At 61.2% G+C, this 57,671-nt stretch carries 40 protein-coding genes (2 of these 40 running past the window's edge); 17 read left to right on the top strand and 23 right to left on the bottom strand.

Annotated elements, in window-relative coordinates:
* A protein-coding gene (locus LJY25_RS09500) for a hypothetical protein (protein ID WP_227608085.1) crosses the window boundary here: on the top strand, positions 1–141 show its 3' end. 2,007 nt of this gene lie to the left of the window's left edge; the window shows 141 of its 2,148 coding nt (coding positions 2,008–2,148); its start codon lies off the left edge, out of view; the stop codon is at positions 139–141.
* 6 nt (positions 142–147) lie between these two features.
* Here LJY25_RS09500 and LJY25_RS09495 read toward each other — a convergent pair whose 3' ends face one another.
* Together LJY25_RS09495 and LJY25_RS09490 are read right to left on the bottom strand one after the other, a co-directional pair.
* Complete coding sequence (locus LJY25_RS09495) at positions 148–618, bottom strand: hypothetical protein (protein WP_227608084.1); 471 nt, start codon at positions 616–618, stop codon at positions 148–150.
* Between the two features lie 77 nt (positions 619–695).
* Entirely contained in the window at positions 696–1,427 is a 732-nt protein-coding gene (locus LJY25_RS09490) for a porin family protein (RefSeq protein WP_227608083.1), read from the bottom strand.
* A 179-nt stretch (positions 1,428–1,606) separates the two neighbouring features.
* Here LJY25_RS09490 and LJY25_RS09485 point away from each other — a divergent pair, with 179 nt between their 5' ends.
* Entirely contained in the window at positions 1,607–2,029 is a 423-nt protein-coding gene (locus LJY25_RS09485; protein WP_227608082.1) for a DUF1810 domain-containing protein, read from the top strand.
* 109 nt (positions 2,030–2,138) lie between these two features.
* Here LJY25_RS09485 and LJY25_RS09480 read toward each other — a convergent pair whose 3' ends face one another.
* From LJY25_RS09480 to hppD, 5 genes are all read right to left on the bottom strand, one after another.
* Positions 2,139–3,329 carry an outer membrane beta-barrel protein gene (locus tag LJY25_RS09480; protein ID WP_227608081.1) on the bottom strand — a complete coding sequence of 397 codons (1,191 nt, stop codon included), beginning with the start codon at positions 3,327–3,329 and terminating at the stop codon, positions 2,139–2,141.
* 340 nt (positions 3,330–3,669) lie between these two features.
* On the bottom strand, positions 3,670–4,197 hold the full coding sequence (locus tag LJY25_RS09475; RefSeq protein ID WP_227608080.1) for a hypothetical protein: 528 nt from the start codon (positions 4,195–4,197) through the stop codon (positions 3,670–3,672).
* Positions 4,197–5,948 (bottom strand): phospho-sugar mutase, encoded by a 1,752-nt coding sequence (locus tag LJY25_RS09470; protein ID WP_227608079.1) that lies wholly within the window; start codon positions 5,946–5,948, stop codon positions 4,197–4,199. The genes LJY25_RS09475 and LJY25_RS09470 overlap by 1 nt, the downstream gene beginning before the upstream one ends.
* A 193-nt stretch (positions 5,949–6,141) precedes the next feature.
* Positions 6,142–7,125, bottom strand: coding sequence for a LamG-like jellyroll fold domain-containing protein (locus tag LJY25_RS09465; protein ID WP_227608078.1), 984 nt, complete (start codon positions 7,123–7,125; stop codon positions 6,142–6,144).
* A 318-nt stretch (positions 7,126–7,443) separates the two neighbouring features.
* Positions 7,444–8,577 (bottom strand): 4-hydroxyphenylpyruvate dioxygenase, encoded by a 1,134-nt coding sequence (gene hppD / locus LJY25_RS09460; RefSeq protein WP_227608077.1) that lies wholly within the window; start codon positions 8,575–8,577, stop codon positions 7,444–7,446.
* Between the two features lie 206 nt (positions 8,578–8,783).
* On the opposite strand from hppD, the gene LJY25_RS09455 reads away from it, so the two are divergent.
* Positions 8,784–9,182 (top strand): hypothetical protein, encoded by a 399-nt coding sequence (locus LJY25_RS09455; protein ID WP_227608076.1) that lies wholly within the window; start codon positions 8,784–8,786, stop codon positions 9,180–9,182.
* Between the two features lie 207 nt (positions 9,183–9,389).
* Complete coding sequence (locus LJY25_RS09450; protein ID WP_227608075.1) at positions 9,390–9,746, top strand: DUF952 domain-containing protein; 357 nt, start codon at positions 9,390–9,392, stop codon at positions 9,744–9,746.
* A gap of 130 nt (positions 9,747–9,876) precedes the next feature.
* Here the strand turns inward: LJY25_RS09450 and LJY25_RS09445 are convergent, their stop codons facing one another.
* Together LJY25_RS09445 and LJY25_RS09440 are read right to left on the bottom strand one after the other, a co-directional pair.
* Positions 9,877–11,796, bottom strand: a complete 1,920-nt coding sequence (locus LJY25_RS09445; protein WP_227608074.1) for an ABC-F family ATP-binding cassette domain-containing protein — start codon at positions 11,794–11,796, stop codon at positions 9,877–9,879.
* A gap of 203 nt (positions 11,797–11,999) precedes the next feature.
* Positions 12,000–12,233 (bottom strand): hypothetical protein, encoded by a 234-nt coding sequence (locus LJY25_RS09440; protein WP_227608073.1) that lies wholly within the window; start codon positions 12,231–12,233, stop codon positions 12,000–12,002.
* A 152-nt stretch (positions 12,234–12,385) separates the two neighbouring features.
* Here LJY25_RS09440 and murI point away from each other — a divergent pair, with 152 nt between their 5' ends.
* The 4 genes from murI to LJY25_RS09420 all read left to right on the top strand — a co-directional run bounded on the left by murI (position 12,386) and on the right by LJY25_RS09420 (position 26,434).
* Positions 12,386–13,219, top strand: a complete 834-nt coding sequence (gene murI / locus LJY25_RS09435; protein ID WP_227608072.1) for a glutamate racemase — start codon at positions 12,386–12,388, stop codon at positions 13,217–13,219.
* A gap of 1,006 nt (positions 13,220–14,225) precedes the next feature.
* Positions 14,226–17,606: a T9SS type A sorting domain-containing protein gene (locus tag LJY25_RS09430; protein WP_227608071.1), complete on the top strand. Its 3,381-nt coding sequence runs from the start codon at positions 14,226–14,228 to the stop codon at positions 17,604–17,606.
* A gap of 914 nt (positions 17,607–18,520) precedes the next feature.
* On the top strand, positions 18,521–23,293 hold the full coding sequence (locus LJY25_RS09425; protein ID WP_227608070.1) for a beta strand repeat-containing protein: 4,773 nt from the start codon (positions 18,521–18,523) through the stop codon (positions 23,291–23,293).
* Positions 23,294–23,740: 447 nt separating this feature from the next.
* Positions 23,741–26,434 carry a T9SS type A sorting domain-containing protein gene (locus tag LJY25_RS09420; RefSeq protein WP_227608069.1) on the top strand — a complete coding sequence of 898 codons (2,694 nt, stop codon included), beginning with the start codon at positions 23,741–23,743 and terminating at the stop codon, positions 26,432–26,434.
* Between the two features lie 205 nt (positions 26,435–26,639).
* On the opposite strand, the gene LJY25_RS09415 is transcribed toward LJY25_RS09420, so the two are convergent.
* The 4 genes from LJY25_RS09415 to LJY25_RS09400 all read right to left on the bottom strand — a co-directional run bounded on the left by LJY25_RS09415 (position 26,640) and on the right by LJY25_RS09400 (position 29,307).
* Positions 26,640–26,966, bottom strand: a complete 327-nt coding sequence (locus LJY25_RS09415) for a HesB/IscA family protein (protein ID WP_227608068.1) — start codon at positions 26,964–26,966, stop codon at positions 26,640–26,642.
* A gap of 100 nt (positions 26,967–27,066) precedes the next feature.
* Entirely contained in the window at positions 27,067–27,474 is a 408-nt protein-coding gene (locus LJY25_RS09410; RefSeq protein WP_227608067.1) for an ATP-grasp domain-containing protein, read from the bottom strand.
* Between the two features lie 99 nt (positions 27,475–27,573).
* A complete protein-coding gene (iscU, locus tag LJY25_RS09405; protein WP_227608066.1) occupies positions 27,574–27,990 on the bottom strand; it encodes a Fe-S cluster assembly scaffold IscU in 417 nt (138 codons plus the stop codon).
* A 102-nt stretch (positions 27,991–28,092) separates the two neighbouring features.
* Positions 28,093–29,307, bottom strand: coding sequence for an IscS subfamily cysteine desulfurase (locus LJY25_RS09400; protein WP_227608065.1), 1,215 nt, complete (start codon positions 29,305–29,307; stop codon positions 28,093–28,095).
* Positions 29,308–29,438: 131 nt separating this feature from the next.
* On the opposite strand from LJY25_RS09400, the gene mce reads away from it, so the two are divergent.
* The 3 genes from mce to LJY25_RS09385 all read left to right on the top strand — a co-directional run bounded on the left by mce (position 29,439) and on the right by LJY25_RS09385 (position 32,206).
* Positions 29,439–29,843 (top strand): methylmalonyl-CoA epimerase, encoded by a 405-nt coding sequence (mce, locus tag LJY25_RS09395; protein WP_227608064.1) that lies wholly within the window; start codon positions 29,439–29,441, stop codon positions 29,841–29,843.
* A 208-nt stretch (positions 29,844–30,051) separates the two neighbouring features.
* Positions 30,052–30,627 carry an L-threonylcarbamoyladenylate synthase gene (locus LJY25_RS09390; protein ID WP_227608063.1) on the top strand — a complete coding sequence of 192 codons (576 nt, stop codon included), beginning with the start codon at positions 30,052–30,054 and terminating at the stop codon, positions 30,625–30,627.
* 148 nt (positions 30,628–30,775) lie between these two features.
* Positions 30,776–32,206: a CCA tRNA nucleotidyltransferase gene (locus tag LJY25_RS09385; RefSeq protein WP_227608062.1), complete on the top strand. Its 1,431-nt coding sequence runs from the start codon at positions 30,776–30,778 to the stop codon at positions 32,204–32,206.
* Positions 32,207–32,361: 155 nt separating this feature from the next.
* Here LJY25_RS09385 and LJY25_RS09380 read toward each other — a convergent pair whose 3' ends face one another.
* Positions 32,362–34,968 (bottom strand): GIN domain-containing protein, encoded by a 2,607-nt coding sequence (locus tag LJY25_RS09380; protein WP_227608061.1) that lies wholly within the window; start codon positions 34,966–34,968, stop codon positions 32,362–32,364.
* 46 nt (positions 34,969–35,014) lie between these two features.
* Entirely contained in the window at positions 35,015–35,368 is a 354-nt protein-coding gene (locus tag LJY25_RS09375) for a PadR family transcriptional regulator (RefSeq protein ID WP_227608060.1), read from the bottom strand.
* A 342-nt stretch (positions 35,369–35,710) separates the two neighbouring features.
* On the opposite strand from LJY25_RS09375, the gene LJY25_RS09370 reads away from it, so the two are divergent.
* The 3 genes from LJY25_RS09370 to LJY25_RS09360 all read left to right on the top strand — a co-directional run bounded on the left by LJY25_RS09370 (position 35,711) and on the right by LJY25_RS09360 (position 43,368).
* Positions 35,711–36,811 carry a putative type IX sorting system protein PorV2 gene (locus LJY25_RS09370; protein WP_227608059.1) on the top strand — a complete coding sequence of 367 codons (1,101 nt, stop codon included), beginning with the start codon at positions 35,711–35,713 and terminating at the stop codon, positions 36,809–36,811.
* A gap of 38 nt (positions 36,812–36,849) precedes the next feature.
* Entirely contained in the window at positions 36,850–42,027 is a 5,178-nt protein-coding gene (gene porU2, locus LJY25_RS09365; protein WP_227608058.1) for a putative type IX secretion system sortase PorU2, read from the top strand.
* 78 nt (positions 42,028–42,105) lie between these two features.
* Complete coding sequence (locus LJY25_RS09360) at positions 42,106–43,368, top strand: acyltransferase family protein (protein WP_227608057.1); 1,263 nt, start codon at positions 42,106–42,108, stop codon at positions 43,366–43,368.
* On the opposite strand, the gene LJY25_RS09355 is transcribed toward LJY25_RS09360, so the two are convergent.
* The 5 genes from LJY25_RS09355 to LJY25_RS09335 form a co-directional block, all read right to left on the bottom strand.
* The gene (locus tag LJY25_RS09355; RefSeq protein WP_227608056.1) at positions 43,349–43,873 is read right to left on the bottom strand and encodes a dihydrofolate reductase; all 525 of its coding nucleotides are present in this window, start codon (positions 43,871–43,873) and stop codon (positions 43,349–43,351) included. The two genes, LJY25_RS09360 and LJY25_RS09355, sit on opposite strands and share 20 nt — an antisense overlap.
* An 84-nt stretch (positions 43,874–43,957) precedes the next feature.
* On the bottom strand, positions 43,958–44,908 hold the full coding sequence (gene fmt / locus LJY25_RS09350; RefSeq protein WP_227608055.1) for a methionyl-tRNA formyltransferase: 951 nt from the start codon (positions 44,906–44,908) through the stop codon (positions 43,958–43,960).
* 185 nt (positions 44,909–45,093) lie between these two features.
* Positions 45,094–46,134, bottom strand: a complete 1,041-nt coding sequence (locus LJY25_RS09345; protein ID WP_227608054.1) for an NAD(P)-dependent alcohol dehydrogenase — start codon at positions 46,132–46,134, stop codon at positions 45,094–45,096.
* Between the two features lie 98 nt (positions 46,135–46,232).
* Positions 46,233–49,256 (bottom strand): PAS domain-containing sensor histidine kinase, encoded by a 3,024-nt coding sequence (locus tag LJY25_RS09340; RefSeq protein WP_227608053.1) that lies wholly within the window; start codon positions 49,254–49,256, stop codon positions 46,233–46,235.
* Between the two features lie 667 nt (positions 49,257–49,923).
* Positions 49,924–51,159: an exo-beta-N-acetylmuramidase NamZ family protein gene (locus tag LJY25_RS09335; protein ID WP_227608052.1), complete on the bottom strand. Its 1,236-nt coding sequence runs from the start codon at positions 51,157–51,159 to the stop codon at positions 49,924–49,926.
* Between the two features lie 116 nt (positions 51,160–51,275).
* Between LJY25_RS09335 and LJY25_RS09330 the strand changes: the two genes are divergently transcribed.
* The gene (locus LJY25_RS09330) at positions 51,276–52,424 is read left to right on the top strand and encodes an ABC transporter permease (protein WP_227608051.1); all 1,149 of its coding nucleotides are present in this window, start codon (positions 51,276–51,278) and stop codon (positions 52,422–52,424) included.
* Positions 52,425–52,492: 68 nt separating this feature from the next.
* Here the strand turns inward: LJY25_RS09330 and LJY25_RS09325 are convergent, their stop codons facing one another.
* The gene (locus tag LJY25_RS09325; RefSeq protein WP_227608050.1) at positions 52,493–53,185 is read right to left on the bottom strand and encodes a peptidoglycan DD-metalloendopeptidase family protein; all 693 of its coding nucleotides are present in this window, start codon (positions 53,183–53,185) and stop codon (positions 52,493–52,495) included.
* A gap of 182 nt (positions 53,186–53,367) precedes the next feature.
* Between LJY25_RS09325 and LJY25_RS09320 the strand changes: the two genes are divergently transcribed.
* Together LJY25_RS09320 and LJY25_RS09315 are read left to right on the top strand one after the other, a co-directional pair.
* Positions 53,368–54,471, top strand: coding sequence for a ferredoxin--NADP reductase (locus LJY25_RS09320; RefSeq protein WP_227608049.1), 1,104 nt, complete (start codon positions 53,368–53,370; stop codon positions 54,469–54,471).
* 203 nt (positions 54,472–54,674) lie between these two features.
* On the top strand, positions 54,675–56,420 hold the full coding sequence (locus tag LJY25_RS09315) for a M3 family oligoendopeptidase (protein WP_227608048.1): 1,746 nt from the start codon (positions 54,675–54,677) through the stop codon (positions 56,418–56,420).
* Positions 56,421–56,532: 112 nt separating this feature from the next.
* Here LJY25_RS09315 and LJY25_RS09310 read toward each other — a convergent pair whose 3' ends face one another.
* The gene (locus LJY25_RS09310; protein WP_227608047.1) at positions 56,533–56,898 is read right to left on the bottom strand and encodes a hypothetical protein; all 366 of its coding nucleotides are present in this window, start codon (positions 56,896–56,898) and stop codon (positions 56,533–56,535) included.
* A 207-nt stretch (positions 56,899–57,105) separates the two neighbouring features.
* Positions 57,106–57,671, bottom strand: partial view of a hypothetical protein gene (locus LJY25_RS09305; RefSeq protein ID WP_227608046.1) — the 3' portion only. Its footprint extends 28 nt past the window's final position; 566 of the gene's 594 nt are visible here — the last part of the coding sequence; its start codon lies beyond the right edge, outside the window — the gene reads right to left on this strand; its stop codon occupies positions 57,106–57,108.

Below are 57,671 nucleotides of genomic sequence, written 5' to 3'. Positions count from 1 at the left end.
GGCATCGTGATTCTGGGCTCCGTGTATCCCACGCGGCGCGACGCCAAGCTCACCTTCCCGCTGTACCTGGGCGGGGGCTACTTCCTGTCGTCGAAGCAGTGGTTCTACATGCTCGGACCGGGTATCGGGGTGCGGCTGTAAGCTGCTTTACACGTCGGACATCACCACGAATGGCACCTGCAGTGCCGCGGCCAGCTGCTTGCCAACGCTCAGGGCTTTTTCCCGGTGATAGAGCGTAAACTCTGCCATCACCTGACCAATAGAGGTGCCGGGCGTGGCTAGCAGCAGGGTCAGATGCTCGTTGCGCTCGGCTGGCAACGAGCGGGAGCCATTGGGGTGAACCATCATATCGGAGTGGGCTTTCAGCACTACCCGTACGCAGGGGCACAGGTGGAGCCAGCTGCCGAAATGCACCCCCAGTACCCGGGTGAAGCTGCGGTAACGCTGCCGGCCGACATCCAGCTCAATTCCGTGGTAGCTGCTTACGCAGGCCGCAGCCACCGTTAGGCAGGCTACCGCCAGCCCCCTGTAAGGGGAAAGCAGTAGCAGCAGCCCGATCAGCGCAACGGCAATGCCCACAGCAACCGGGCCGGATGAGGTTTTTATCGGATAGGTCACGCCTGCAAACGGTAGATCAGCGGGACGGAAGCTCCTGAAAAGGCGCAGAGCGGCTGTCCGTAAGATTCGTCGCCCGGTTAAAAGTAGACCGCGGCGCTGATGGACAGGTCTTTGTAGATGACGTTGTGCAGCACGTCGGTGCCCTGCTGCCCGCGGCTGTACACCGACTCGATGCTGAAGCCCGGCAGGTTGGGCAGGGCCACATACAGGCCGGCGCCACCCTGCAGCCCGAACGCAAAGGCGCTTTGCTGCCACTCGATGGGGAGAATAGTGCGGTTAGCCTGATCGGAGCGCTTATCGGAAGCCGAAACGTCGTGGGTTACGGCCATGGCCAGGTGCGGGCCGGCGAATACGAAGGGACGCGCCGTGCCTTTGCCAAGCTGGTAGCGCAGCTGCAGCGGGACCCGGATCTGCCGGAAGGCGTAATCGGCGGTGCGGGTCAGCGTGTAAGCGGAGGTGCCGGTGTAGATCTGCTCTTCAAATGCTCCCGTCAGCTGCACCAGCAAAGCTTCGGCCTGAAACGAGAAGCCGTTGTAGTAGGCAAAGTTGACGAATCCCCCGGCCTGCCAGTTGCCGGCGTACTCTGATTCTACCCGCTCGGAGTACGGATTACGCATGGGCGTTGTCAGCCTAGTGCGGTTGAGCCCGGCTTTGATGCCAAAGGAGCGGGACCAGCCCTCGTTGCCCGAGGGAAAGGCGCCGAACCGCCGCTCCTGAATCAACTGGCTGTCGTTGATAGTGCTTTGAGCCAGCACGGCGGTTGCCGGGCACAGCAGGGCGAGTGCGGTAAGGGTAGATTTGAAAAGCATGGCGTAGCAAGTAAGTGAGCTGGATTGGAGGCAGGGCAGATTGGGTACAAGGGAGCCAAGCTACGGAATTAAGCCTGACCATCCGCTTCCGCGACGAGATTAAAAATGGCCGGAACGCCGACGAAACGGCGCGCCGGGTTTGCCGTTAGCGGGTATGCATCAGCCTTCAACACGACCCTATGGCTCCCGACTCAACCCTGCAACGGTTTCTCGACGCGCAAACAACCGACTACCACACGGCCCTCACCGAAATCAGGAGCGGCCGCAAGCGCAGCCACTGGATGTGGTACATCTTTCCCCAGATTCAGGGGCTGGGCTACAGTGAAACGGCAAGGTTCTATGGTATCCGGAACCGGCAGGAAGCCGAAGCCTATCTGCAGCACCCGGTTCTGGGCAGCCGCCTGCTCGAAATCAGCAGCGCCCTGCTGGAGCTGGAAAGCAGCAACGCCACCCAGGTGCTGGGCAGCCCCGACGACCTGAAGCTGAAGTCCTCGATGACCCTGTTCGCAGCCGTCAGCCAGAACCCGGTTTTTCAGCGGGTGCTCGACAAGTTTTACAACGGGGAGCTCGACCAGAAGACGCTGCAGCTGCTCGGCCGGTAATGCCCCCGACGCAGTCCGTCTGGGTTCTGTGGCCGGTTCCTGTGTCCACGTCAAGCGGGTACAGTGCGCTGAAAACTACCGTGCCCGCGTAAACCAGCCGCAAGTCCACTTACAGGCTGAAGCCCAGGTCAACCCGGTTGATCTGCCTGAGCGGAGCATCATTGTTGAACCCGTCCTGAATGTTCAGGTAGCGGTACTCCAGACTGATAAGTGAGGTTTTGCGAATGGCCACGGTAAAGCCGCCACCGGCGCTCAGGCCCGCGTTGGCCCCCTTGAATTTCGGGAAGGGCCGGCTTTCCGGCGTTGGCCGGTCGGAGCGGACGTATTCCACCGTCGAATTGTCGTTCAGCCGCAGGCCAAACACCATGCCTCCGTTAACGAAGGGCGAAATCATGCCCCGGTACAGAAACAGATTGCCAAGAACGCCGAGCTGGACGTTTGAGTAGTTCACATGCGTCAGCCGGTCCAGGGTATAGGTAGCCCCGCCGGTGTAGATGTTTTTGCCTTCAAAGTCGATTTTTACCTGCGTAAAGCCGAGCTCAGCCTGAAAGCCCAAGGGGGAACGGTTCGTGGCCCGCACGAATACGCTGGTGATGGGCTGGGCCGACTGCCGCTGCGGGTCGTTGTCGAACTCGGCGTCTGGCACCGTGTACGTTGTCCGGGTGAGGCCCAGCTTTGCTCCCGGCCGGAAGCGCCAGCCCGAGGGCAGCTTGGCTTTCTCGGAAGGCTGGTTGGGGTAGCGGCACGCGTTGTAGCGCGTTACCACGTCGGTGACGCCGGCGTAGGTGTAGGGCCGGTGGTGGGCGTAGGTGGCATCAACCGCGAAATCCAGCGTTGGGCAGCCGCCCAGGTTTTTGTGGTACTGCAGCCGGTACGCGTTGGGGTCTATTTCCACCAGTTCAGCCTTATCCGGCACCTCCAGGTAATACCGGGTAGCTCCCTGCGCGTTTTTCCCGCTGTAGGCGCTGACCGGGCCCTTTACCAGCGGAGTCAGGAACAGGACGGAGCCCCCAATGGTGCGCGTTATCTGCTGCACCGCCTGGCCTTCGCCGTAGCTGCTGACCTGCGACGCCGGGTACATGGTGAATTTACCGCCCTTCTGCCGAAACCGAAGCTGGTTTTCCTTTTTGTCTACTTCGCCTTCGAAATGCTGAAGCTGACGAATCTCTCCCCGCAGGGTGTCGCCATTGGTCAGCACCAGGAAGTCGTTGCGCTGAAACTGGGCATAAGCCGATTGGCTGCCGATCAGGATAATAGCTGCTGCTAACGGCAGCTTTGGGATAGTAAAAGGTAGTTGCATAGGGGGAGAGGGATGAAAAGAGGCGTAGTGCTATCGGATGGGTGCCGGCCATTTTATTCACCGTAGTCAGCTCCGCCGGTCGGAAGCTCTTTGGAAATGATAAAGCAGCTCAACTAAGCCAAACCGGCGGCAAAGTGCAGTAGGCAGCATAAGGCAAGCTGTAAAGATACTTCCTCAGCTACCCAATGTCCAAAAGGAAAGCCCGGCTTCTACGCCGGGCTTTCCTTCAAAAAACGGAACGTAAGCTGCTTTCTGTAAAAGCTACAGCTCGGGCCTGATCTGCCCGGCGCAGTTGGCTAGCCGCGGCCAAGGAGGCAGCTCCCCTGGCGTACCTGCTACGCTACACTTGCAAGGTCGAGGTCACCTCAACGCCAAACAGGGACGCAATGCGGGCTGCTTTCTCCAGGGCCTGATCCTGCCTGGCAATTGCGGCAATGATGCCTATCCGGGCATTTTCGATGCTGAGCAGCACCCGGTACAGTCCCTGTCGCTGAACCGTCATGCTTGGGGCAATAGCGTCGTTCATAACGTAGGCGGCATTGAAAGGCGAAACCGTGACCCGCACGACGTTCGGCAAGGCCTGCCATTCGCCGTGCCGGAAGCCCAGGATCCACTGGTACACGCGGTAGCGTTTGGTCCGCGCGTCTAAGGTGATACCCTCGTAGCTGCTGACCATCAGGAACCCTACCAGCACTACGGACGGCCCGGCGAGCAGCCGTAGAAACGTTACCCCCGACGACAGGAGCCCGACCAGGGACGACAGCATGGCCAGCCCGCCGGTTACCATCAGCGCAAAGCCCGCCAGGCGAGCGGCCGGCGACGACGAGTAGCGTATCCGCCCGTCGTACTGCTGGGATGCGTCTGTCATCAGACAAGCTGCATCTCCTGAATGATCTGCTTGATACGGCCGTCGAGCTGCTGCTGGGCCTGCTCAAACGACTCCTGGGCGCCGAAGTTCGGCTGCTTGAGGCTGAAGTAGAACTTGATCTTAGGCTCGGTGCCCGAGGGCCGCGCCGATACCGTGGAGCCATCCTCGGTCAGGAACTGCAGCACGTTGCTGCGCTCATGCTCGAGCGGGGTCTGCTGGCCGGTGCGCAGGTCCCGGGCCACCTGCTGCTGGTAGTCGAGCAGCTGCACGACAGGCGAGCCGCCGAGCGAGGTAGGCGGGTTCTGGCGGAGCTGGGCCATCATCTCCTGGATTTCCTCGGCTCCGCGCTGCCCGTGCTTGGTCAGCGAAATCAGGTCTTCCTTGTACAGACCGTAGGTGCGGTACATCTGTACCATCTCCTCGTAGAGCGTGCGGCCCTGGTCTTTGGCCACGGCAGCCATTTCGGCAATCAGGCAGCAGGCCGACACAGCATCCTTGTCGCGGATAAACGAGCCGATCATGTAGCCGTAACTTTCCTCCCCGCCGCCGATGTAGTGGTGGCCTTCGTTTTTAGCTTCCAGGTCGCGGATGATGCCGGCAATGTACTTGAAGCCGGTCAGCGTCTGGTAGGAGCGGATGCCGTAGTGCCGGGCCACGTCGCCGAGCACGTTGCTCGTCACGATGGTGTACACGATGTAGTCCTTCTCCTTATTAAGCTGCCCCGCCTGGGCCCGGGCCGATACGAGGTAGTGCGTGAGCAGGGCCGCGGTCTGGTTGCCGTTCACCAGCACCCATTCGCCGGCCGTGTTCTTTACCCCGATGCCTACGCGGTCGGCGTCGGGGTCGGTGGCAATGATGAGGTCGGCGTCGAGCTGCTGGGCCTGGTCGAGGGCCATCTGCATGGCCACTTTCTCTTCCGGGTTCGGCGACTTTACGGTGGGGAAGTTGCCATCGGGCGTAGCCTGGGCCTCCACGATGTGAATGTTGTCGAAGCCGAGCTGCTCCAGGGCTTTCGGCACGAGCGTGATGCCGGTGCCGTGCAGGGGCGTGTACACGATCTTCAGGTCGTGCTGGCGCTGAATGGCAGCCGGGTTGATGCTCAGCTTTTTGACCTCGGCCAGGTAGGCGGCGTCAATTTCGGCACCAACCAGGTGAATCTTCGATTGGTCGGCGTCAAATTTCACTTCGTCCACGCTCTGAATGGCGGTGACTTCGCGGATGATGTTCTTGTCGTGGGGCGCCACGACCTGGGCGCCGTCGTTCCAGTATACTTTATAGCCGTTGTACTCTTTCGGGTTGTGCGAGGCCGTGACCACGCAGCCGCTCTGGCAGCCCAGATGGCGGATGGCAAACGACAGCTCGGGCGTGGGCCGCAGGGCCTCGAACAGGTACACGGTAATGCCGTTGGCCGAGAAGATGCCGGCGGCGGTTTCGGCGAACAGGCGCGAGTTCAGGCGGGAGTCGTGGGCAATGGCCACTTTCACTTCCTGACCCGGAAATGACTGGAGCAGGTAGTTGCACAAGCCCTGGGTGGCCATGCCCAGGGTGTAGCGGTTCATGCGGTTAGAGCCCGTGCCCATGATACCGCGCAGGCCGCCGGTGCCAAACTCCAGGTCCCGGTAAAAGGCGTCGCTCAGCGCATCGTCGTCGCCGCTTTCCTGCAGGCGGCGGATTTCGGTTTTGCTGGCCTCGTCGTAGTTGCCGGTAAGCCAGGTGTTGATTTTTTGTTGGACGCTGTCGGTAAGAGCCATGGGGTAGGTATTCGATTCGGCGGGTTTATACGCCAAAGAAACGGGAAGTTGGCGAACAGAAAACAACGTCCCGGTAATGAATAGGATGTCAGTTGGTTACAATAGGAAGTGGGTTGGCTTTGGTAGCCTCGGCCTTTAAAGCCGCGAGGCCCGGACTGAAAAGTCCGGGCCTCGCGGTTTGGTGCTGGTAGATCTAGCGTACCAGCATACGGCGGGTGATGGTGTTGCCGTCCAGCGTGAGCTGACTGACGTACACCCCGGCCGTCAGACCGGCCGCGTTAAAAGGAATAGCATAGCTGCCGGCCGGCTTGACCTCATCGACCAGCTTCACCACTTCCCGGCCCGTCAGGTCCAGCACCCGCAGGCGCACCTGCCCGCTCTGACGGAGCGTGTAAGGAATGGTGGTGGTGCCGCTGAACGGGTTCGGGAAGTTGGGGGCCAGCTGGGCCGAGGCCATGGTGCCTTCCGTCCGGGTGGAGTTGATAACCGAGTTGGTCCGGGCCGGGTCGGTGGTTTCGGCGTTGCCCGTGGTACCGAGGATACCGCTGGGGCCGCCGTTTACCTGGTTGGCAATAACCTGGCTGGAGCCTTCGTCGAGCTTGAAATAGCCAAGCAGCAGGGGGGAGGCGGCCGATGTTCCGTTCGTCCGGTCGCTCTGGATCTGGGTTGCGCTGCGGGCCGTATTCCAGATCATTACCTCATCGATGTAGCCCTGCCAGCCGGTGTCGCCCGAATTATAGCCGATGCCCAGCGTCAGGCCGCTCTGCCGGGGAGCGTCAGTAGAGGAAGCTACCTGATTGCCGTCGAGGTACAGCCGGCTGGTCGTGCCGTCCCAGGTGTAGGCCACGTGCGCCCATGTCCGGACCGGCACGATGCCGCCTTGCAGCACGCCGTAGAGTTGCAGTTCACCGGTTCCGTTCACCCCAAACCAGTCGGCATCGTTGCCGAACTCCAGAATGGTGTTGTACTGCCCGGCGTTGGCAAAGGACGACCCATTGAAATATACCCAGGCTTCCAGCGTAAAGGAGCCCTGGGGCGCATCCATATTAACCATGGCCCGGTCGGATTCGGTGCTGGTGAAGTGCAGGAAGTTGCCGCCCCGCTGGGCATAGCTGCTAAAGCAGAGACCGGTGCCGAGCAAGGCGACCAAAGCGGATTTGCGGAGAAATGAATTCATCATGAAAAAAGTAGGGTGGGAAAAACAGAAAGGAATGGAAGGCCGGTTTGCTGACTGCCAAGTCAGGCTGCTGACGCTGGTTGTCAGGTGTGTTCTAGTATTTATTATTTAAGTGCAAAGTAACGGTGGCTTCGGACAGGCGTCAATAACATAATCGTGTGAGGGCCCGGGTAGGAGCCGGCGGATCCTGCCAGACCAGTTAGGCTGCTTGTGTGGTTGCCGGTAGAGCATGAAAAAGCCCCGGTGCAGTCTGCATCGGGGCTTTTTCAAAAAAAATACGGGTTGCTTGGGCCAGGGCCAGCCAGCAGCTAACGGATGCTAGAGGTTGCCGCGCAGGGCCTGTTCCCGCTCAATGGCTTCGAACAAGGCCTTGAAGTTGCCTTTGCCGAAGCTCTTGGCACCCTTGCGCTGGATGATTTCATAGAACACCGTCGGGCGGTCTTCGACCGGCTTGGTAAAGATCTGCAGCAGGTAGCCTTCCTCGTCGCGGTCCACGAGCAGGTTCAGGGCCTTGATGCTTTCCAGGTCCTCGTCGATGGCGCCGATACGGTCCAGCAGGTCGTCGTAATAGGAGGAGGGTACGCTCAGAAACTCCACGCCCCGGCGGCGCAGCTCGGTTACGGTAGCGCGGATGTCGTTGGTGGCAATGGCGATGTGCTGTACGCCGGGCGAGTGGTAGAAGTCGAGGTACTCCTCAATCTGCGACTTTTTCTTGCCTTCAGCGGGCTCGTTGATGGGAAACTTTACGTAGCCGTTACCATTGCTGACCACCTTGCTCATCAAAGCCGAGTACTCGGTGCTGATGTCCTCGTCGTCGAACGTGAGCAGGAGCTTAAAGCCCATCACGTCCTCGTAGAACTTCACCCACTGGTTCATCTCGCCCCAGCCCACGTTGCCTACGCAGTGGTCGACGTGCAGCAGGCCCACCGGGGTGGTTTGCGGAATGGTGCTCGTCTTGGCCACGAAGCCGGGCATGAACGGGCCGCGGTACTGGCTGCGCTCCACAAAGGTGTGCACGCTTTCGCCGTAGGTATAGATGCCCGCCAGCGTTACTTCGCCGTGCTCGTCGCGGATGGTGTAGGGCTCGAAGGCCGAGCGGGCTCCGCGCTTGGTGGTTTCTTCCCACGACTTGCGGGCATCGTCCACCCATAGGGCCATGACTTTCACGCCGTCGCCATGCACGCGCACGTGCTCTGAGATTTCGGAGTCGGGCAGCAGGGAGGTGGTTAGTACCAGCCGGATCTTGCCCTGCTGCAGCACGTACGACGCCCGGTCGCGCAGGCCGGTTTCGGGGCCGGCGTAGGCCACCAGCTCAAAGCCGAAGGCGGCCTGGTAGTAATAGGCGCTCTGCTTGGCGTTGCCCACGTAAAACTCAACGTGGTCGGTGCCGTTCAGGGGCAGGAAATCGTGGGCCGGGTGGGCCTGCACTTCGGGCGAGGACATGGTTTGCATGGGCAGTACGAAAAGGCGAAAGGGTGGAAGAGAAGGTGTCGTGCGGGTAAAAATACGGTTTTGGCGTAAATCGTTCGGCGAAGGCGTGGCAGCCGTTCGGCGCGACTTTCCGTATAGGAGTTTTCGCGTACCAAAACCGAAAACTCATCCGGTGCAGAATTGCGGATTCCTTTCCACCTTTGTACCAACACCATTTGCCTATGGCTATGAATAAGGAGGACCTCAACCGCGCCCTCGTTACGCTCATCGAGAAAAAGCAGGAGCTGCACAAGCTGCCCTACAACCACGACAGCTACGACGACATCGAAGAAGAGCTGCACGACCTCGAAGACAAGTTCAACGAGGAGTACGGCGCCTATCTGGAGGAAGTACTGGACACGGTACACCAGAAGCTCTGCCCCGACACCGACGTGCTGCTGCCCACCGCCTACCTGCCCAACGACATCGGCGGCGACACCGGCTACACGCCGTCGCACAAGGAAGGCGTCTGGGTCGACTCCGACGAGTTTCCCGGCAAGGAAGCCCGCCTGGTACTGGTCCCCAACCCCACCCGCCTGATTTTGTCGGTTGGCAAGAGCGTCCGCAAAGAGGTCTGGAAGGCGTAGCCCACCGGTCCCATCGTTATACGTGTAGGAGCAGGGCACGTCAGGGAAGGCGCTGGCCACGCTGCTTTTACAACCGGTAAAGCCCGTCTCCGCATCAGGGGGCGGGCTTTGCTGCTGTTCAGACGCCGGGCGGCCGTCGTTGCTAACCGGTAACGCCGGGTTCCTGCCTATCTTGGCTGGATAATCTCCTGCTTACTCCTGCTTTCTATGCTCTACCGCATTGCCGACCTGGCTGACTGGCAAACCGCCCAGCAAACCGGCTTTTTTGCCAGCGCCGACCTCACCACCGAAGGCTTCATCCACAGCTCCGAGCGGCACCAGATTCTGGCCACTGCCGCGCGCTACTACGCCGGCCGTACCGACGTGCTGCTGCTGGAGCTTGACGAAAGCCAGCTGCAGCAGGCCGGGATTCGGGTGGAGCGGGAGTGGGTGCCGGCCCGCAACGAAGCCTTTGCCCACGTATTCAGCCCGATTCCACTGGCGGCCATCCGCCGGGAGTTCAGCTTCCAGCCCGATACCGGCGGGCAGTTTACGCTGCCGGATGATTTGCAGCGGGGCTTGTAAAGCGCTTGTCATGCTGAGCCCCGCGAAGCATCTCTACCGTTTCGTTGAAGCATTGGCTTGGTGAGTTTAGCTACACGAAAAAGCCTCGCCCTGAAGCAGGGCGAGGCTTTTTTTGCGCTTATTCTGGCCGTTACACCAGCTCGGCCAACTCCAGCCACCGTTCCCCCTTGGCGTCGAGGTCGGCATCGGTGCGCTTCAGCTCGGCAGCCCAGTCGGCTAGCTCCTTGTGGGAGCCGGTGCCGGCGTTGAGCTTGGCAATCAGCTGCTGCTTGACGTCTTCAAGGCGGGCAATGTCTTTTTCCAGCGTCTCGTACTCTTTCTTCTCGACAAACGTAGCCTTGCGCTTGGGCGCGGAAGCAGCAGCCGGGGCCGGAGCCACGGCTTTAGGGGCGGCCGCCGGAGCTACCCCAGCCGCTGCCTTAGCGGTCTGGGCTTTTTCGCGGGCGTACTCGGCCGAGTTGTTTTCCTTTTGCCACTCCCGGTAGTCGGTGTAGTTGCCGGGGAAGTTGCGGATGGTGCCGCCGGGCTCCAGCACAAACACGTGCTCGACCAGCGCATCCATAAAGTACCGGTCGTGCGACACGATGAGCAGGCAGCCGGCGAAGTTCAGCAGGAACTCCTCCAGGATGTTGAGCGTGATGATGTCGAGGTCGTTGGTCGGCTCGTCGAGAATCAGGAAGTTCGGATTCTTGATCAGCACGCGCAAGAGCTGGAGGCGGCGCTTCTCGCCCCCGCTCAGCTTGCTGACCAGGGTGTACTGCTGGGCGGGCGGAAACTGGAAGTGCTGAAGAAACTGCGAGGCCGTTACCACGTCGCCGTTGGCCATTTCCACCACTTCCGCCACTTCCTTCACGATGTCGATGACCCGCTGGCTTTCGTCGAACTCCAGCTCCTGCTGGGTGTAGTAGCCAAAGACGGTGTTCTGGCCCGCGTCTACCACCCCGGAGTCGGGCTGAAGCTTACCGGTGAGCATGTTCAGCAGCGTCGACTTGCCCGCGCCGTTGGGCCCGATCAAACCGATGCGGTCCTTTTTCTTGAACACGTAGCTGAAGTCGTCGAGCACCACCTTGTCGCCGAACTGCTTGTGCAGGTGCTCGACTTCAATGATTTTGCCGCCCTGGCGCGTCGTCTTCACCGACAGCTCCAGCTGGGGGCCGCCTATCTTGGTTTTGGCCTTCTCCTGCGTTTCGTAAAAGGCATCGATGCGGGCCTTCTGCTTGGTACCCCGGGCCTGCGGCTGGCGGCGCATCCACTCCAGTTCTTTGCGCAGCAGGTTACGGGCCTTTTCCACTTCGGCCACCTCAATCTGCTCCCGCTCGGCCTTCTTCTCCACAAAGTAGGAGTAGTTGCCCTGGTAGCGGTGCACCCGGCCCTGGTCCATCTCCACGATTTCGTTGGCCACCTTGTCCAGGAAATACCGGTCGTGCGTTACCATTAATAAGGTGAGCGAAGGGGAGGCCAGGCGGTTTTCCAGCCACTCAATGGTGTCGAGGTCGAGGTGGTTAGTAGGCTCGTCCAGGATCAGCACTTCGGGTTCCTCGATGAGCACCCGGGCCAGGGCCACGCGCTTGCGCTGCCCGCCTGAGAGGTTGCGCACCTGCCGGTTCAGCAGCTCGCCCAGGATGCCGAGGCGGCCCAGGATCTGCTTGACCTGGGCCTCGTAGTCCCAGGCGTTGAGCGCGTCCATCTGCTCCATCACCCGCTGCAGGTCGTCGGGCTTGTGGTTTTCGTCGTTCACCACGTGCTCGTAGTCGCGGATGGCGGCCAGCGTGTCGTTCTGGGAGGCAAAGATGGTTTCCTCCACTGTCATGTCCTCGTCAAATACCGGCTGCTGACCCAGGAAGGCCACCCGGATGCCCTTGCGGACGCTCACCAGACCTGTGTCGGGCTGCTCAAGGCCGGCCAGAATACGCAGCAGCGTGGTTTTACCGGTACCGTTGATACCGACCAGGGCCACGCGCTGCCCTTGATTAAGACCGAAGCCGAGGTCGCGGAACAACCACCGGTCGGCATAGTTTTTCGAAAGATTTTCGCCAGAAAGCAGATTCATAGCCGCAAAGGTAGGGGCTAGGAGTTAGAAGATAGGAGCCAGGAAAGATATTGAGGGAGGGCAGGGGACACAATAAATACGGACCTCTGCTCCCAGGCTTCCGGCTTAGGTCTCCACTTTTACCCCTCTGCTTCCGGTTCCGCAACTACTTTCCGCTCGTCCTGCTGACTCTTGGCTCCTGCGTAGCAGCTCCTGACTCCTCCTCAAATCACCCGCACCCGGTCCATGTGCACCTCGTCGCGCAGAATTTCCAGGCCCCGGTAGGCGAGAGGCCGGCCGGTGTTGGTCGTCAGGTCGCCGCCGGCGCCGTGCAGGTGGGCCACGTCCAGCACCAGCTGGGTGTATTTCCGCTCGCCCAGCTCAATGGCTACGGGCCGTCCGTGGCGGGTGTCGAAGGTGGACAGAGCATTATCTATCTCTTCCAGAATTTTGCTCATCAGGCAGTAAATAGGCAAATAGGGCAGGCAATATAGAATTTTGTGTAAAAACGCAAGGCGGTCCAGCTTGGCGCCCGGCATTTTTCTGTCTGCCAGTGTGCGGGACCGGCCTGCCGGGGCGGGCTTCCGAAACCCGCTTACCTTTGCCGGGCATGGCATCTTCCTCTTCCTTTAGCTTAGCAGCCCGGCCAGTCGGGGTGTTTGACAGCGGCATCGGTGGCCTCACCGTGGCCCGGGCCTTAAGCCGCGTGCTGCCCCACGAGCGGCTCATCTACTTCGGCGACACGGCTCACCTGCCCTACGGCGACAAAAGCACCGCCGCCATCCAGGCCTACGCCGTCAAGATCTGCGACCTGCTGCTGCGCCAGCAGTGCAAGGTGATTCTGATTGCCTGCAACTCAGCTTCGGCCGCCGCCTACGAGCTGGTGCGAGAGTACGTCGGCTCCAAGGCCCGGGTGCTCAACGTGATTGACCCCATCGTAGCGCACGTGGGGCAAACCTACCAGGGCCGGACGGTGGGCTTGATCGGAACGAAGCAGACGGTGAATTCCAATGTGTACCGCAAGAAGATTGACGACCTCGATGCCGGGGTGCAGCTGCAGTCCCTGGCTACCCCGCTGCTGGCGCCCATGATTGAGGAAGGCTTCTTTAACAGCTCTATCAGCGACAACATCATCCGAACGTACCTGAGCAACCCCGTGCTGGACGGCATCGATGCCCTGGTACTGGCCTGCACGCACTACCCCCTTATCAAGGAGCAGATCCAGGCCTATTATAAGGATAAGGTAGAGGTGCTCGATGCCTCCGACGTCGTAGCCCGCCACGTGGCCGGGTTTCTGAATGAGCAGCAGCTGGCGGCTCCGGCGGCGCACCACGCGACCGGTCACCATTTCTACGTTTCTGACTTCACCCGCTCGTTTGAGGAAAGCACCCGCATCTTCTTTGGTCAGGAAGTGCAGCTCGAGCACTACCCGCTCTGGGAATAGCCGAAAGCCGGTAGGAGGGAAGAGGAGCGCGTCGAGCAGAAGTAGCTTGGGCAGTTCAGACGGTTGTGGCTTTTTTCTAGAAATAATCAGCAAAATACCTGAAAGTGGGTATTGCGGGGGGGACCTCGTGCGTTAGACCTTTGCTTGCAGCTTTCTGTACTACTCTATCTATGTATCCGGTCTGTTCCTACCCCTTGACTAACCTGCTTAGCGGCCGGACTTCTTTACCTGCTTCCCGCCGGCTGCCAAACCTTTGCGGGCCGGTGGCCGGTCGGCTACTTACCTAAGCTGAAAACAGATTTTCTTTGATCAGCAGGTCCTTTTAAGCAGCCAATGGCGTGTTTCAAAGATTCCCTGGCAAAAGCCGGAACTGATCCGGATAAGGCGTGGTTGCGGGCGTGGTTAGAAAGGGTGGGAGCAAGGTCCTACTCTCGATAGATGTCCCAACAGGATTAGTTTAAGCCGCTAGGGGTTGACTACCTGTCCGAAACGAGACCTGCTCGGCATCTGCTGTTCAGGGCTGTTCCCTCGAATTGTGCAAAACGGGGTTTTCCTCCACCCTTGTTTAGAGCTTAGAAGATGATGGAAGGATACCAAAAGCTCACTAAAACAAAACATCGGGTCTGGCTTTTCTGCCCTAACTTTGCAGCCCGAAGCGCCCTTTAACTTACATTTTGCTAATATAAATTTCTGATATATTGTTAGCAGGAAATAAAGTAGCAGCGTCTCAAACCATCACAGGTTACCTTTGATATTATCGATTATAAAGGAACTAATGGATTCCAATCTGTGCTTTACCACCGCCATGTGTGAGCTTTGGCATGAATTGTGGAGCCGGCGCCACCCAGCAAGTTTTCCAGCCTGGTCTTCTTCACGAAAAAATACTATGCCTTCCGCCGTTTTTTTTCATCCGCCTGTTTCTTTTCACCGTATTAAGGCCGAGTTCTAATGAACAACCTTGATTTAGACCGCTCTCCAACTTCGTAACCTTTACTCTCAACATACTATGAAAAACCCTTACTTGAAGGTGTTCGCCGCCCATTTGCAGCGACCTCGCCTGTTTCTCTTCCTGTTGCTGAGCCTTCTGGCCCCAGTTACGCTGCTGGCGCAGTCGATTAACATTACGCCTGCCACCAGCCCGTCCTCGCCCACGAATTTCGGGCAGGTCGCCGTTGGTAACGTGTCTTCGCCTGTTACCTACACTGTGACGGCCTCCGGCCTGACCAGCGCCATTTCGGTAAGCTTCACGAACGCGCCGTCCTTTGAGGGCAGCACGGACAACGGCGCCACCTACACGCAGAGCCCTTCGCTGCCGGCTGCCGGTGGTACGCTGCTGGTTCGCTTCCGCCCGACGGCAGTAGGTGTAACCAACGATCAGTACATCGTGCTCACCGGCCAGTCGGGCCGTAACACGATTGCCAACTACATTGACGTTCAGGGTGAGGGCACTCCCGGTACGCCTAACATCAATGTAAGCCCGGCTTCGCTGTCGTTTGGCGGTCAGATCGTCAACACCCAGTCGGCTCCGCAGTCGGTCTCGGTTAGCGCTACCTCGCTAACGGATGATATTACCGTACAGGCTCCGGCTGGCTTCGAAATAAGCACCGGTGGCGGCACCTACTCTAACTCCCTCGTTATTTCGCGGGGTACTGGTACGGTTAATACGACGGTTGACGTGCGTTTCGTGCCAACTGCCGTTCAGAACTACGTGGGCAACGTGACCTTCGGCAGCGCCGGCGCTACCACCCGCAACGTGGGTGTGTCGGGTACCGGCCAGCAGGCTCCTCCCGCCCTGTCGATTCAGGCAGCTCCCGGCAACACCCTGCCGCTGGCCAACTTCGGCAACGTACAGGTTTACCGTACTTCTACTCCCCAGTCCTTTATTGTAAATGGCAACAACCTGACCGGTAACGTGACGGTGGCTGCTCCCGAGGGCTTTGAAATCCGCACCGGCACCAACGCCTTCTCGACTAACAACGTGATTCTGGTTCCCAGCGGCACGGCTGGCAGCGGTACGGTTAACACCCGCATCGATGTTCGCTTTGCTCCGGTTCCCGGCACGACCCGTCCCGACGGATCCGGTACCTATAACAGTAACATCGTTGTATCGACCCCCAACGGATCGAGCACCGTTACCCAGAACGTAGCCGTAGCCGGTACCGGAGTAGCTGCTCCCACGGGTGCTTACATCTTCGTAGATCCCAGCAGCCTGAATTTCGGCCTGGTGTCGCAGAGCGGCTCGGGTCAGGTTCTGACGTTCGTAGTAGGTGGCGACAACCTCGGTACGACTCCCATCAGCCTCGTGACGGCCCTGACCGGCTCGACGACTTCGGGTGCTATCCAGATCCGCAACCCCGCCGTTCCCGGCAGCCAGTTTACGAACAGCCTGACCATTGATCCGGTAGGCGGCCGTGTACCCGAAACGACGATCGAAGCCCGCATCGTGGGTCCGATTCCGAGCCAGAGCGACTTCACCGGTACGATCACCGCTACCAGCGGCTCGGCAACGCCTTCGCCTACCAACGTCGTGAACGTAACGGCCCGCAACAACTTCAGCGGTACGAACACTTCCTCGACCTTCACGGTAAGTACGCCGGCTACGGCCACCAGCCCCGCCGGTGCTCCCCTGAACCCCTTCAGCACGGTACCCGAGAAGGCTTCGGCCAGCCAGTCGGTACTGGTAAGCGGCAGCTTCCTGGTTAACCCGATCCGCGTGCAGGCTCCTAACAACTTCCAGGTTTCGCTGGACCCGCTGTTCCCCGGTCTGGGCAACGGTGGTACCGGCACGATTACGGGCAACTCGTTTAACATCATCCCGCAATCAGATGGCACTGTTAACAACGTATCGGTATACATCCGCTACGTTCCGACGGTAGCCGGCACTGAGAGCGGCACGGGTGTAACGTTCGAAAGCGCTCCGGCTACTTCGATTGCTGCTATCGTTCGGGCTACCAGCATCGGTACCATCGAATCGCGCACCATCTTCAGCCCCGAGGGCCCGATCGTAATCGGTACCGGTCCGACTGCTCCCCAGCGCATCCGCATCTTTGCTGAGCGTGTTCGTAACCCCACCCGTATTTCGGTGAAAGGTGAGTCGCAGGGCGCCATTGGCAACCCGAACGGCTTCGCTCAGTTCCAGATTTCGCGGATTGCTGCGGATGGTACTGCAGTCGGCTACACCGACCAGACTGATCCGAATGGCAGCACCATTTCGCTGGATCCGAACCCGAACACGAACGTCATCGATGAAGACATCTTTGTTCGCTACTCCCCGACCCGTGTCGGTGCCGCCCAGTCGGTACTGCAGTACATCACTCCGGACGTAACGGCTTCGCCTGCCAACACCCTGAGCCCGATTGTAAGCAGCATCTCGTCGGCTGACGCCAACACGCTGAACGGCCGCGCCATTGACGTGGAGCCCACTCAGGACACCCCTTTCACGGCCTCGCGTAACATCGGTGCCTCGTCGGCTTCGATCACCTTCAACCCTACCCCTGGGGTAACGGGCTACGGTGAGTTCCACATCGTCCTGATCAGCACGAGCCCCACCCTGTCGGTTCCGGACGTAATGCCGGTTGACGGCACGGACTACAACGCCGGCAACGGTGAGTTCATGGGCCAGGGCCAGAGCACTATCAACGATAGCGCTGGAAACACCTACTACGTGGTATTCTCGGGCGGTGCCCCGACGGCTACCATCACGGGCCTGGATGCCGAGACGACCTACTACGCTTACGTGTTCGACTACAACAGCACGAACCTGGGTGAAACAATCTTCATCAACAACGCTGAGAACTACAAGGGCCCGGCCCAGCCGACTACCCTTCAGGGTGCTATCCTGCCCGGTGTTGACCCGCCCCTGCCGGTTGAGCTGACCTCGTTCACGGCCAAGCTGCGCGGCACGCAGGTTGCACTGACCTGGACCACCGCTTCGGAGAAAAACAACCGTGGCTTCGAAATCCAGCGCAGCCAGGACGGCCGCGAGTTCCAGGCCATCGGCTTCGTGAACGGCAAAGGCACCACCTCGGCCCGCTCGACCTACAACAGCATTGACGACAAGCCCCTGTTCGGCACCTCGTTCTACCGTCTGAAGCAGATCGACAACGATGGTAAGACGGCCTTCTCGGCTGTAGCCACCGTAAGCAACGAGCTGGGTGAAGTAGCCATGTTCCCGAACCCGACCTCCGATGTGGTAACGGTTCGTCTGCCCCAGGGCACGACCGAAGGCATGACGGCTACGGTATCGGATCTGACCGGCCGCCTGCTGCGGAGCCAGAAGATGGATGCCAGCGGCGAGATCAGCCTGCGTGACCTGAAGTCCGGTACCTACGTGGTGACGCTGAAAGGCAACAACCAGCACGTGTCGCAGAAAGTAGTAAAGAACTAATATTAAGTTTTACGGTAGCCGGAAGGCTGCCAGCCAAAAAAAGGCCTCCCGCTTTGTGGGAGGCCTTTTCTGCGTTTATGCGGGTCGGTAACAATCTGGTAACCGGGTGATGGTGTGACGGCTAAGTCCTAAAAGCGTATCTTTGGTGCTTGACCAGATCCTATTCTTCTTCCCCTGTTCTACACCCTATGACATCACGTTTTCGCGCCTTTCAGACGCCCGCTGCCACCCCACTGGGCCGCCTGATTCTTCTGCTACTGCTGTTGAGCCCACTGGTAGGGTGGGGGCAGGTAAACATATCTGGAGGTTCTACAGTGACGCAAGATTTCTCACTGATGACTACAGCAGCTACTTCTCCATTGCCCCCTGGTTGGAAAGTAGATAAGTTAACAACTGAACGCACTGTCGGGACTTATGCCTCAGCACTAGCCGCAACCGAACGACAAGGAGGTGCTAGCATTAGTACAACAGCAGCTAATGGAATTTACAATTTCGGTGAGGGAACAACAGCGGCAGGAGACGCTAACAGAGCCGTAGGTGGCCTTTCATCTGGTACTGCCTCGAAGTCTGTAAACGTGTATTCACCTCAGTTTTTCAACAATGGGAATGCTGATATTAGTGATTTCACAATCAACTACAGGGTGGAGAAGTACCGCAATGGCAGTAATTCGGCTGGCTTCAGAATTCAGCTCTACTATTCCACTGATGGGGCGACATGGACTATCGCTCCGGGCTCTGATTTTACTACTGCATTTGCAGCCGATGCGAACAACAATGGCTTCACTACTGCCCCAGGAACATCTGTTGCTGTAACAAATAAGACCCTGACTGTACCCGTCGCAGCGGGAAGCAGTATCTATTTCGCTTGGAACTATTCAGTAGCTACAGGTGCCACGACAACTAATGCACAAGCATTGGCGGTCGATGACATAACCATAACGGCTAATGCTGGAGTTGCTCCAGTTAACGCCGCGCCTACCGTAACCACTACCACACCGCCTTCCAGTGTAGGTACGACTACTGCAACCATTGCTGGCAACATTACCAGCCTCGGAGTACCTACTGCCAGCAGCTCTTATGGCTTCCTATACAGCACCTCGGCAACCACCGCAGCGGCACTTGTACTTGGCGGAACGGGCGTTGCTGCAAATGAAGTCGGTACCACGGGTGCTACGACTGGCGCCTACAGTGCTAACCTCACCAGTCTGACTGCTAACACTATCTATTACTACCGCGCCTACGCGACCAACTCGACCGGTACCGGCTATGGCTCGGTTGAGTCGTTCACTACGCTCTCGGCTTCTGATAACACGCCTCCAGTCTTTGCCGCCGGCTCGCCTTCGGCTTCGGTCATCACCTCGACCGGCTTTACGCTTTCCTCGACCATCAATGAAACCGGCATTACGTACTTTGTCGTGCTGGCGAGTGGTGCTACGGCTCCAACGGCGGCGGAAGTAAAAGCCGGTACCGCTTCGGGCGGAGGGGCCCTGGCCGCTAACCTGAAAGGCAGTATCACCAACACTGCGGCCAACACGGCTGCCACCGCTGCTATCAGCGGCCTGACCGGCTCCACCACCTACGACGTGTACGTGGTAGCCGAGGACGGTATCCCGAACCTCCAGACCGCACCGGTCAAGGTGACAGTAACTACCCTTGCCCCGGCCCCAGTTGCCTCGGGCTTCACGCCCGCCAACGGTCCGGTCGGTACGGTCATCACCATCTCGGGCACCAACCTGAGCACCATCACCGGCGTCACGGTGGGCGGCACGGCCGCTACCAACGTATCGGCTTCGGCCACCACGGTTACGGCCACGGTGGCAGCCGGTACGGTGACCGGTGCCGTGGTGCTTTCCGATGGTACCACGACCTACCCGGTTCCCGGCGGCAACTTCACGGTGACTACGGCTCCGGTCGTAAGCACCACGGCCGCTACCCTGGTTACACCCACTACGGCCCGGACCGGCGGCAACGTGACGGCTGATGGCGGCGCTACGATTACGGGCCGTGGGGTCGTATACGGCACCAGCCCCAACCCCCGCCTTGGAGGCACGGGCGTACTAAGCCAGACCGCTACGGGTACCACCGGCTCCTTTACCAGCAACCTGTCCGGCCTGACGCCCAGCACGACCTACTTCGTGGCGGCCTATGCCACCAACAGCGTAGGCACTACCTACGGCGACGACCAGACCTTCATGACCCTGGCGCCGACCATCACGGCCGCGCCCACGGCCCTGTCCGGCTTCTCGACCTCGGCCGGCACGGCTTCGGGCGAGCAGACCTACGTACTGACGGGCAACGGCGTAACCGACCCCATCCTGGTGACGGCACCTGCCGGCTTTGAAGTGTCGCTCACGACGGGCACGGGCTTCGGCAGCAGCGTAAGCGCACCTGCCGCCGGCGGCACGGTGTACGTCCGCATTGCGGCCTCGGCAACGGCCGGCAGCCCCAGTGGTACCATCACCAACGTAGCCGGCGCGGCCTCGGCCGATGTAACGGTGAGCGGAACGGTATTCCCGACGGGCAGCAGCGCCTGTATCAGCGAGTCGTTCAGCAGCATCGGGTCAAGCTCCTCTACCGCCATTGCGCCTCCCGGCTGGACGTTCACGGGCGTGACCAGCTACCAGACCTCTAGCTCCAGCGGAGCCGCTCTCCCGGCCGTGAGGTTCGACAACACCAACGACCAGGTTATAACGCCCACGGTAACCAATCCCGTGCAGCTGAGCTTTTTCATCCTGGGCAACAGTACCGATGCTGTTTCGAGCTTCCTGGTGGAAGGCTTTGACGGCACGACCGGCACATACAAGACCATTGCCACCATTGTGCCGGTGCCCACGGCCCGGGCCAACGGCAACTACACGTTCAGCAGCGCAACGGGAGCAAACTTCTCTGACTTCACCAACTTCCGCTTCACCTACACCAAGAGTGCCGGCAACCTTTCGTTTGACGACGTAACGGTTATCTGCGCCCCGATTACCGGCCCGGAAATCAACCTCCAGCAGAACAGCGTGAACATTGCCAGCGGTACGGGCACCTATGCCTTTGCTACGACCAACGTCGGCAATACAACTACCGCCACGTTCACCATTCAGAACCTGGGCAGCCAGGACGTGACGCTGGGCACTGTTGCCTTCGACGCCGTTACGCCCGGCGACGCGTCGCAGTTCAGCATCACCCAGCCGGCCTCGACGACCATTGCCCCAGGCACCAGCGTCACCTTCACCGTGAGCTTCTCGCCGACCACGGCCGGCAACAAGACCACGACAATCTCGATTCCCAACAACGACAGCAACGAGAACCCATACACCTTTACCCTGACCGGCACGGCCGATCCGGTGGCTACGGCCGCGGTGTTCTACACCAAGGCAACCGGCGACCTGAATTTGCTCAGCACCTACGGCGACAATCCGGATGGCAGCGGCAACAGCCCGGTTGACTTCACCAGCGCCGGCAAGACCTACATCGTGACCGGCACCGGTCGTACGCTCAGCGGCAACCTGACCGTTTCGGGAACCAACTCCAAGCTGGTGCTGGATGCCAACGCCCAGCTCATCATCCCGACCGGCTTCAGCTACACCGGAACCCTCGATCTGGGAGCCGGCAGCACGCTCACCGTGCTGAACACGGCTGCTACGCCCGCCTACACGCTGGGCACGGTAGACATCACCAGCACGGTAGACTTCGCGCAGGCCGGCACCTTCGTCGTGCCCGGCATCGGCGTAACCGGCTACGGGAACCTGAAGCTGACCAACGGCACCAAGACCCTGGCGTCGGGCACTATTGTCGTACGGGGCAACTTCACGGTTGACAACGTGTCGGGCTTCAGCGGCGCCGGCTCGCCCTTCTCGACCCTGAACCTGGGTGGCAACTTCACCGAGCTGGGTACGGTAACCTACGGCCTTACCGCCAACGGCTTTACCCTGGTGCTGACCAACACGACCACGCCCCAGACGCTGACCGGCAATGGTAACCCCATCAACCTGTTCCGTCTGACCACCAACACCGGAACGGCCACGGCAGCTACGGCAGTGGTGCTCTCCACCACGGGCGGCAGCACGAACCTCACGCTGGGCAATGCCAGCGCCGGTGGCCTGGTGCTCGGCAACTTCACGACCCTGGCCCTGAACTCGAACACCCTGACCATCATCGGCGGCGGTAACGTAGGGTCCTCGACGCTGAACGGCACTATCATCAATGCGGCCGACGGCACCGTGGTCATCAACAAGACTGACAACGGCTCGGCCGGCACGCTGCGGGTAACCGGCACACTGGGCACGCTCACGCTGGATACGTTTGAAGATACGGACGAGCTGGCCCTGGGTACCGCCCTGGTCGTAAACAACCTGAACCTGACCCAGGGTATCCTGGCCCTGACCGGCCGGGTGCTTACGCTCAACGGCACGGTGGTAAACGGCACGGGTCAGCTCCGCGGCTCCAGCGTGAGTGGCCTGGCTTTGACGGGTACGGGCAGCATTCCCACCCTCAACTTCGTGAACTCAGCTGCTGCTACTTCGCTCGCAACGCTGGTACTGAACCGGGACGTGAACACCTTGGTAGCCCTGGCAAATACGCTGACGGTTGCCGACGTGACGCTCACCCGCGGCTCGCTGATCTTTACGCCGGCGACGCGCCTGGTGGTGACCGGGACGCTTACCGGCGGCAATGTTAACAGCTTCGTAAACGCGCTGACGCTGCCAACCCCGGCCAGCACCACCGCCGCTACGCTCAACTTCCCGCTGGGCAGCGCGCTGGGCTTCTACCGTCCGCTCACCTTCGCCCTGACCCAGTCGAGCGCCACGGCCGCTACCGGCTACACTGCCCGCATCGTGGAGCAGTCGGCCCGCGCCCGGGGAGCAAATGCCCCGCTGACCCGGGTTTCGGCTATCCGCTACTTCACGGTGGGTAAGGAAACCGGGGGTGCTACCTTCACCGACGGCATCGTCACGCTGACCTTCGGGGAGGAAGATGAAGTCAACGAGCAGGCAACCCTCCGCCTGGCTACCTCGACCGGCAGCTCGGCTGCTTTCACGGACCTGGGTGCGCCTACCATCAACGGCACCTTCCCGGCTACCGGGTTTGCCACGGGTACCATTGGGGCACCTACCACCACGCTGGGCGACTTTGCCCTGGCTAGTACCTCGGCTGTTGCCGGTGTAAACCCGCTGCCGGTGTCGCTCATCAGCTTCACAGCCCGCTTGGAGAAAACCGGCGTGCGGGTCCGCTGGGCTACCGCTTCGGAAAAAAACAACGCCCGCTTCGAGGTGCAGCGCAGCCAGGACGGCCGCGAGTTCCAGACCATTGCCACCGAGCAGGGACAGGGAACGACCAGCGCCGCCCACACCTATACCACCCTCGACCGGGAGCCCCTGGCCGGCACCAGCTACTACCGCCTGCGCCAGGTTGACTTCGACGGGAAGGCTTCGCTTTCCGACATCGTAGCTGTGCAGAACACTACCGGTGAAGTGGTGCTGTATCCGAACCCCACGGCCGACAAGCTGACCTTCCAGACCTCGGCTACCTCGACGGTTCGCTACCGGGTGCTCAGCAGCCTGGGCCGGGTACTGCTGCAGGGCCAGACCGACGGCGGCAGCGCTACGCTCGATGTGAGCAAGCTGCCCGCCGGAATCTACCACCTGGAGCTGACCTCCGGGGGAGGTCGGGTGGTGCGCAAGTTCAGCAAGACGAACTAGGCATTCACTCAGGTGAAATTTTCCGAAAGCCCTTCTCCACCTGGAGAAGGGCTTTCTTTTTCGGGTCCGGCCGATAGGAAAAGGCTTTTCGGGAATCGGGGCCAGCAACACATCCGCTTCCGGGGCCATGAGGGATGCTAATCTCAAAAAGTGAGGTACAGCTCAAGTACTCCTGGTGCTGCACACCTGCCCCGCAGACCTGGAGGTAGAGTCGCTTGCCCCGGGTCTCTGCAGCCGGTTATTTTTTCGCTAATCCGACAAGCTGCTGAAAACCGGGAGGGTGCGCAGCCTCGTAGGTTGCGCACGAACCGCAGGAGTGCGTTGGCTTAGCAGTGCATTAAGCCAGAATAAATATAATTTTTGTAATAAAAAAAATCTGTACTGACATAAAAAGGACTATCTTTGCAGATGGGTGTCCTCTCTGCACTCAGTACTTTAAGACTTATTATGACTTCACTTCTCCACACTTTTCGTAGGCCGCTGCTGTTGGTTGTGGCCCTTATGATGCCCATGTTCGCCATGGCGCTTGCTACCGAGCCGACGGTGCAGCCAACGGTCAGCGTTTCCCCCACGAAGGGACTCACCGGCGGTACCGCGTCGTTTGTGGTTACGCTTTCGGGCGGTAACGGTACCAACAACCTGATTGTGGTGCGCCCGACTGCCAACGCGGTTAGTCTCCCGCAGGATGGTACCGGCTACTACGCCGATACCCAGTATGGCAACGGCGTCAACCTTGGGTTCACCAACAACTTTGTGGTGTCCAACGCTTCGGCCGCAACCACATCGGTTGTGGTGACCGGCCTTACCGGCAAAACGTCGTACACGGTGATGGTGTACGCCTTCAACGATGACAATACGGCCAACGGTGCCAACTACCTGACCACCGGGGCAGCTTCGGCAACTGTGGTGGCACCGTCGACCTACTACTTTAACTTCACGGATGACCGGTGGAACCGGGCGGCGGCCTGGACCCCATCACGTGCTTCCGTCGGCACCGGATCGCCGACGGATCCTTATGATATCCTCGTATTCGACGGCACCCGTCAGGCTACAACGGAAGCCGTTCCCTACATCGTTGACTACAATGCCGGTAACGGCAGCAACCACGACGAAATAGAAGGACAGCTTTTCTTTATCAACGGAATTGATATCCGCATGAACGCCCCCGCAACGGGTAACGATGCCGGCCGCATTGTCCTCGACGGCGGATACTCCGGTGCTGACTTTGTAGTAGAAAATGGCGCAACCCTGATTTACTCGGCTACGTCGAACACCAACAACCGCTACCTGGAAATCTATATATCGACCGGTGAGACGGCCAGTGTAGCCGGTAACATGAGCATGACCTCAGCAAACACCAGCGCAACGCTGACGCACCGCTTTTTTGGCGCTGATGCCGGCGCAATTCAGTTTTTGAGTGGCAGCACCTTTACGAATACGGCGATTGTGGTAGGCAACCCCTTTGGTGCGAGTGCCATCACCCAGCAGGCACCCACCAGCACGCCGGCCGCTACGGGCTCCGTCGTCTTCAACTCGGGGGCTACGTTCCAACAGAATGGCGGCGTTGACCCCTTCGGCACGGGTGCTCCGATTACCTCGTTCCTCGCGGGCAGCACCTACAACTTCGTTGGGGGCACCTTCTCGGCGCTGGGTCAGCAGTACGGCAACCTCAATATGCAGGCAGCAGTAGCCACCACCGTGGCCGGACCGGCAAACTTTATCGTACTTAACAACCTGACGATAACGCAGGGCACGGTAGCTCTGAACGTAACTGGTAATGGTCCGGAACCTGGGGTCTCCATCTCTGGCAACCTGGCCGTAAACGGGGGCTCGCTGAGCGTTAACCCTGCTGCGGAAGCCGACCTGATGTTCGTGGGCACCACGGAACAGTTTATCAGCGGCACTGCTCCGCTCACCATTGGCAGCCTGTCCTACCTGGGAATCAGAAACCCGGCCGGCGTCACGCTGCAGCGTCCGATTACGACCTTAGGCAAACTGTACTTGGTAACGGGCCGCTTTAACACCACGGCTACGAACATCCTCAGCATGCCTGCTACCAGCACCATTGTTGCGCCGGGTGGACTGACCAACGTACAGGGCAATACAAGCTTTGTAAACGGCCCCATGATCCGCACCCTGAGTGCTGCCGGTCAGGTTGCTACCAACCCCTCGAACGGCACCGGCCTGTTCTTCCCCATTGGTGCCGGCGCCTTCTACCGTCCGCTGGCGCTGACGGTTAACCAGGCTACTGCTACTGCGACCAACTATACGGCGCAGATGATCAACGGTGAGCCTACGCAGCTGACCCTGGGCGGCGAAATTCGTCACATCTCCCGCAAGCGCTACTATGACCTGAGCACGAATGGAGCCAGTTCGTTCTCGAACGGTCAGCTGACCATCTACTACGGCCTCGACGACGAGGTGGATGCTCCCTCCAAGCTGCGTATTGCCCGCAGCAACGGGTCGGCCTGGGACAACGCCGGCAACTCCAACACGTCAACTTCGAACGACGGGGTTACTTCGCTGGTCGGCAGCATTACCTCTTCCAATCCTTTCTCGGCTCTGGGCAACTTTATCCTGGCCAGCACCGAGGAAACCCGCGCTGCCGGCAACAACCCCCTGCCCGTGACGCTGACCAGCCTCACGGCTGAGGCAAAGGCGGCTGGTGTACTGGTTGCCTGGGCTACGGCTTCGGAAAAGAACAACGACCGGTACGAGGTTCAGCGCAGCCAGAACGGCCGCGAGTTCCAGACGGTTGGCACGGTAAAAGGCTCCGGTACCACGTCGGTAGCTCAGCGCTACAGCTTCGTGGATGAAACTGCTCCGGCCGGTACGCTTTACTACCGCCTGCGCCAGGTGGATGCCGACGGCACCGTTGCCTTGTCGGGTATTGCAATCGTAAAAAAGGGCGCCGTGGAAGCAACGGTTTACCCGAACCCCGCGCATGGCTTTGTAAATCTGCAGGCTGGTGCCGAGTCCGTACAATGGCGTCTGCTGAACCTGCAGGGCCGCAGCGTACAGCAGGGCACCGCTACCGGCGAAACCCGCATCGAGCTACAGTCCCTGCCGGCTGGTACCTACATGCTGGAAATCATCAGCGGCGGTCAGCGCACCGTGCAGAAGGTCGCTCATCTCAACTAGTCGTTGGGCAGCCTTCCCGCTTTACAAAAAGCCCCACCTCAACAGGTGGGGCTTTTTTGTGCGTGTACTTCAGGTCTTGACAGTGCCGGGCATCCGGCGCTATACCTATAACCGGAAGACCAGCTGCTCGCTGCAAGCCTAAAAGCAAAGCCCCTTCCACCGGACTGGTGCAAGGGGCTTTTGAACCTGTAAGGTAGGAGGGACGCTACACCGAGAAACTCTCGCCGCAGCCGCACTCGCGGGAGGCGTTGGGGTTATTGAACTGAAAGCCTTTGCCATTCAGCCCATCCGAGAAGTCAAGCTCGGTACCGGCCAGGTACAGGAAGCTTTTCATGTCGACCACCACCCGGACGCCCTTGTCTTCGAACTCCTGGTCCATGGGGCGCACCTCGTTATCGAAGTCGAGCTTGTAGGACAGGCCCGAGCAGCCGCCGCCAGCCACCGAGGCCCGCAGTCGGTAGGTCGAGTCAAGCTCCGCATCGCGCATGAGCTTCTCGACTTTTTCTTTGGCTTTATCAGAAACGGTAATCATGATTTTGGGGTCTTAGGGGCTTAAGATGTTGGGATCTTGGTTTTTTTATTGTGGTATCAGAACAAAAAACCAAGATCCTAAGATCCTAAGACCCCAACAACTAAGAAGAGGGATTCAACACCACGCTGAACACGGTCAGGGTGTTCAGGTCGCGGCCGAAGTAAAGCTTATCCAGGGCTTCGTAGGCATTGTGGGCCCGGAAGTAGGAGGTCTGCAGCTCTTTGTCGCCCCGAGCCCGCCACTGAATCGTGTAGGAGCTTTCGGTGTCGCGGGAGTGCTTCACGTAGGCCAGCATCTTGCGCAGGGCGTCGAGCTTGTCGTAGCCCAGCTCGTAGCGGAACAAAAAGCTTTGGTGGTGCCGGGGGTTGACGGTAATCAGGTCGAGGCGGGTTTGCCCATCCACCTGCCGGAACTCGAACAGCAGGTTGCCCGCCGCCAGCCCCAGATGCTTTTCGATCTGCTGCTGAATGCGCGCACTCTCAACGTGTACGTCAGGGGAGACTTCCATCCTTTAGAGGAGCTAGGAGTTAGAAGGCAGGAGTCAGGAGAAAGACGTCAGCAGATACTGAACATTCCGGCTCCTAACTACTGGCTTCTGTCTCCTCAATTAATGGTGGGCCTTTTCGGCTTCCAGGGCCGGCAGACCGTTCTTGACGCGGTAGTCACTGATGGCAGACTTGATAGCGTCTTCGGCCAGCACCGAGCAGTGGATTTTCACGGGCGGCAACGCCAGCTCTTCCACAATCTCCATGTTGTCGATGCTCAGGGCCTCGTCGATGGTTTTGCCTTTCAGCCACTCGGTAGCGAGGGAGGAGGAGGCAATGGCCGAGCCGCAGCCGAACGTCTTGAACTTGGCGTCGGTGATGGTGTTCGTGGTTTCGTCTACCTCGATCTGCAGGCGCATCACGTCGCCGCACTCGGGGGCGCCTACCAGGCCCGTACCTACGTTCTTTTTGCTTTTATCCAGCGTGCCCACGTTGCGGGGGTTGCTGTAATGGTCGATTACCTTATCGGAGTAAGCCATGGCTTTTGTTAGTTGTCAGTTGTTGGTTGTCAGTTGTTAGTTATTGAATGTCAGTAGATAGTATGATCTAACAACTGACAGCTAATAACGAGCAACGAAATTCTAGTGTTCAGCCCACTCGATCTTGTCGAGGTCGATGCCCTCCTTGAACATCTCCCACAGGGGCGACATTTCGCGGAGTTTGGTTACGGCTTCTTTTACGTGGCCGATGGCGAAGTCGATTTGCTCATCGGTGGTAAAGCGGCTCAGGCCGAAGCGCAGGGAAGAGTGCGCCAGGTCGTCGCTCAGGCCCAGGGCCTTGAGCACGTACGAGGGCTCCAGCGAAGCCGACGTACAGGCCGATCCCGACGATACCGCCAAGTCCTTCACACCCATCATCAGGCCTTCGCCTTCCACGTACTTAAAGGAGATGTTGGTGACGTGGGGCAGGCGGTGCTCGCGCGAGCCGTTCACGTAGCTTTCCTCCAGCGTCAGCAGCTCGCGCTCGAGACGGTCCCGCATGGCGGAGATACGCTGGGTGTCGGCTTCCATGTCGAGGCGGCAGACCTCACAGGCCTTGCCCAGGCCCACAATGCCGGGGACGTTGAGCGTGCCGGAGCGCATGCCGCGCTCGTGCCCGCCGCCGTCCATCTGGGCGGTTACCTTTACCCGGGGGTTTTTGCGGCGCACGTACAGCGCGCCCACGCCCTTCGGGCCGTACATCTTGTGGGCCGAGAAGGCCATCAGGTCGATGCCGTCGGCAATGACGTCCACGGGAATCTTGCCCACGGCCTGGGTGGCATCGGTCATGAACAGTGCGCCGTGCTTGTGGGCAATGGCGGCAATTTCGCGGATGGGCTGAATGGTGCCCGTCTCGTTGTTGCCGTACATGATGGTTACCAGAATCGTCTGGGGCGTCATGGCCGCTTCCAGCTCTTCCAGGCTGATCAGGCCCTGCTCGTTGACGGGCAGGTACGTAACCCGGCCGCCGAGCTTCTCAATATGCTTGCAGGTATCGAGCACGGCTTTGTGCTCGGTGGTCGCGGTGATGATGTGGTTGCCGCGCTGGGAGTACATTTCGTACACGCCCTTAATGCCCAGGTTATCGGACTCGGTTGCACCCGAGGTGAAGATGATTTCCTTGGGGTCGCACTTGATAAGCTGAGCAATCTGCTCACGGGCGTAATCGACGGCCTCTTCCGCTGCCCAGCCGAACGGGTGGTTGCGGGAAGCAGCGTTGCCGAATACCTCCGTCAGGTAAGGCATCATAGCCTCCAGCACCCGGGGGTCGAGCGGGGTAGTGGCGTTGTTGTCGAGGTAGATAGGTAGCTTGAGCATGGCTCGGAGTCAGTAAGTCAGCGGAGAATCATTCTCTGGTAGAACAGCAAAACCAGATAACTGGTTTTACTTTGCCGCCACAAAAGTAGACATATTCCAAACAAGCTAGGTAATTCCGGCACCCTCACTTTATGCTGACCAACCTCGAACACCTGGGCCTCGCCGTAGCGGACCTGACCGCCGCCACTGAGCTGTACACCCTGCTGCTCGGCCAGCCGCCCTACAAGCAGGAGCACGTGGCCAGTGAGGGCGTGGATACCGTGTTTTTTCAGGTGGGCGGCTCCAAGATCGAGCTGCTGGCCGGCACTACTCCGGAAAGCGCCATCACGAAGTTTCTCGCCAAGAAAGGGGAAGGCATCCACCACATGGCCTTCGAAGTCGACGACATCCGGGCCGAGATGGCGCGGCTGCGGGAGCAGGGCTTTGTGCTGCTCAACGAGGAGCCCAAGCGCGGAGCCGACAATAAGCTCGTCTGTTTCGTACACCCCAAAAGCGCCGCCGGCGTGCTCGTCGAGCTCTGCCAAGAGATTCGGTAAATGAGGCGCTTTCTGGAATGGATTTATGATGCCTTTGAAGACGTAAATAGCCGGGCTTCTTATGAAACGAAAGCCAGTATATTCGGCATGGTCGTGTTGGTGGTGGGGGTATTGTTCATGCTCTTTATAGTGTGGCTGAGTGCTAAAATCCCGTGGTTGAAAAACCTATAGAGTAAGGCCAGGAAAAGCTTGAATTCAAATTTGCATTATGAACCGTTTCCAACAGGAAGTTGACGCTGCCGTGGATGCCCTGCTGCTTCAGCAGGTGATTCTGTACCCGACCGACACGGTGTGGGGCCTGGGCTGCGACGCCGAGGTGCCCCGGGCCGTGGAGCAGCTGTACAAGCTGAAAAAACGTCCGCCGGAAAAAGGCTGCATCGTGCTGGTGGCCGACGAAACCATGTTTGCCCGCTACGCCGAGCAGGTGCCGGCTAACCTGACCGAGCTGCTGGCCACCCAGCAGAAACCTACTACCTACGTCGTGAGCGGCAGCCGCCACCTGGCGCCCGCGCTCCTGGCGCCCGACGGCACCATCGGCCTGCGGGTGGTCCGGGACGACGAGTTTACTTATAAGGTAGTGCGGCGGCTGGGGCACGGACTGGTGTCAACCTCGGCTAACATCAGCGGGGAGCCCACGCCCGGCATCTTTGCCGAAGTTAGTCCGGCCATCATCAGGGCAGTGGACTACGTGGTGGAGTGGCGGCAGCAGGAAACCACGCCCGCGGCCCCGTCCCGGGTGGTACGGGTGCTGGCCGACGGCGGCCTGGAAGTGCTGCGCGACTAAACTGCCCCAGGCTGTTAGCGGTTGGCGTTGGTCGGTTAACGTCTTCTAGAGAGGAGTTAAAGCCTTGCGTAGCTATTCGCCGACAGCCATCAGCGAATAGCTACCGCAGGGCTTACCTTTGCGGTCTGTTTTGCCAAGCCTGATTTGCATGAAAGTACCCCAGCTGCCCGAAAACCCCATCTTCCGCACCATTGCCGAAGCCGCCGGCGAGCTGAAGTTTCCGGCCTACGTCATCGGGGGCTACGTGCGCGACCTGGCTTTGGAGCGCCCCAGCAAGGACATCGACGTGGTATGCGTGGGCGACGGTATTCAGCTGGCCCAGCTGGTGGGGCGCAAGCTGCCGGGCAAGCCCCGGGTCACGGTATTCAAGAACTTTGGAACGGCCATGCTGCCCACCCCGGAGGTGGAGCTGGAGTTTGTGGGCGCCCGCAAGGAAAGCTACCGAAGCGAGTCGCGGAAGCCGGAGGTGGCCGCCGGCACCTTGGAAGAAGACCTGGCCCGGCGCGACTTCACTATCAACGCTCTGGGTATCAGTCTGAATCCCGCTGATTTCGGCGCGCTCGTAGACCGTTACGACGGAATGGGCGACCTGCAGCGCAAAACCATCCGCACGCCGCTCGACCCGGACATCACCTTTTCCGACGATCCGCTGCGCATGATGCGGGCCGTGCGCTTTGCCACCCAGCTTAACTTCGACATCGAGCCCGACACCTTCGACGCCATTGCCCGCAACAAGGACCGCATTAAGATCGTGTCGCAGGAGCGGATAACCGACGAGCTGAACAAGATCATTAAAGCGGCCAAGCCCAGCTACGGCTTCAAGCTGCTGTTTCAGACCGGCCTGCTGCAGCTGATCTTCCCGAAGATGGCGTTGCTGCACGGCGTGGAAAAGGTGGGCACCCACGCGCACAAAGACAACTTCTACCATACCCTGCAGGTGCTCGACAACGTGGTAGCGGCCGGCGGGGACCTGTGGCTGCGCTGGGCCGCCATCCTGCACGACATTGCCAAGCCCGCCACGAAGCGCTACGACCCGCGGGTGGGCTGGACGTTTCATGGCCACGAAGACAAGGGCGCGCGCTGGGTGCCGCAGATCTTCACCGACCTGAAGCTGCCCCTGGGCGAGGAGATGCGCATGGTGCAGAAGCTGGTGCGCCTGCACCTGCGGCCTATTGCGCTGGTCAAGGAAGTGGTAACCGACTCGGCCGTGCGCCGGCTCTTGTTCGAGGCCGGCGACGACATCGACCGGCTGATGCTCTTGTGCCGGGCCGACATCACCAGCAAGGACCACAACCGGGTGCAGCGCTACCTGCGTAACTTCGAGGTAGTAGAGCAGAAGCTCCGGGAAGTAGAGGAGAAAGACCACCTGCGCAACTTCAAGCCCGTCATCACGGGCGAAATCATCATGGAAACCTTCGGGCTGAAGCCGTCCCGGCAGGTGGGGGAGCTGAAGGAAGCCGTACTGGAAGCTATTCTCGATGGGAAGATCCGAAACGAGTTGGAGGAAGCCTTTGCCTTCCTGTTGCAGCAGGGAAAGGCAAAAGGGCTTCCTCCGGGTCACCTTTACACTCACCAGTAAAAAGGCACTCTGTTCTCTTCTCGCAGCTATAGATGCCGGCCTCAACCTGAGCGTTGCCTGGCCGGCACTTTATTTTGTTATTTGTTGATTGGTGGTAGGTGATTGATTAAGCTCACTGGTCATAAACAATCAACTGCCAACCTTCACCAATCAGCTTATTCCTTGTTATTTATTTGGCGCACCCGGGACGAGCCCGACAGCTCGCGACGGATGCTGCTGGGGTTGCCGGCGTAGTCAACCTGGCTGGAGCCGCTGAGGTCGGCCTGCAGGTGCTCGTTTACCCGCACCCGGGCCTGGCTGAAGCCGCTCAGCTCCACGTTAGCCCGCTGGGCCTGCATACCGAGGGCATTCACCTTGACGGCCCCGCTGCCATCTACCTGCAGGTTGGCCGTGCGGCCCCGCAGGTCGGCGCGGCTGGCTCCGCTCAGCTCCACCTGGAGGGTGGGCACATTTACACTCAGGGAAGCCACGCAGGCACCCGACTCACTGACCTTCAGGGCGTCGCCGTTGAAGCCCGACACGTTGCCCTTGCAGGCTCCGCTCAGGTCCAGGGCCCGCAGCGTGGGCATCTGCACCGAAATAAGGACGGGCTCGTCGTCCGAGGGGCTCATGGAAAGGAAGCCCTTTTTTTCGGGATAGATTTCCAGCTGGTCACCGTCAGTTTTCACGCGCAGGTGGCGCAGGCTTTCTTCTTCGCCCGCGGCTGTCACCTTAAAGTCGCTGCCCTGGCTTACCACCACCCGGTAAGCTCCGCTGGCCTCGACCCGGCTAAAGCTGCGCACCGAATAGGTGCGGCGGCCCGAGCCATACTCGTTGGGGTTGGTAGAAAAGTCGGCTTTGCCCATGTCGATGTGCAGATTGATGTTGCCGTCGCTGTCGCCGTCTTCATCCACATCAATGTTTACGTTGTAGTCATCCTCATCCGAATCATCCGAGGTGTCGTCACGCAGATCATCGGCCGAGCAGTCGAGGCAGGCCAGCTGATTGCCCTGCAGGCGGAAAAGGTGCTTTTCCACGTTGTCAGGAATCCGGTTGTTCACGTAATCCTCACTTCCGATCCAGTCGGCGAAGTCCTCGCTCAGGCGAAAGCTTTTGTCGCGGGGCAGGCGCACGGTCAGCTCCAGGGACTGGTCGCGGTAGCGGGCCCCGGGCCGGAAGGCAAAGTGGTTGTCAAATACCAAGGTGGAGTCGTTGGACTGGCGGATGTTGTAGCTGATGCTCGAGGCCGCCGTTGCGGTGGCATCCGCTTCGGTAGCACCTTTAGCCGTTACGGTGCGGGTCACGCTCAGGCCGCGGCTGCTGTCGGCCGCTACCAGCGTTACGTCCACCCACTCGTCGCTGCCGCGGTCCACGCTCTTGCGGTCGAGGAAGAGAACCGGGGCCGTCAGACCGTTGAATGCCTGGGTCTGCACGTTCATGCCTTCTTCCTGAAACCGCTGGCTTACCTGGGCTACGGCCGTGATGGTGCCCACCACGCCCAGCAGCCAGAGCCCCAGCATGGAGGCGCTAACCGTCCGGTTAACCAGCGACCGGCGGAACAGCAAACCCAGGCCGATCAGCAGGAGGGAGGCGGCGGGAATGGCGCTGGCGAGGTAGCCAGCCAGCACGCCCCACTTGGGCATGTCGTTGAGCAGCACGTGAGCGGGCACATCGCCGAGCACAATGTGGTTGGTTTCGGGAATCAGATTCAACCCCACGGCCAGGGCCAGGGTCAGGCTGACCAGGATACCGAAGCCGATGATGGTCAGCATGATGCCGGCAAACCAGCGGATGACGGAGCCAGCGAAGTTGACCAGCGGGCGCAGGTTGCGGAACAGCTCCTCCAGAAACGTGCCCACGGGGCGGTTGCCGGTCGTTTCAGTGTCGTAGGCGTTGTTGCGCAGGTTGTTGTCGATGCCCGAAAGCGTGACGGCGTCGCCGCGCATCCGCATCCGGTCCGACACCGTCTTGGCCTCGGGGACCAGAATCCAGAGCAGGATGTACGCCAGCACGGTGAAGCCGCCGGCAAACAAGCCGGCCAGGAACAGAATGCGGATCAGGGTCACGTCGGTTTTCAGGTAGGCGGCTAGGCCGGCTGATACCCCCCCTACTTTGCCGTTGTCGGTGTCGCGGAACAGCTTCTTGAAGCTGGGGTCCGTCTGCGACTCGGCGACGGTGTCGTAGCGCTTGGGCAGCGCAATCCAGAGCACGATGTAAATGATAAACGTGATGGCCGTAATCCGCTCGGCGAAGTCTTCGAGGACGGTGTTGTCGAATATTATCTGTGGAAGGATCACTAGGCCCAGGAACAGAACCCGGATCCAGAGCGGCTCGATGCCGAAGTAGCGGGCCAGGCCGGCGCTGACGCCTGCCACCTTCCGGTTGGCCATGTCGCGGAACAAGCGGCGCGGGCCTGCTTCGGCTTCCGGAGCGGCGGCACCGGTGCTGGTATAGCTGCCGGCGGCGGTACCGGCGGCCACGGCGCCCTCCAGGGTCTGCTCGTCGTCCTCAGCCTCGTCGGCCGACTGGAAGTCGCTTACCCGGCCCATCTTGGCGACCATCTCCTGCACGTCGGCCAGGCTGATAACCTGCTTGGTGGCGGAGGTGCGGGCGGCAAACAGCTCGGCAATGCGGCCCTCGATGTCGGCTACGATTTCCTCGTGGCCCCGGTAGCCGGAAAAATGCGCTTTCACTTCGGCCAGGTAGCGACTAAGCACGTCGTAACCATCCTCTTCGATGTGGAAGATGAGGCCTTGAAGGTTGATGCTGATGTTCTTTTTCATCTCAGTTCGGTGCTGCAATTCTGAAAACTCGGTGAGAAAAGGGCCGCTACTGGGCGCTGGCACCGCTAAGGTGCGGTTTCTGGCGAATGATGCGGATCGAGTCCTGCACTTCTTCCCAGGTCAGGCGCAGCTGGTGCAGAAACTCCTGGCCGCCTGAGGTGAGGGTGTAGTACTTGCGGGGTGGCCCCGACGTGGACTCCTTCCACGTGTAATCGAGCAGGCCGGCGTTTTTTAAGCGGGTCAGAAGCGGGTAGAGGGTGCCCTCAACCACAATCATGCGGGCGGCAGTCAGCTCCTCGAGCATGTCCGAGGCATACACTTCGCCGCGGGCAATTATCTCCAGGATGCAGAACTCTAAAATGCCCTTCCGCATCTGCACTTGGGTGTTTTCAACTTTCATGTCAGGCAGGAATCGGTGGAAGAATGAAACAAAGATAATGGAAGGTACTATGCGACGCAAGGTACCTGTTGAAAATAATTTCGAGAAACCCCGTTTTCAGCCTGAAAAGGCGGTTTTTGCTTTGAAAATATTTTCGGATTGCTATACCTGGCCGGCTGTGTGGGGTGGAACCCGGCCTCGGTCCCCGGAAATAAAGGCCCGGGCGGACCCTTGCGGAAGCTGATTAGGGGCCGAACTTTGCGGAGCCGGAATTCGGTTGGACTTTTGATCTGTCCGGTAGCACTATTAAGAAGTAACTTGCGTTTAACCGGGACTTCCCCTTTTGGCCCCATATCCACCTCTATGCCGCACGCTACTCGCCTTGCTGCCGTTCTCTTCCTGACTGCCGCCGCTGGGACGGTTCAGGCCCAATCTGCATCGGAGCCCACCGCCACGCCCAAGTACAGCAACGAGTTCCTGAATATCGGGGTAGGGGGCCGCGCGCTGGCCATGGGCAACACCCAGGTCAGTATCGTGGATGATGCCACCGCCGGCTACTGGAACCCGGCCGGTCTGCTGGGCCTCAAGCACAAATACGACGCGGTGCTGATGCACTCGGAACTGTTTTCGGGCATCGTCAAAAACGACTACGGCTCGTTTGCCATGCCCCTCGACGACAAGAGCGCCATCGGCGTGAGCATAATTCGCCTGGGCGTGGACGACATTGCCGACACCCGCGACCTGGTGAATGAGTACGGCTACATTCAGTATGACCGGATCCGCTACTTCAACGTGGCCGATTATGCCCTGCTGCTCTCGTACGCCCGCAAGCTGGGCAACATCGAAGGCCTGAGGCTGGGGGCCAACGGCAAGATTATCTACCGCAACGTGGGCGAGTTTGCCAATGCCTGGGGCTTCGGCATCGACGCGGGCGTGCAGTACGAGCGCAACGGCTGGCGCCTGGGGCTGATGGCCCGCGACATTACGACCACCTTCAACGCCTGGTCTATCAACGCCGAAAAGTTTACCGGCACGGGTACCAGCACCGACCCGGTGCCCACCAACAGCACCGAAGTAACCCTGCCCCGTCTGATTTTCGGCGGCAGCCGTTCGTTCCAGCTGCCGGCCCAGTTCTCGGCTCTGGTGGCGACGGACCTGGAAATGACCACCGACGGGCGGCGCAACACGCCCATTTCCACGGGCCTCATCAGCATCGACCCCCACGCCGGGGTAGAGTTTGGCTACAAGAGCCTGGTGTTTCTGCGCGGCGGGGTCAGCAACTTTCAGAAAATAAAGCCCCTGGGCCGCGGCGAAGAATGGACAGTGCAGCCCAGCCTCGGCGTAGGCGTGGCCACCAACGGCCTGCGGATTGATATGGCGCTGTCGCGGCTTTCAGTAGAAAAGCTGGGGCAACGCTCCCAGACCAACTCCATTATCGTGTCGCTCGGCTACGCCTTTAAATAAGCGTTGCCGTACTACGGACTGACTACAGAATCAAGGCTATGAGAAAACACTACCTGCTTTATCTGCTGCTGACCCTGCTGCTGGCCGGGCCCGCCGCGGGTTCGGCCCAGGCTCAGTCGGGGCCCTATGGCAACGAGTGGATTGTGCCCGGTCAGCAGTACTACAAGATCAAGGTGCTGCGCGACGGGCTTTACCACCTCGACTACCAGTACCTGACCCGGGCCGGCATCAGCGGGGTGAACCCCCGGCAGTTCCAGCTGTGGCGCCGGGGCCGGGAAGTGGCTATCTACGTGGGGGGCAACGCGGCGACGCTTGATGCCACCACCTACCTGGAATTCTACGGGCAGCGCAACGACGGCAAGCTGGACCGGGGCTTCTACAAAGACCCCGCCGGCCAGCCCCACGACCTGTACAGCTATTCCACCGACACGGCCGCCTACTTCCTGACCTGGTCGACGGCCCGGCAGGGCAAGGCCATGGCCAGCTCCAACCTGACTGGCTCGGGTGCGCCCCAGGCCTACCGGATTCAATCCACGCTGAGTTTGCAGATCGACCAGTATTCTAACGTCGGAGACGACAACGGCCTGGTGTACCAGCCCTGGCTGGAAACCGGCGAAGGATTCATGTCCGGCATTGCTTCCGGCGGCTTTGTATTCCCATACGCCCCGGCGTCGGGCATGTACCCGGATAGCTCCGCTACGGTCCGCAACCTATCGGCGGTGGGGCCCCAGCCGAAGCTCGAAGTGCTGCTGGTCGGCTCCTCACCGGTCAACCACGTGGCCGACGTCTGGATCGAACAGCCCCGCGCGGATGGCAGCTTTGGCGGCACCATGCGCCTGCTGGGTACCGTCCGCTTCTCGGGCTTCAACAAGGCCCGGCAGGTATTCAATATTCTCCGTTCCGATATTATTCCCGCCTCCGGGCAAGTGCGCGTCCGGTTTACGGCCAACAACACCGTGCCTCCACCCACACCGGACCGGTTCCGGGTGGGTTATTTCCGGGTTATCTACCCGCAGACGAGCCGTTGGTTTTCCCGCTGGAACGAGGTTAGCTTCCGCAACGACTCCACGTTGTCGTCGGGTCCGGCTTACTACCTGCTCGACAGCATCCCGGCTACGGTGCGGGGCTTTGACATCACCGACCCGTACAACGTGAGCCGGGTGGAAGGCACGGCCGTCGGTACCCGGCAGCGGGCCTTTGTATTTCCGGCCGCGACGGGTCGCACCCGGCATCTTTTGCTGGCCGACGTGGCCCGCCCCCGCAAGCCGGCCTTTGCGGCCGAGCGGATCCGGTTCCGCACGATCAGCCCGGCTGCGCATAATTTTATTATCGTTTCCAGTGAGGTGCTGATGCGCCCGGCCGGGGCCGTGGCCAACCCCGTGCGGGCCTATGCCGACTACCGCGCTTCGGCCGTTGGAGGTGGGCACGATACGCTGGTGGTGACCAGCCGGCAGCTGTATAATCAGTTTTTCTACGGAGAGGAGTCGCCCCTGGCGGTGCGCCAGTTTGGCCTGTTTATGGCGGCCAATGCCCGCCCCAAGTATCTGCTGCTGCTGGGCCGTGGTGTTTACCTGGGCGGAGAGGGGTACAACGATGGAACCGTGGTCGGCTTTCCCCGTCACATCGGCCACTTGATTGCTACCAAGAACCTGGTGCCCACCAGCTCCCGGGCTGCTTCCGACGTCTTCTTCACCTCCGACTGGCAGAATAACAGCTACGTAGCCCGGATGGCAACCGGACGGGTGTCGGCTCAGACCCCGCAGCAGGTGGTCAACTACCTCGAAAAGCTCAAGGAGCACGAGCGGCCCCGCGCACCGGAAGCCTGGCGTAAGCATGCCGTCCACATGGCCGGCGGGCACGACCAGGGAGACTTTACCCAGTTTCAGGGCTTCTTGAACCGCTACAAGCGGAAGCTGGAAAGCCGACCCTTTGGCGGAAGAGTAGTCCGGGAGGTATTTCGTACCACCACCGGCGCACTCCCGGTTGGCGTGTCCATCACGGCCGAGCTGAACGCCGGCCTGGCGCTGGTTACCTACTTTGGGCACGGTTCCAGCACTACGTTCGACCTGAACCTGCCGGACATCAACAACCCCGCCAGCGGCTACAACCAGCAAGGCAAGTACCCGGTGATGATGTACAACGGCTGCGGCGCCGGCGCCGCCTTCCTGCCCCAGGCTACTGCTTTTTCGGAAGACTGGACGCTGGCCCAGGGCAAAGGAGCCGTTGGATTTCTGGCCGAGTCGAGCTTTGGCTTTGAAAGCTACCTGGACGTGAAGCAGGACCTGATGTATAAGCTGCTGTTCAACGACCCGGTGTGGTATGGCAAGCCTATTGCGGCCGTGCAGAACGAGGTCAACCGCCAGCTGCAGACCATGCCGCTCTTTACCACCAACATTGGCATTGCCCAGCTGATGAACACCATCTGGCAGGGCGACCCGGCGCTGGCGCTGTACTCGCCGCCCCGCCCTGACTTCGCTACCGACGACAGCCGCCTGCAGATTATTTCGGCCAATCCCCCGGCCCCGGTGCAGGCTTCCTCGCGCAGCTTTATCCTCAAGATCGGGATGAGCAACCTGGCGAAGGTAACCACCGACTCCGTGGAGATTTCGGTGACCCGCCGCTACAACCTGACGTCCGGCTCCCGCCCCGACACCATCATGATCAAGCGGTTCCGCCAGAGCCTGCGCGACACTATCTACGACTTTGAAATCGTGAACCGCGGCAACGTGTTTGGCCGCAACCGCTTCACTGTCAAGCTCGACTACCGCAACCGGGTAGCCGAAGAGTCGGAAACCAACAACGAGGCTACCATCGAGTACAACTTTCTGCAGGGGGGCGTAACGCCGCTCAGCCCGCCGGAGTTTGCCATCCTGCCCTCCAACACCGTGCGGCTCGTGGCCCAGACCAACATCGTCGGCGTGCAGGCCCGCAGCTTCGATATGGAGCTCGATACCATTCCGACCTTCCGCAGTGCGGCCCCGATCAAGCAGACGACGACTACAACCGGGGCTTTGCTCGCCAGCTGGCGCCCCACGCTGCCCGCCCTGAGCGGACGCGACAGCATCGTGTGGTACTGGCGCGTGCGCCTGCAGAACGCTCAGGCGGGGGAAGATACCGGCTGGGCAGTCAGCTCGTTCCGGGTGATTCGCAACAGCCCCGGCGGCTGGTCGCAAAGCCACTACGGGCAGTTCCGCCGCGACGACCGACGCCGCATTGACGTGGCGGCACCTTCGGGCAAGTGGGACTTCAACGACCTCTCGCAGAGCATCACCCTCCGGACCCAGGGCCGGGCGGCCGGGGCACCGGCTTCCTTCCAGCTGAGCTACGGCATCCAGACCGGGGGCAGCGCACCCTACGTGGCCAACTGCGACTCGGTAGCCAACGGCGTGAACGGGGGCAGCAACGTGATGGTGGTGGTCTTCAACGGCCAGACCCTGGCGCCGGTGCGCAACGTATCCGGCGGGCCCTACGACCTGTGCGGCCGGGCCCCGTCGCAGTTCTACAGCTTCTACCGCTCGGCTACCGACAACATCAACACGGCCAGCGGCCAGGCCCGCCTGCTGACGTTCCTGAACAACGTGCCTGCCGGCAGCATCGTGGCGGTGGTATCGGTGAACCGGGTAAACTTCTCCTCGTTCCCGGCCGCGCTGAAATCGGCCTTTACAGGCTTGGGCTCGAACCTGATCAACACGCTGCAGGACGGGGACCCGTTTGCCTTTATCGGGCAGAAAGGCCCCAGCGCGCGCCCTGTGCAGGAACTGAGCTTCAGCGCCGGCAGCAGCGTGCCGCGCACCGAGCAGGTCATTACCCTGAACGGCTTCCTGCGCACCCGCGGGGCCAGCGGCTTTGTCGCCTCCACCCGTATTGGGCCGGCGGTGAGCTGGAACGCCCTGCACAACACTATCCGCACCGAGCCTTCCGACTCCTACACGCTGCGGCTGGTGGGCATCGACTCGAGCAACGTGCGCACGGTGCTGAACCCGAACGTGACGGTGCGCACCCTGCCTCTGAACGGCTTCTCGGCCCGCACGTATCCTTACATGCAGCTGGAGCTGGTGATGCGCGATACGCTGAACCGCACCGCGCCCCAGCTTAAGCAGTGGCTCGTGACCTACACCGGCGTACCGGAAGGCGTAGTCCGGCGCGACCTGGCACCCGCCGGGACGTATGATGCGGCCCCGCTTACTGCCGCCGCCGGCGGGGGCTTCATTACCGTTCCCGTGTTCTTCGAGAATGTGTCGCACCTGAACTTCCTCAACCCGCTGGTGGCCCGCGTTACGGTCCGCAGCGGTGCCGTTACCCGCCGGAAGGACTTCTTCTACAACCGCGTGCTCCGGCCCGACTCGGTGGCCAGGTTCAACGTCAACATGGACGTGCGGGGCCTGACCGGAGCTTTGGTGACCGAAGTGGACGTAAACCCCCGCCTGCAGCCCGAGCTCAACTACTTCAACAACCAGCTGCTGCTACCGACTCTCACCGTAGTGGACCGCAACGTGCCGCCGGTGCTCGACGTGGCCTTCGACGGCAAGCATATCCTGAACGGGGAAATTGTGTCGCCGGCTCCTATTATCACGGTGCTGCTGCAGGACGAGGACCGGCTGCGCCCCATGAAGCGGGAAGCCAACAACTTCGACATCTTCCTGACCCGGCCCGGCTCCTCCACGCCGGAGCAGATCAGCATGAGCAGCGGGCTGATTACTTTCCAGGCCGACTCGGCAAAAGGCACCGCGCGCATCGAGTTTCAGCCCGGCAAGCTCAAGTCGCTGGATGACGGCGTCTACAAGCTGGAAGTGCAGGGCCGGGACGTGTCGGGCACAGCAGCGGCGACGGAGCTGTATAGCATCACGTTCCAGGTTATCAACAACTCGACCATCACCAACGTGTACCCGTACCCGAACCCGATTACCAGCAAGGCCCGGTTCGTGTTTACGCTCACCGGTCGGGAGTTGCCCCGGGATATGAAGATTCAGATCATCACGCTCACCGGCAAAGTGGTGCGGGAGATTGACATCACCGACATCGGGCAGCTGCGCATCGGCAGCAACATCACCGAGTATGCCTGGGACGGCACCGACCAGTTCGGCGACCGGCTGGCCAACGGCACCTACCTCTACCGGGTGGTGCTCGACAACCCCGACCAGTTCGAGAACCGCAAGGCCGCGCCCACCGAAAAGGCCTTTAAGAAGGACTGGGGAAAGCTCGTTTTGATCCGGTAATTGCCGGTTGAAAGCATAGTGCCTGCAAAGAGGTGGCCCGGTGGGTCACCTCTTTGTATTTGCTAGCTTCGCAGCTCTATGCCCGAGCTCTCCCCACCCGGCCACCCGGTTTCCCTTGCGGCTCCATCGGCTGCCCCGGCACCCTCGCCCCATAACCTGGCCTATCTCGACGGGCTGCGCGGCCTGGCAGCCTGTCAGGTGGTAGCGCACCACTACCTGGTGGCGTTCTACCCCGCTTTGCTTACCGCCGACCCGTACGTCAGCCACCTGGGCGGAGCGGAAGTTGTCATTGCCGGCAGTCCGCTTAACGTGCTGTACAGCGGCAACTTTGCGGTGTGCCTGTTCTTCGTGCTGAGCGGACTGGTGCTGAGCGAGCAGTTTTTCCGGACCCGAGCCGTGACCGTGCTACACTCGTACGCCGCCCGGCGGTACGTGCGCCTGCTGGTGCCCATCGCCTTTTCGGTTTTGCTGGCCGTCGTTATCTGGGTGGCGGGCGGCTTCCAGAACCAGGCCGTGGCGGCGCTGACCCGGGCCTCCTGGCTGGGGCAGGTGTGGCACGACCAGCCCCTGGTGCCGGCTGAAGTACCCGCCGACCTGGCCTTCGACATTCTGCTGAGCGGGGAAGCCCGCTACAACCCCGTACTCTGGACGATGTCGCTGGAGCTGTACGGGTCGCTGCTGGTGTTTGGCCTGCTGGCTGTGGTAGCACCCAGCCGGTACCGGTTCTGGCTGTACGGGGTGCTGACCGTGGGCCTGGCAGCGTCGGAGCTGAGCTTGTTTTACCTGGCGTTCGTGGCCGGCGTGGTCCTCAACGATGCCCGCCACTCTGGGCCGGGCTGGCTCGCCGGATTCCGCCACGGGGCCTGGCCATTGGCCGTTCTGCTGGTGGGGCTGCTGCTGGGCTCGTACCCCACCGCCGACTTCGTGGATGTCGACCAAAGTCTCTACCGGCTGCTTTCTCCTGCCTGGCTCGCGCACGAAACGGTGATCCTGCTGACCCATATGGCCGGTGCCGCGCTGGTTATTGCAGGCGTGCTGGGTTCGGGTGGGCTGCAGCGGGTGCTGTCGTCACGCCCCCTGCGCTGGCTCGGGGCCATTTCGTTTTCGCTTTACCTGCTGCATTTCCTGGTGCTGGGCTCCCTGTCGTCGGCGCTGTTTCTGGCACTGCAGCCCCGCCTGGGCTACCACGCTGCCTTCGGGGTGATGCTGCTGGCTTCGGGGCCGGTGCTGCTGGCCGCGGCCTACGCCATGTACCGGCTGGTCGACCTGCCGGGTATGCGGCTGTCGAAGTGGCTGTACGCGCGGTTTCTGCAGCCGGAGCTTACGCGCCCGCCACGGTAGTCGGGTTGAACACGTCGGGCAGGCGGCGGCGCAGCTTCACGAAGCTGAAGGCGTAGGCGTGCTTGTCGTCGGCCTCGTGCCGCTCCCGGCTTTCCTCCCGCCACTCGGTGCGCGGCAGCTCCGGGAAGGTGGTGTCGCCCTCGAACTCGTGGTGCACTTCAGTTAGGAACACCGTGTCGGTGAGGGGCAGGGACTGGCGGTAGATTTCACCTCCGCCGATGACGTACACGTCCTCGTCCAGCTCCTGGGCGCGGCGGATGGCTTCCTGCACCGAGCCGGCCACCTCGCAACCCTCTGCCCGCCAGTCTTCCTGCCGGGTCACGACGAGGTTGGTGCGGTTGGGCAGGGGGCGGCCAATCGCCTCGTACGTGCGGCGCCCCATGACGATCGGGTGGCCCAGGGTTATCTGCTTGAAGTGCTTGAGGTCGGCCGGCAGGTGCCAGATAAGCTGGTTGTCGCGCCCGATTACGCCGTTGTCAGCGGCGGCTACTACCATAGCAATCATAGGGAAAAGTTTTTAAGCTGATAGCCTTAGGCTGATAGCAGTTCGCTTGTTCGGGGTATTACGTGCCGGCGCCCGGGTTGTAGCTTACGCCTGCGTAGTCAGGCTGGCCGCGTTGAAGCCGCGCAGGAAGTCGGCTACCGGCATCCGCTTCTTGCCTTCGAGCTGCACGTCGAGCAGGTCAAGCTGGCCTTCGCAGGCAGCCAGGCGCAGGTAGGTGCGGCCATCGGTTAGCCAGGAGCCGGGCCGGGCGGCGGTTTCGGGAAGGGCTTTGGCCCGGAAGACCTTTAGCGTACGGCCGTCGGGCAGCTGGGTGAAGGCCGTGGGAAAAGGAGAGAGGCCCCGCACGAGGTTGGCCAGCCGGGTAGCCGACTGCGCCACGTCGAGGCGGCCGGTTTCCTTTTGCAGCTTGGGCGCCGGGCGCAGCTCCGCGGAGTTCACCTGCGGGATGCTGGGCGCGGTGCCCGCCGCAATGGCCTGCACCGAGCGCAAGGCCAGGGCAGCCCCGGTCTGGCGCAGCTTTTCGTAGAGCGAGCCGAAGTCGTCGTCCTCATCAATGGGCACCACGTCCTGGAAGATCAGGTCGCCGGTGTCGATTTCGTGGCGCAGGAAAAAGGAGGTGACGCCGGTCTGGGTTTCCCCATGGATCAGGGCCCAGTTGATGGGGGCCGCACCCCGGTACTGGGGCAGCAGGGAGGCGTGGATGTTGATGGAGCCCAGCCGCGGCATGTTCCAGACGGCTTCGGGCAGCATCCGGAAGGCTACCACCACCTGCAGGTCGGCCGCGTAGGCCCGCAACTCGGCCTGAAACTCCGGTGACTTCAGGTTGGTGGGCTGCAGCACCGGCAGCCCGTACGCCACCGCCGCTTTCTTCACCGCCGACTCGTGGAGCTGCTGCCCCCGCCCGGCGGGCTTGTCGGGCGCGGTCAGCACGGCTACGACTTCGCAACCCGGCCACTGCACCAGCGCGTCGAGGGTGGCCACGGCAAACTCGGGCGTGCCCATGAAAATGATTCGGAGAGGAGAAGGCTCAGGCATAGGAGGGGAAGTGACGCGGCAAAAGTAGGCAGCGCCGGCTTTATCCGGCCGGCAAGGGCCCACGCCGACACTCCGGCCAGATGAGGGGGCGTCGAAGTCAGCGCCGAGGACAAGAAAGGCTTGCCGGCCCGGATGGTTTGCTTACCACCCGGACCGGCAAGCCCTCAGGTTGTGAAACGCCGGCCCTAGAGCGTCGCCAGGTCGATGACGAAGCGGTAGCGCACGTCGCCTTTCACCATGCGCTCGTAGGCGGCGGCAATATCCTTGATGTCGATAAGCTCGATATCGGAGACGATGTTGTGTTCGGCGCAGAAGTCCAGCATTTCCTGGGTTTCGGCAATGCCACCGATGGTGGAGCCGGCCACGCTCTTGCGGCCCGGAATCAGCGAAAAGGCCGCGACTTCCATCGGCTTGGGCGGGGCGCCGACCAGGATGTGGGTGCCGCTGGTTTTGAGCAGGGAGAGGTAGAGGTTCATGTCGTGGTCGGCCGACACCGTATCCAGGATAAAGTCGAACGAGCCTTTCACGGCACTCACCTGCGCCTCGTCGGATGTTACCACGAAGTGGTGGGCCCCGAGGGCTTTGGCGTCGGCTTCCTTGGAGGCCGAGGTGCTGAGCACGGTAACTTCGGCTCCGAAGGCCACGCCGAACTTCACGCCCATGTGGCCCAGGCCACCCAGCCCCACAACGGCCAGCTTGTGGCCCCGGCCCACTTTCCAGTAGCGCAGGGGCGAGTAGGTCGTGATGCCCGCGCAGAGCAGCGGGGCCACGGCGGCCAGGTCGAGTTTATCGGATACGCTCACCACGAACTCCTCGCGCACCACAATGGTGTTGGAGTAGCCCCCGTAGGTTGGCGCGCCGTCGCGGCCGAGGCTGTTGTAGGTCTGGGTATTGCCTTCCACGCAGTACTGCTCCAGCCCTTCCTTGCAGTTCTCGCACACCTGGCAGGAGTCGACCATGCAGCCCACGCCCGCGAGCTGGCCCACGGTAAACTTTTTCACGTGGTCACCGACCTTCACGATGCGGCCCACGATTTCGTGGCCCGGTACCATCGGGAAGATGCCCGGAAACCATTCGTTGCGGATCTGGTGCAGGTCGGAGTGACAAACCCCGCAGAAGAAAATTTCAATCTGCACATCGTGGGCCCCCACCTCGCGGCGCTCAAAGGTCCAGGGAGCAGGGTCGGTAGTCGGGTTCGGGGCGGCGTAGCCTTTCGCTTGGATCATAGTTGTTGGCTGAAACAGGTTGGTACCGGCAAAAGTAGGCGCCGGCTGACGGCATTCACGAAAATCTTTCCCCTTCGTTGCCTGCCGCAGCCGGCAGCTTACGCGGGCCCCAGCAGCACGCGGAAGGTGGCGCCTTCACCAACCTGGCTGTCGACCTCGATGCTGCCCCCGGCGGCCTGCACAATGCGGTTGACTAGGTAGAGGCCCACGCCCGTGCCGGCGGTATGGGAATGAAGGCGGCGGAACAAGTGGAACAGCTCGGTGCCGTACTTGGCGCCGTCAAAGCCCAGCCCGTTGTCGCGTACCGTGAGTACGGACCACCCATCCTCTACCGTCGCCGACACGTGAATGCGGGCCGGGCGGTTGGGGTCGGCGTACTTCAGGGAGTTGCCCAGCAGGTTGTGCAGCACGGTCCGCAGGTTGGCGCGGGCAAAGGAAACCCGAGGGCAAAGAGTAAAGTCGGTCGTAACCTGGGCCCGGGCCGCGCGAATCTGAGGCTCCAGGGCGCTGAGCACGTCCACCGTCAGATCGTCGAGCGACACCAGCTCCGTGGGTGATGCGCTCAGCTGCTGGGCCTGACCCAGGGTCGCCAGGTCGTCGATGGTCACGCTGAGCTGGTGCAAAGAATCCTCGATCAGGGGCACCAGCAGCTGCTCTTCGGCCGGGTCGGCAAAGGTGGCCCCGCGGCGCAGCTCATTGAAGAGGCCGGCCAGGTTGTTGACCGGCTGCTTCAGGTCGTGCGAGGCGGCGTAGACGAAGTTGTCGAGGTCCTGGTTAGTGCGCGTGAGCTGCTGATTGGAGAGGCCCAGCTCGGCATTCGAGGTGCGCAGCTGCTCGTTGAGGGCGTGCAGCTGCTGGCGGGCCCGGACCTGCTCGCCTACCTCCGTGGCAACGGCCGCGACCGAGGTAATCAGGCCCTGGGCGTCGCGCAGCGGCTGGTATACGAAGTTGAGGTAGACCCGCTCCAGCTGTCCGTTCCGCTGGAGCAGCGCCGCTACTTCCTGGGCCACGAAGGCCTCACCGGTGGCTACGACCTGATCAAGCAGCTCTTTGAAGCCCTGGTCCCGCGCTTCCGGCAAGGCCTCAAAGAGGGGCTTGCCTATTACCTCATCCCGGTTGCGCCCCCAGACTTCAGCCATCCGGGCGTTGGCTACCTGAATCTGGTAGTCCGCGCCTTGCAGGATGGCAACCGCAACCGGGGCCTGCTCAAAAAGGGACTGAAGCTGGAGCTGTTGGGCGGCGGCTTCGCGCCGGGCAAGCACCTGCTCGGTTACATCGAAGGCAAATATGGAAACCCCGGCCGGCACACCCTGCTCCCGGTACGCCTGGTAGGTAAAGGTAAAGTAGGCTTCCGGCAGCAGCGTCCCGTCGGGGGCGTGCACCTGCAGGGGCATCTCGGCCCCGAAGAAGGGCTCACCGGTCTCGTACACACGGTCCAGCAGATCCACGAAGCCGAATTCAATGGTTTCGGGCAACGCCTCCGTCATGGGGCGCCCCAGCAGCTCACGCCCCGGGAACAGCTGCTGATAGCCAGGATTTACGTAGTCGAACCGGTGCTCGGGGCCGCGCAGAATTGCAATGCTGGCCGGGGTTCCCTCGAATACCTGATAGAAGTTTTCCCGCTGGGCAGCCATCTGCTCGGCCGCGGCCAGGGCCTGGGCCTGCGCGGCGGCGGCCAGCTGCCGGCTCACCACCTTGTCGGTGGTATCAACCACGAAGGCCAGAATACCCTGGGTGGCGCCCGCCTTATCGGTCAGGGGCTGGTAGATAAAGTCGATGTACCGCTCCCGGTGCTGGCCGCTGGCTTTGTCGTAAAGCTGGATGGGCATCTCGACCCCGCTATACGGCGTTCCGGTGGCGTATACCTGATCGAGCAGGCCGATGAAGCCCTGCGGCACCACTTCCGGTATCACCTGGGCTACGGTCATCCTGAGCTTGGCTCGCCCGCCCGTGAGTGCTGCGTAGGGGGCGTTGAAAAAGCTGTACTCGTGGTTCGGGCCGCTGAGGGTTGCCAGCGCCGCCGGTACCTGCCCCAGAATCTGCTGCAGGGTGCGCTGCTGAACCTGAAGCAAATCACCTTGCAGCCGGGCCTGCCGCAGCGCTTTTTCCAGAGCCCGCGTCCGCTCGCCCACGTGGGCTTCGAGCCGCTGGTTAAGGTCGCGCAGCACCTGCTCGGTGCGCAGCAGCTCATGGTTGGTGGCGTAAATCTCCTCACTGGCCGCCTGCAGCTCCTCGTTCAGGATGTTGGCCTGCCGCTCCTGCTCTTCAGCCGACCGACGGGCTTGAACCTGCTCCGTGATGTCGTAGCCGAAAAACAGAACGCCCTCAATCCGGTTGTCGGCATCCCGGGTGGCCTGGTAGATAAAGTTAAAGTATCCCGCTTCCAGCTGGCCGGAGTTGGTGCGGTCGATGTTGACCAGCATCTCATTGCCAAAGTAGGTTTCTCCGGTCTGGTATACCTGGTCAAGCAGCACGAAGAAGCCCTGTTTGACCAGCTCCGGAACGGCCTCACGGTAGGGCTTTCCAATCATCTCCCGGTTGCCAAACAGCCGGAGGAACCCCTGATTAGCCAGCTCGACGACGTGGGTAGGCCCCTTCAGGCTGACAATCAGAGCCGGTGCCTGGGTAAACAGATTCTGGAGGCGGTTCCGCTGGGCCTGAACCTCGGCCAGAGCCGTTTCTTCCCGGGTGTGGCTGGCCTGGAGCTGGGCCTCATCCCGAACCTGGGCCGTCACTTCGACGGCCACGTGCAGGATGCTGGTTACCTGTCCCTGCTCACCGAGAATCGGCAGGTTGCGGACCTGCCAGTGGCGCTCTACAAACCCGCCGGGCCGATCCGGGTCCGGAACGTCGTAATGCTGCCGGGCCATTTCGTGGGGCTGCCCGGTTGCCAGCACCTGGTTGAGCGACGCCCGCAGGTTGGCCTCTGCGCGGGCCTCCGGCGCCTCGGGGTTGTCGGGAAACGCATCGAACATGTACTTCCCGAGCAGCGTTTCCCGGCGCGTGAGCGTAGCAGCCAGATACGCGTCGCTGGCTGCCTCAATCGTCAGAGTGGGGGTGAGCAGCAGGTATGCGTCCGGAAGGGCGTTGAAAACGGAAAGCAGGTCAGACGTGGCGGGCATGAAGAAAACGAAGCGAGACGCAGATGCAACCGGTGCGCCGACCGGCCACGCCCATCGGAGTATTTGCTGAAGCCACTAGGATACTGTAATCGGTCCTCTAATACGGACAAGCGGACGGAATAGCTGAACCAGGTTGCGGCCAGGGCAACAACGGTTTCTGCCGGCTTCAACCCCTTGGCGGCCTGCCGCTCACGAAATGCCCGTCGGGCAGAAAGAGGAGTTGCTCCGGCTCCGTCGCCGGCTTCACCTGCAGGCAAGGCGCCCGGCTACCTGTCCTGCCTCAGGGCTTCTTCGCCAGCAGCGCCTGTCCGGTGGTGGTTACGTCTTCAGCCGCATTGGCGAAGATGACCACGCCCAGCGGATGTTACCGGTCAAGCCCGACAACCAAGCGGCCCCGCCGGAATGATGCCAGTACAGGTGAGTAAGGTGCTGGACGAGGCGCCACCCCAGCCCGGTGGTGTTAGCAGCGCTGAAACATTTCCGGATGAGGCAGCGGAAGGGCATTGGCTAGGCGACTGCGAAACGTCCCCGGCTGGCCCTGGGTGTAGCGGCTCATGTCGTTCAGCGTCGATTTCAGCGCCCTGAAGCCCAGCAGGGCAGGTAAGTTTCAAACTCTGGCGGCCTCACCTTGGGCAATGTAGCCCCGGGCCCGGCGCGCCTGGCCGGCTTACTTTTCCGGGTAGAGCAGGTACTTCTGCCGCAGCACCTTGTACTGGCCCAGGGCCGGCTCCCAGCTCTGGCGGATTTCCTGCTCGCTTTTGCCGGCAATAATCTGCTGGCGCAGCGCGGCGGTACCGGCCAGGCGCTCGAACCCTTTGTTGAAGAAGTTGGCCTTGTCGGTGCTCTGCTGGTAGAAGTCGATAAGGTACTTCAGCGTGAAGCCGATGTCGCCGGCGTCCTTCAGGTTGAGGCCGTAGCAGCGCTTGCCATTCTGCGGGGGCGTGGGCGAGCCGGGGTTGGGTGCGGGCGTAAAGCTGAAAGGGCGGGTGGTGGGCTGCGTGGGTGCCCCGATTACCTCGAAAGGCGTGTTCGTGCCTCGTCCCACACTCACATCGGTACCTTCGAACAGGCAGAGGGCCGGGTACAGGATGACGGAGTGCGCCGTGGGCAGGTTGGGGGACGGCCGCTCGGGCAGCGTGTAGCGGGTGGCGTGGGTGTAGCCGGCCACCGGCACCACCGTGAGCCGGCACTGCTTGCCGCCCGCCAGCCACTTCTCGCCGTTGATCATCTGCGCCAGCTCGCCTACCGTCAGGCCGTGGACTACCGGAATCGGGTGCATGCCCACGAAGGTCTTGAACTGGGGCTCCAGTACCGGGCCGTCCACGTACCAGCCGTTGGGGTTGGGGCGGTCCAGCACAATTACTTCCTTGTTCTGCTCGGCGGCAGCCTCCATCACGTAGTGCATCGTGCTGATAAAGGTGTAGAAGCGCGCGCCTACGTCCTGAATGTCGAAGATCAGCACGTCCACGTCCTTGAGCATCTCGGGCGTGGGCTTCTTGGTGGCCCCGTACAAGCTCAGGGCCGGCAGGCCGCTGCGCTCATCCCGGCCATTCTTGATCGTGGCCCCATCAGCGGCCTCGCCGCGGAAGCCATGCTCGGGGCCGAAAATCACCTTCACGTTGACGCCCCGCGCCAGCAGGGTATCCACCAGAAAGGCCTTGCCAACCCGGGCTGTCTGGTTTACGACTACGCCCACGCGCTTGCCCTTAAGCTGGGGCAGGTAGCGGTCGAACTGGGCGGCGCCCATGCGCAGCGCGGCGTCGGGCGTGGGGGCGGCGGAAGGGGCCGGGGCGGTCGGAGAGGCGGCCGCCGGGGCTGAAGAAGACCGGGCAACGGGGGGGCGGGAGCAGTCAGCCAGCAACAGGGAGAGGCTTAGGAGGCTCGGCAGTAGGGAAATAGACATCCGCAAATGAAGGACTGGAAAACTGGGTGGGTTGGTGTAGCTTTACGGCAGTGAATGTCTCGAGGTACATATCCCAAAAAATCGAAGGAGCCGATACCGGCTCCTTTACCTCGTCGGTGACAAAAATAGCCATTATCAGCATTGCCATGGGCATTGCGGTAATGATTGTATCTTTTGCCATCCTCGAGGGCTTCCGCAACGAGATTCAAAGCAAGATCTTCTCGTTCGGTGCCCACCTGCAGATCAGCAAGTACGACACCAACAACTCCCTGGAGGTGGAACCCATAGGCGGACCCCGGCTGGAAAAGGAGCTGCGCCGGTTTCCGCAGGTAAAGTACACGCAGCCCTTTGCCCGCAAGACGGCCATCATCAAAACCACCGAGGAGGTGATGGGCGTGGTGCTGAAGGGCATCGACGAGCACGGCGGCCTTTCCCCGATGCGCGAAAACCTGGTGGCCGGCAAGTTTCTCACCTTCAACGACACGGCCGCCAGCACCGACGTGCTGCTCAGCCGCAAGATTGCCAACAAGCTCCGCCTCAAGGTGGGCGACGACGCGCTGTTCTACTTTATCCAGAATCCGCCCCGGGTGCGCAAGTTCCGGGTGCAGGGCATCTACCAGACCGGCCTCGACGAGTTCGACGAGGTGTACATTATCGGCGACATCCGCCAGATCCGGGAGCTGAACGCCTGGCCCGACTCCCTGGTGGGTGGCATGGAAGTAGTGCTGCGCGACTTCAAGCAGCTGGACCGCACCTCCGATAACATCTACGAGAACCTGCGCTACGACCTGAAGCTCGATAAAATCACCGACCAGTACGCCCAGCTGTTCGACTGGCTGCAGCTGCTCAACCGCAACGTGGTCATCTTTCTGATCCTGATCATCTTCGTGGCAACCTTTAACATGGTGGCGACCATCTTCATCATGATCCTGGAGCGGGTGAACATGATTGGGGTACTCAAGGCCGTGGGTGCCACCGACAACCAGATCCGCAGCATGTTCTTTTTCCGGGGTTTGTCACTCACCATCCGGGGCATGATCTACGGCAACCTGATCGGGCTGGGCTTCTGCGCCATCCAGTACTTTTTTCACCCCATCCCGCTCGACCCCGAGAACTACTACATGGACCGGGTACCGATTTACTGGGACCCCACCATCATCGTGATTCTCAACCTGGCTACTTTCCTCACGTCCCTGCTGGCCGTGCTGGTGCCCACCTACATGGTGTCGCGCATCAACCCCGTGGTGGCTATCAAGTTCGACTAGCAAACCGAAGCAAAAAAGCAGCAGGGCCGCCAGATGTGATTCTGGCGGCCCTGCTGCTTTTTAGGATCTTAGTCCAGGCAGGGGTACTGCAGAATCAGGTTGGGGTCGGGGCAGAGGGCGGCCCACTGCTCCCGCTCTTCCGGCAGGGCCACGCCGGGAAAGTCGCCGGAGCGGCCCTGTAGGTCGGCCATAACCTGAAAGTGAAGGTGGGGCGGCCAGTCGCCGTTTTCGGGAAATGGCCCTACCGTCGCAAATGCCTGCCCTTTGGCCAACTCCTGACCGGGCGTGAGGTCGGCCAGCTCTTTGCGCGACAAATGGCCGTAGAGCGTGTAAAACCAGGTGCCCTCCAACTCATGCTCCAGAATTACGGTAGGGCCGTAGTCGCCGAAGCCCACGTTGTCCTGCCGGCTGTGTACGCGGGCGGGCAGGGGCGCCAGCACCGGCACGCCCGCCGGCAGCCACACGTCCACGCCCAGGTGCAGGGAGCGGGCCGGCACCACCGGGTCGCCGAACAGGCCCGGACTGCGGCGGTAGATGACGCGGTTTTCGAGGTAGCCGCCCACGCCCACGGTGGCCTGCCGGGCTGAAAGCAGCTGCTCAATCAGCATCTCAAACTGGGGTGTGTCGCGCAGGTCGGCCTGGGCCACCACGGGGTTACCGGCCGTCAGGTCGAGCCGGGTCATGGTGGCGGGGTTCAGGTCGGCGGCCAGTACGGGGCCGAATTCCGCCTGGTGGCGGCGGAGGAGAAAAGAAAGATTCATGGCAGCAGGAAAAGCCGGGGCGAAAGCAAAACAAAATCGGCCGGATAAGGTACCCCTATTCAGAAGCTGCAAGCTACTACCAGTTGCTACATTTGTCCCGGATGAAGGCAGTAACGGCTTACCTTTGTAGCTTCGCCGCCTGATTTGGGCTTCCGGCCCTTTTACCGTTTCCCTTTGCTTACATGAGCAGTCCTTACCTTACGCTTACCGTCGCGGAGCTAACCCATGAAACATCCGACGCCGTTACGATTCATCTGGAGCGGCCCGACCGCCAGCCCGTTGCCTCGGAGCCGGGGCAGTTTCTGACCCTGATCCTGCCCTGCGGACCCAACGGCAAAAAGGAGCGCCGGGCGTATTCGCTTAGCAGCACGCCCCACGAGGCGCCCCGCCTGTCGGTGACGGTGAAGCGGGTGCACGGCGGCCTGGTGAGCAACTACCTGCTCGACACCGTGCAGGTCGGCCAGCAGATTGAGGTGATGGCCCCCCTGGGCAACTTCACCCTGCAGACCTCGCCCAAGACGTCCCGCTCGGTGGTGCTGATTGGTGCCGGCAGCGGCGTGACGCCCCTGATGTCGATTCTTAAGGCCGTGCTGCACGACGAGCCCAACAGCCACGTGCTGCTCGTGTACGGCAACCGCAACGAGGAATCGGTGATTTTCCGGGAGCAGCTGGCTCAGCTCGAAGCCAGCTCCGGCGGCCGCCTGCAGGTGGCCCACGTGTACAGCCAGCCGACCAACCCGGCCGCCAGCGCCCACACCGGCCGCCTGAACCGGACCATGCTGCTGCGTATTCTGGAAACCCAGCACAGCTTCCCGGCCGACCAGGCCGAGTACTTCCTCTGCGGCCCCGAAGGCATGATGGCCGAGGCCCGCGCCGCTCTTGACCTGCTGGGCGTACCCGCCAACCGCATCCGCCGGGAAAGCTTCGTGGCCGCCGCCGAAACCATCGAGGCCGCGGCCAGCCAGCCCAACGGGCACGGCGACGTGTCGGCCACTGACTCCGACGCCATCGTGACCCAGACGGTGACGATTCAGTACGAAGGCACCGAGTACGAAGTGGTGGTGGAGCCGCACCAGACCATTCTGGAAGCGGCCCTCGACCTGGACATTGACCTGCCGTACTCCTGCCAGGCCGGCCTGTGCACGGCGTGCCGGGGCAAGTGCCTCTCGGGCAAAGTCCACCTCGACGAGCGGGAAGGCCTTTCCGACTCGGAGCTTAAGCAGGGCTACGTGCTGGTGTGCGTCAGCCACCCGCTGACCAGCGACGTGGTGCTTGAAATCGGCTAGGCGGGTTATGCCGCACCAGGTGGGGATAGGGGAGGCGGCAGCTTTTGCAGCCGGCAAGGCCACGCTTCTACGGTCCAGCTTTTATTTATAAACCTCGGCGCCGTTTTTCTGCGTACGCACCCTTTGAACTAACTACTCGCCTGCCGGTGCCCCGTTCGGAGGGGCCGCAGCCGCCTGGGGCCGAGCAGTTTATCTGACCCCTTATGAATCATTCTGCCTACGATACGCCCGCCGCTATGGCTACGGATACCCAGCGCCCGCCCCGGCGCTACCTGCCCGAAACGTTTCAGGTTTCTGAATGGGCCGCGCTGGAGCCGTATTTCCTGGAGCTGCGGGACCGGGCCATCGAGTCGCCCGCGGAGCTGGAGAAGTGGCTGCTCGACCGCAGCGAGCTGGAAAGCGTGCTGAGCGAGGACCTGGCCTGGCGCTATATCCGCATGACCTGCGACACCCAGGATCAGCACCACGCTGAGGCGTTTCAGTACTTCGTGTCGGCCATTGAGCCCAACGTTGCTCCCCACGACCACGCCCTGAATGAGAAGCTGGTGCAGTCGGAGCACCTCGACGGCCTTGATCAGGACCGCTACCGCATCTTTATCCGCTCGGTTCGGCAGGCCCTGGAAATCTACCGGCCTGAGAACATCCCGCTGAAAACCGAAATCAGCACCAAGCAGCAGCAGTACGCGGCCATCGTCGGAGCCATGACGGTAACGCTCGACGGGGAGGAAATGACGTTGCCCCGCGCCGCCGACCGGCTTAAGAGCCCCGACCGCAACGTACGCGAGCAGGCCTACCGCATCATTCAGGAGCGGCGCCTGCGCGATGCCGAGCCATTAGACCAGCTGTTCGACGAGTTGGTAGCCCTGCGCCACCAGATGGCGCTGAATGCCGGGTTTTCCAACTTCCGCGACTATATGTTTGCCGCTCTGGGGCGCTTCGACTACACCGCCCAGGACTGCTTCCGTTTCCACCAAGCCATCCACGAAACGGTGGTGCCGCTGATCGATGACATCGACCTGGAGCGCCGGCAGGATCTGGATTTGCCGGAGCTGCGCCCCTGGGATCTGGATGTCGACGTGTCGGGAAAGGAGCCGCTGCGGCCGTTCGAAACCGGCGAGGAGCTGCTGGAAAAAACGGTTACCGTATTCGAGCGCCTCGACCCGTTCCTGGGCGACTGTCTGCGCACGATGCGCCACATGGGCCACCTCGACCTGGAATCCCGGAAGGGCAAGGCCCCCGGCGGCTACAACTACCCGCTGGATGAGACGGGGGTGCCGTTCATCTTCATGAATGCTACCTCCTCGCTGCGCGACGTAATTACGATGCTGCACGAGGGCGGGCACGCCGTCCATTCCTTTCTGACCCGCGGCCTGCCCCTGTCGGCCGACAAGCACCCCCCATCCGAAGTAGCCGAGCTGGCTTCGATGAGCATGGAGCTGATTTCGATGGACCACTGGGACCTGTTCTTCACGGACGAGGACGAGCTGCGCCGGGCCAAGAAAACCCACCTCGAAAGCGTGCTGGAAACTTTCCCCTGGGTGGCTACCATCGACAAGTTTCAGCACTGGATCTACGAGAACCCGGTACACACCAAAGCCCAGCGCCACACCCGCTGGACAGAGCTGTTCAACGAATTTAACCAGCACACTGTCAGCTGGAAAGGCCTGGAACGCTTCAAGCCCTACTTGTGGCAGAAGCAGCTGCACCTGTACGAAGTGCCGTTCTATTACATCGAGTACGCCATGGCCCAGCTCGGCGCTATTGCCGTATGGCGCAACTACCGCCAGAACCCCCAGGCGGGCCTCGAGGCCTACAAGCATGCCCTGTCCCTTGGCTATACCGCCCCGATTGGCGAAATCTACGCCGCCGCCGGTATCCGCTTCGACTTCAGCACCGCCTACCTGCGCACCCTGGCCGACTTCGTACGGGAGGAAATGGCGAAGCTGTAAGCCTGCTGTAGACTGCACAAACAAAGAAAGAGGCCGGGAATATCCCGGCCTCTTTCCAGTGGTACCAAACCAAACACAAACATTAAAGCGAAAAACCAGGAACGCGGCAGGCTTAATTGGTGCCGCCAACCTGGGTAATGCACCGTACCCGGACGGTGCGGCCGGCCATGCAGATTCCTCCGCGGGGCTCATCCTCATAATTGATTTTTACCTCCTGCCCGTCGAAGGGCGTGAAGGTGGTCCAGATATCGGGGTTGGGCTCGAGACGGGTGCCGTCGGTTAAAACCAGCAGGTAGCCGCAGCCGTCGAGGCCAGCGAAGTTGCGGACCGTGGCGGGGGTGTTGCACTGCAGGGGCTCACAGCCGGGGTCCTCAAACGGGTCTTCAAGGCAGGACGTCAGGAAAACCGAGCCGCTGAGCGTCAGGGCCAGCAAGGCGAGGCGTCCGGCCTGCGCCAGTGAAAAGGAAACGTAACGCATAGCACTATCGATTGGGGTGTGTAAGGAAGAGGCTCGCCGCTGGATTAGGGTTGCGTTGAGAGTGGTGGATTAAGGGTAGTCAATTGACTATCAAGTACAAAAAAATATTACCAGAACACTCAATAACCTGACTCGATAACAAAAAAGCCGGCCCCGACGCTGGTGGTCGGGGCCGGCCTGGCAAGGAATCGGCAGTAGCGTGAGCGGCTAGTTCTGTAGCTCAAACAAGGGTAAAGGCTGCAGGTCAGCATACTTTCGGCCAAGGCGGGGCAGGTCGGACTGGTGCAGCCGCAGGTAGTTGTTGTACTGCTTAGCCGCCTGGTCGTAGTGAATCCGAAATCCTACCACCCGGCTGGCCAGCACCTGGATGCTTTCAGTGAATTGCTCGGCCTTTGAACCCGGCTTGCTTGCGGCGGGGCGGGCCGCGGCGTATACCGCCTGCAGCACCGAGTCCTGGGCTGTATCATACGCGTCGATAAGCGGAGACGAGGCCATGGTCTGCTGGTTGTAGCGCCGACGCTTCAGCTGGTCGTTGGCGGTGATAAGCTTTTCCAGCTGCGCTTTGTCGGAGCCGGGCTGGGCGGCCAGCTCGCGCAGCAGCTGCCGGGTAGTGGACAGCTGTACATCGTCGCTGGTGATCATCCGCCGCCAGTTGACGTCTACTGAATCGCGCAGCACGTCGAGCTGAGCACGAATGGCAGCCGGGGAAACAGGGTCAATGGTTTTGGCAGAGCGGTCCGTTTTGCAGGCATGTAGTCCCGCCAGCACCAAAA

It is taken from the genome of Hymenobacter translucens (genome assembly GCF_020685205.1).
GTDB lineage: Bacteria > Bacteroidota > Bacteroidia > Cytophagales > Hymenobacteraceae > Hymenobacter > Hymenobacter translucens.
This window is presented reverse-complemented; position numbering and strand designations above follow the sequence as displayed.

What these genes read in the sequence shown, in the direction of transcription:
- LJY25_RS09490 (WP_227608083.1), bottom strand. Translation starts at nt 1,427, where the DNA reads ATGCTTTTCAAATCTACCCTTACCGCACTCGCCCTGCTGTGCCCGGCA.
- LJY25_RS09485 (WP_227608082.1), top strand. Translation starts at nt 1,607, where the DNA reads ATGGCTCCCGACTCAACCCTGCAACGGTTTCTCGACGCGCAAACAACC.
- LJY25_RS09480 (WP_227608081.1), bottom strand. Translation starts at nt 3,329, where the DNA reads ATGCAACTACCTTTTACTATCCCAAAGCTGCCGTTAGCAGCAGCTATT.
- LJY25_RS09475 (WP_227608080.1), bottom strand. Translation starts at nt 4,197, where the DNA reads ATGACAGACGCATCCCAGCAGTACGACGGGCGGATACGCTACTCGTCG.
- LJY25_RS09470 (WP_227608079.1), bottom strand. Translation starts at nt 5,948, where the DNA reads ATGGCTCTTACCGACAGCGTCCAACAAAAAATCAACACCTGGCTTACC.
- LJY25_RS09465 (WP_227608078.1), bottom strand. Translation starts at nt 7,125, where the DNA reads ATGAATTCATTTCTCCGCAAATCCGCTTTGGTCGCCTTGCTCGGCACC.
- hppD (WP_227608077.1), bottom strand. Translation starts at nt 8,577, where the DNA reads ATGCAAACCATGTCCTCGCCCGAAGTGCAGGCCCACCCGGCCCACGAT.
- LJY25_RS09455 (WP_227608076.1), top strand. Translation starts at nt 8,784, where the DNA reads ATGAATAAGGAGGACCTCAACCGCGCCCTCGTTACGCTCATCGAGAAA.
- LJY25_RS09450 (WP_227608075.1), top strand. Translation starts at nt 9,390, where the DNA reads ATGCTCTACCGCATTGCCGACCTGGCTGACTGGCAAACCGCCCAGCAA.
- LJY25_RS09445 (WP_227608074.1), bottom strand. Translation starts at nt 11,796, where the DNA reads ATGAATCTGCTTTCTGGCGAAAATCTTTCGAAAAACTATGCCGACCGG.
- LJY25_RS09440 (WP_227608073.1), bottom strand. Translation starts at nt 12,233, where the DNA reads ATGAGCAAAATTCTGGAAGAGATAGATAATGCTCTGTCCACCTTCGAC.
- murI (WP_227608072.1), top strand. Translation starts at nt 12,386, where the DNA reads ATGGCATCTTCCTCTTCCTTTAGCTTAGCAGCCCGGCCAGTCGGGGTG.
- LJY25_RS09430 (WP_227608071.1), top strand. Translation starts at nt 14,226, where the DNA reads ATGAAAAACCCTTACTTGAAGGTGTTCGCCGCCCATTTGCAGCGACCT.
- LJY25_RS09420 (WP_227608069.1), top strand. Translation starts at nt 23,741, where the DNA reads ATGACTTCACTTCTCCACACTTTTCGTAGGCCGCTGCTGTTGGTTGTG.
- LJY25_RS09415 (WP_227608068.1), bottom strand. Translation starts at nt 26,966, where the DNA reads ATGATTACCGTTTCTGATAAAGCCAAAGAAAAAGTCGAGAAGCTCATG.
- LJY25_RS09410 (WP_227608067.1), bottom strand. Translation starts at nt 27,474, where the DNA reads ATGGAAGTCTCCCCTGACGTACACGTTGAGAGTGCGCGCATTCAGCAG.
- iscU (WP_227608066.1), bottom strand. Translation starts at nt 27,990, where the DNA reads ATGGCTTACTCCGATAAGGTAATCGACCATTACAGCAACCCCCGCAAC.
- LJY25_RS09400 (WP_227608065.1), bottom strand. Translation starts at nt 29,307, where the DNA reads ATGCTCAAGCTACCTATCTACCTCGACAACAACGCCACTACCCCGCTC.
- mce (WP_227608064.1), top strand. Translation starts at nt 29,439, where the DNA reads ATGCTGACCAACCTCGAACACCTGGGCCTCGCCGTAGCGGACCTGACC.
- LJY25_RS09390 (WP_227608063.1), top strand. Translation starts at nt 30,052, where the DNA reads ATGAACCGTTTCCAACAGGAAGTTGACGCTGCCGTGGATGCCCTGCTG.
- LJY25_RS09385 (WP_227608062.1), top strand. Translation starts at nt 30,776, where the DNA reads ATGAAAGTACCCCAGCTGCCCGAAAACCCCATCTTCCGCACCATTGCC.
- LJY25_RS09380 (WP_227608061.1), bottom strand. Translation starts at nt 34,968, where the DNA reads ATGAAAAAGAACATCAGCATCAACCTTCAAGGCCTCATCTTCCACATC.
- LJY25_RS09375 (WP_227608060.1), bottom strand. Translation starts at nt 35,368, where the DNA reads ATGAAAGTTGAAAACACCCAAGTGCAGATGCGGAAGGGCATTTTAGAG.
- LJY25_RS09370 (WP_227608059.1), top strand. Translation starts at nt 35,711, where the DNA reads ATGCCGCACGCTACTCGCCTTGCTGCCGTTCTCTTCCTGACTGCCGCC.
- porU2 (WP_227608058.1), top strand. Translation starts at nt 36,850, where the DNA reads ATGAGAAAACACTACCTGCTTTATCTGCTGCTGACCCTGCTGCTGGCC.
- LJY25_RS09360 (WP_227608057.1), top strand. Translation starts at nt 42,106, where the DNA reads ATGCCCGAGCTCTCCCCACCCGGCCACCCGGTTTCCCTTGCGGCTCCA.
- LJY25_RS09355 (WP_227608056.1), bottom strand. Translation starts at nt 43,873, where the DNA reads ATGATTGCTATGGTAGTAGCCGCCGCTGACAACGGCGTAATCGGGCGC.
- fmt (WP_227608055.1), bottom strand. Translation starts at nt 44,908, where the DNA reads ATGCCTGAGCCTTCTCCTCTCCGAATCATTTTCATGGGCACGCCCGAG.
- LJY25_RS09345 (WP_227608054.1), bottom strand. Translation starts at nt 46,134, where the DNA reads ATGATCCAAGCGAAAGGCTACGCCGCCCCGAACCCGACTACCGACCCT.
- LJY25_RS09340 (WP_227608053.1), bottom strand. Translation starts at nt 49,256, where the DNA reads ATGCCCGCCACGTCTGACCTGCTTTCCGTTTTCAACGCCCTTCCGGAC.
- LJY25_RS09335 (WP_227608052.1), bottom strand. Translation starts at nt 51,159, where the DNA reads ATGTCTATTTCCCTACTGCCGAGCCTCCTAAGCCTCTCCCTGTTGCTG.
- LJY25_RS09325 (WP_227608050.1), bottom strand. Translation starts at nt 53,185, where the DNA reads ATGAATCTTTCTTTTCTCCTCCGCCGCCACCAGGCGGAATTCGGCCCC.
- LJY25_RS09320 (WP_227608049.1), top strand. Translation starts at nt 53,368, where the DNA reads ATGAGCAGTCCTTACCTTACGCTTACCGTCGCGGAGCTAACCCATGAA.
- LJY25_RS09315 (WP_227608048.1), top strand. Translation starts at nt 54,675, where the DNA reads ATGAATCATTCTGCCTACGATACGCCCGCCGCTATGGCTACGGATACC.
- LJY25_RS09310 (WP_227608047.1), bottom strand. Translation starts at nt 56,898, where the DNA reads ATGCGTTACGTTTCCTTTTCACTGGCGCAGGCCGGACGCCTCGCCTTG.